This window comes from Streptomyces sp. AHU1 (assembly GCF_045343905.1).
GTDB classification, from domain to species: Bacteria; Actinomycetota; Actinomycetes; order Streptomycetales; family Streptomycetaceae; genus Streptomyces; species Streptomyces triticiradicis.
On sequence record NZ_CP174283.1, the window covers coordinates 6,795,432 to 6,853,102 of the forward strand.

Below are 57,671 nucleotides of genomic sequence, written 5' to 3' on the forward strand. Positions count from 1 at the left end.
GCAAGATCCTCGTGTCACCGCGCCGCGGTGTCCTGATGAGGATCGAACCCCGGTACACGCCGGCGGGGAACTTCAGGTTCACCTGCAGCGACGGCGACCGGGCAGATTAAGGAACGAGATTTGAGAGTCGCTTTTCTGCTGACCCAGGCGGATGTGCTGGGTGACGCGGAGCGCACCGTGTTCGGACACGCCGTAGCGCTCGCGGGACGGCACGAGGAAGTCCGGATCATCAGTGTGTTCAAGGAGCGCCGCCGACGTTTCGAGTCCCCTGACCCGCGCGTCGACGTCACGTTTCTCGTCGAGTCCCTCAAGTCCCGGGCCGTGCGCCGGTCCGGCCTCTCCGCAGACGCCGAGGCGGCGCTGGCCGCCCTGCCCAGCGACATCGTCGAGCGCCGCTGGGACGAGCGCTTCCACCGGCTCGCCGACATCGAGATGGAGCACGCCCTCCAGCACCTCGACGTGGACGTCCTGATCACCACATCGCCGGCGCTCCTCGCGTACGTCGCGCGCTTCCTGCCGCCGCACGTCATCGCCGTCCACTACGAGCTAGGCGCCCCTGAGACGGCCGGTCCGGCCGCCGAGCCGCTGTTGCGACACCTCGTGCGGTGCGACGCGCTCGCCCTGTCGCATACTTCGTCGCGCCAGTGGTTCACCGAGACCTTCGGGAAGGCAGTGCCGCCGCTCACCATCGCCCGGCCCGCACTCGGCCGGAGGTTCCGGCCCCGGTCGACACTCGAGACCCGTATGGTCACGCTCGTCGCCCGCCTGGAAGCACGTTCCGGCGTGGGGCAGGCACTGACCGCGTGGGCCAAGGTCAGCCCGCAGTACCCCACCTGGACCCTGCGGATCATCGGCGACGGCCCGCTCGGCAAGGCGCTGCGGGCGCAGCGGGACGAGCTCGGCCTGCACAGCAGCGTCCAGTTCGTCGGCGAGGCGCCGGCCGACCTCTCCGAGGAGTGGGCCAAGACGAGCATCGCGCTCAGTCCGGCGACCGAGGACGCTTTGGGGTTGTTCCTGATGGAGGCCCACGCTGCGGGTGTCCCCGTGGTCGCCTACGACTGCCCGACGGCTCCGCGCGAGGTCGTGCAGAACGGGCGGACCGGCCTGCTGGTCGCTCCCGACGACACCGACGCCCTGGCCGGGGCGCTCCTTGAGATGATCGAGAACACCGACCTGCGCTGGTCGATGGGTGCCGAAGCCGCGGAGGTCGCGGCGGGTTTCCGCTACAACCGCAACTTCGACCGCCTCTTCGCGAGCCTGGAGGAGGACCGTGTCTCCGGGCGCCGTGACAGGCGCAAGGCCGCGCGGATCGCGGCCCACTCGCTGACCTCGGGCGCCGACGGTCAGGCCAGGGCGGCCGCCGCCGCACCGCGCAGCACGCAGAACTCCGAAGAGCTCGCGACGGCCGAGGAACGCATGCTGCGCCGCGGCGGCGGTCTCGTGCGTGACGGCGGGCAGGTGTGCCGCATCATCGAGGCGGAGACCCCCCACGACATCATCCAGGCCAATCTGGCGATGGCCGCGACCGCCCTGGAGACGGCCGGGATCCCGTACTTCGTCACCCGGACGACCAAGGTGCGGCACACCGTCGCCGTGCACGCCAGCCACCGGGAGGCGGTCCTGAGGGCGTTCGGCCGCAGCTTCACCAAGCAGGCCGTGTACGTGGCGCTGCTCAACGAGCGGGACGATGCCGTCGTCACCACGCTCGGCGGCTTGACGACCGGCCACGCGAAGAGCCCCTGCGCGGGAGTCCGGGTCTACCAGAGCGTGGTGACCCGCTCTCGCACCCTGCGGCTCGGGGCCACGTACGGCTGCACCGTCGGCTTCTGGGATGACGACGAGACCGACCCCGACTACATCGTCTCCCCCTTCCGGACGCTGATCGGTGCCCGGCTGCCCAAGGAGGCGCTGCGTCTGGACTCGATGGTGCTGGGCGGGCGCCGGTACCCGACGATCCAGGCCTTCAACCAGGATCTCCATCACGACATCACGTTTCCCGTCGACGCCGTGTACACCTGGGTCGACGGCTCCGACGTCGAGTGGCTGAAACGCAAGAACGCCGTGCTCGCGGCCAAGGGCATCGAGACCGAGGACGCGGCGACCAGCGCCGCGCGGTTCCGCAACCGGGATGAGCTGCGCTATTCCCTCAGGTCCCTCGACATGTACGCGCCCTGGATCAGGAACATCTACCTGGTGACGGACCGTCAGGTTCCGTCATGGCTGGACACCACTCACCCCCGGGTGCGTGTGGTGGACCACACCGAGATCTTTGCCGGCCAGGGGCAGCTGCCCACGTACAACTCGCATGCCATCGAGAGCCGGCTCCACCACATCGAAGGCCTTGCCGAGCACTTCCTCTACTTCAACGACGACGTGTTCGCGGCACGGCCGATCCAGCCCGGCCTGTTCTTCCTCGGCAACGGCCAGTCGAAGCACTTCATGTCGTCGAACGTCATCCCCATGAATCCGATCGACGACAAGGACGAGTTCAGCCGCATGGCGGCGAAGAACAACCGGCGGCTGTTGTCGGAGAAGTTCGGCCGGGTGCTGGTCAACTCGTTCATCCACGCGCCGCATCCGCTGCGCCGGAGCGTGATGCGCGACCTGGAGACCGAGTTCGCCGATGCGCTGCGCAATACCGCGGGTAATCAGCTGCGCAACGCCTCCGACGTGTCGGTCGCCTCGTCGCTTCACCACTACTTCGGCTACTACACCGGCCGAAGCGTGCCGGGTCGTATTGCGGGTGGCTTCGTCAACGTGGGCCTGAGCGAACAGGTGAAGAAGCTCACCCGGATGCTCGCCACGCGGTCCAACGACGTCTTCTGCCTCAACGACTTCCACGACGGAGACGTGTCGGAGGACGAGCAGGACGCCACGCTGGCGGCGTTCCTGCCGAGCTATTTCCCGATAGCCAGCCAGTTCGAGGCGGGTTCACCCCGCAACCAGAGATTTCACGCGCAACGCCTGCCGGAGTGGCCGCTATGACGTTCGGAATGCCGGAACTGCCCCATCGGCCGCCGACCCGCGGGGAATCCGTCACACAGCCCGCCGGGTCGGCCCCGGCGCAGGCGTCGCTGGTCCAGATACTCGCGCACCCGGATGACGACCTGTACTTCATCAATCCCGATCTGCAGCGGGCTCTCGAAGCGGGCCACCGGGTCACCAGCATCTACTTGACGGCGGCGGAGGCCGACGGGCGCAACATCGACACCCGCGACGCCCGGCGGCTGGACAGCCCACCGGACTACGAGGGGTACGCGGAGGCCCGTCAGCAGGGGCTGCGTGCCGCGTACGCCACCATGGTCACCGGTGAACGCGAGAGCGAATGGACGCGCGACGTCGTCTCGTTCTCGGCGGGCGTGACGGCCGAGCGGTCCACGCTGCTGGCCGCGCCCCATGTCCAGCTGTTCTTCTTCGGACTGCGGATCGTCAACGTCGGACACGGATTCCCGGCCGACGTCCCCTCCGTCCGGCTGGCCAAGCTGTGGACCGGTGCCGCCGACTCCCAGCCCACCCTGGTCGCCGCGGAGTCTCCGCTGCGGCAGCCGCAGGAGTTCACCAAGGACGCGCTGCTGCGCTGTCTCGTCGACCTGCTGCACCGCGCCCGGCCCAGTCAGTTCTGGAGCATGGACCCCGATCCATGGCACACCGACTGGGACGAGGAACGGGGCCCGAAATCGAGCGACCACCAGGACCACACCGCTACGGCGCAGTTCGCGCTGGCGGCTCTGGAGCGCTACATCACCGAGGGCGGCGTACCGCCCCTGGTGGACCACTGCGTCGGGTACAGCAACAAGATCTGGCCCAGCAATCTCACCGAGCACGCCTGGGCGGGCAAGAAGCGCGTCCTGGAGGTGTACACCTCCGCGGACGGACACGACTGCAAACACCGCCACTGCGGTGACCTCCAACTGGCCGACGGCGCCGACACCCGCCGCTATGGCTGGAGCACCCGGACCCGCTACGAGGGCGGCACCGACTGGCTTCACCTTCAGGCCGACGGACGTCTCGCCGCCTATGTCGGCCTCGGCGGCCGGGTCGCGGTCTGGACCGAGAGCGAGCCCGGCGGAAGTTGGGGCGGGCCGACCCTGCTGCCCGGCGGCGGTCTGGCCCCTTCGCTGTCGGTGGCCCCGGACTCCGAGGGCGGGGTGCATCTCGTGACGTTGCGTCGTACCCGGGGGCGGGCCGGGCGCGTGGACGTGGAGATCGTCCGCATGCGACGGCAGGCCCACACCGGGACCGTGGTGCCCTGGGAGGGGATCGGCAACCCCAACGACTACACCGAGGACTGGCAGCGTTGCCGGGAGATCGGTGTCCCCGAGGCAGCCGTCGGCAGTTCGGGGATCCTGCACGTCTTCACCCGCAACTTCGGCTCCGGCGTCAGCGCCCGGCGCGAGACCGCCGACGGCTGGAGCGAATGGGAGGACCTGCGCGGTCGCGACATGCAGGACTGCCTCACCGCGGTCTTCATGACCACCGGCCGGATCGAGCTGTACGGCGCGAACCGTGGCAGTGGTGCGCGCTGGTACCAGGACGGCATGTACGGCCCGTACAAGATGCAGGACGGTGTGACGTCGGCCGATCCCGACGCGTGGCGTCCCACCGGCGGCATCACCCCGGTGCAGATCGGACGTTCGCGTGTGGCGGTCCTCTACCGAGAGGAGGACTCCGGCGAGGTCGTGTGCCTGCGCCAGCGTCCCGACGGCCGGTGGAGCGGACGCGCCGAACGCCTCGGCGGGCACGGCGGAACGGGCAGGATCGCCGCGCTGCGACGGATGACGGGCGAGGACGACCGCATCGTTCTGGCCCGCCGCAACGCCAGGAACCGGTTGAGCACCGCTGTGATTCCCGCCCAGGCCCCGCGCCCTGGTGAGGAGCGGACCACGGAGTGGACCGACCACGACGTGCTGATGGCTCGCCCGCCCGCGCTCGCGCTGGACGGGGCGGGGCGGGTCGTGGTGGCGGTGATGGGCACGGACGCGCGCCTGCGGGTGATGCGGCAGCTCACAACGGACATCGCCGACGGCTTCGGGCCGCTGACTGTTGTCTGACCCGGACGCGACACCGTTGAACAGAGAGAATGAGGAAGGCAATGAGTAAGACATGAGGAAGATCTGCATCCTGGGCAACTCGGTGGCCACGTCCCGGACCGAGAGCGAAGCACCGCTCGCGGGTTGGGGACAGTTCCTCGACGAGTTTCTGGTCGAGGGCAACGAGGTGCGCAATTATGCCCGTGATGCCATGACGTTGCGTGGCTACTTCACCCATCGCATGGCCGCGCTCCTCACCCTCCTCAACCCGGACGACGTGGTGCTCTTGGCTTACGGGCAGGTCGAGCAGCGCATCAATCAGCCCGACCGCTACCACGGCCCCCGCGAGTACAAGGAGTACCTGCGTCTGAGCATCGACGCGATCCGGGCCGAGGGAGCTGTTCCGGTGCTGGTCACCCCGGCGGCCCGCTGCATTTTCGACGATGCCGGTGACGTCCCCGACACGCACGGCGGATTCGTCCAGCTCACCCGGGAGATCTCCGCCGAGACCGGTGCGGCACTCATCGACATGGCCGCGTTCACCACGGCGATGCTCACGGAGCTCGGTGCGACGCGCGCCCGGCGGCTCTACCGGTGGCTGGACCCGGGCGAGCACCCGAACCATCCCGACGGCATCATTGACTCCACCCATTTCAACGAGACGGGCGCCCGTGCGGTGGCCCGCCGCTTGGCTGCCTCCCTGCTCGAGACTCCGGGCCTGCCCAACGACATCATCGACCCGGAACTGTTGACGCCCAGTGAACTCCCGCCGGTGCTGACCGAGTTCACGGTGAGCCACCCCGAGATGGCCCTCACCATGACGCCGACCCTTCTGGACATGCCGGTGTTCACCTCGCCCGCGCCGGGCCAGATCGTCGGCAACCAGCGCAAGCTGACCGGAAAGGCACCCGTCGGAACGGACTATGTCCTCTTCTTCGAGAAGGGCCGCTACCTCGGCGGCAGCGCGGTCGCGCCGACCGGTGCCTGGCAGTGGCGCCGGACCGTCCTGTGGCCCGCGGGCTCGCACAGTGTCGAGGTGCTCGCTGTCGTGGGAAACGCCGTCTCCCGGACCTCCATGCTGGAGTTCGAGGTCCTCGACCACTTGGAGCCGCCGGAGGTGTTGGGCCCGAAGCCCGACGCCTGGAGCGGCCCGCGCCCCCGCTTTTCCGGTAAGGCGTTCCCCGGCACCACCAAGGTCATGGTCCTCGAACAGGGCAGGATCATTGCCGAGACGACGGTCAAGAAGGACGGGACCTGGCAAGTCACCCATGCCCACGACTGGCGGCCGGGTACTTACACCGTCGAGTTCGTGGGGGTGTTCAGCGCCATCAACTCCGCGCCCGCGTCGCTGACCCTGCGCGTGCACGGTGTTCCCGAGGACAGCTGGCTGGCGACCTCGCTCGCTTCCCGCCACGCCTGCCCCGGTGACTCCGGCGCGTGCGAGCACTACCCGGCCATGCCGACCTGGTGAACCGGCCCCCGGCTCACGGGTGTTGAGAACGAGAGAGGGCCTCCGCGCACCGCGCGGAGGCCCTCTTCCCTTGTGCTACAAGGCCGTTACGCCGGAACCGACGCCACGCCCGCCTCCAGGAAGCGCTTCCCGTTCACGCGCTCCGAGACGCCCTCGCGGTCCAGGTACGGCGTGATGCCGCCCAGGTGGAAGGGCCAGCCCGCGCCGGTGATCAGGCAGAGGTCGATGTCCTGGGCCTCGGCGACGACGCCCTCGTCGAGCATGAGCCCGATCTCCTGGGCGACCGCGTCCAGGACCCGGTCCCGCACCTGCTCCTCGGTCAGGACGACGTCGCCCTGCTGGAGGAGAGCGGCGACCTCGGGGTCCAGCTCCGGCTTGCCGGAGTCGTAGACGTAGAAGCCGCGCTTGCCCGCCTTGACGACGGCCGCGAGGTTCGGGGAGACCGTGAAGCGGTCCGGGAAGGCCCGGTTGAGGGTCTCCGAGACGTGCAGACCGATCGCGGGGCCGACCAGCTCCAGGAGGACCAGCGGGGACATCGGCAGGCCGAGCGGCTCCACCGCCTTCTCCGCGACCTCGACCGGGGTGCCCTCGTCGATGACGTTCTGGATCTCGCCCATGAAGCGGGTCAGGATGCGGTTCACGACGAACGCCGGGGCGTCCTTGGTGAGGACCGCGGTCTTCTTCAGCTTCTTGGCGACGGCGAACGCCGTGGCCAGCGAGGCGTCGTCCGTCTTCTCGCCGCGGACGATCTCCAGGAGCGGGAGGACCGCGACCGGGTTGAAGAAGTGGAAGCCGACGACCCGCTCGGGGTTCTTCAGCTTCGACGCCATCTCCGACACGGAAAGGGACGAGGTGTTGGTCGCGAAGATCGCGTGCGCCGGGGCGACCGCCTCGACCTCCGCGAACACCTGCTGCTTGACACCGATCTCCTCGAACACGGCCTCGATGACGAAGTCCGCGTCGGAGAAGCCCTCCGCCTTGTCCAGGACACCGGAGACCAGGGCCTTCAGGCGGTTGGCCTTGTCCTGGTTGACGCGGCCCTTGAGCAGCAGCTTGTCGATCTCGGCGTGGACGTAGCCCACACCCTTGTCGACGCGCTCCTGGTCGATGTCCGTGAGGACGACCGGGACCTCGAGGCGGCGCAGGAAGAGCAGGGCCAGCTGCGAGGCCATCAGGCCCGCGCCGACGACGCCCACCTTGGTGACCGGACGCGCGAGGGACTTGTCCGGCGCGCCCGCCGGACGCTTGCCGCGCTTCTGGACCAGGTTGAAGGCGTAGATGCCCGAACGCAGTTCGCCACCCATGATCAGGTCGGCGAGCGCCACGTCCTCGGCGTCGTAGCCCTTCTGCAGGTCGCCGTCCTTGGCAGCGGCGATGATGTCCAGCGCGCGGTAGGCGGCCGGGGCGGCCCCGTGCACCTTGCTGTCGGCGATGGCACGGCCACGGGCGACGGCCTGGTCCCAGGCCTCGCCGCGGTCGATCGCCGGGCGCTCGACCGCGATCTCGCCCTTGAGGACGGCGGCCGTCCACAGCAGCGACTGCTCCAGGAAGTCCGCACCCTCGAAGAGCGCGTCGGCGATGCCGAGGTCGTAGACCTGGCCGCCCTTGAGCTGCTTGTTCTGGTTGAGCGAGTTCTCGATGATCACCGAGACGGCCTTGTCCGCGCCGATCAGGTTCGGCAGGATCGTGCAGCCGCCCCAGCCGGGGACCAGACCGAGGAAGACCTCGGGCAGCGAGAAGGCCGGCAGGGCCGCGGAGACGGTCCGGTAGGTGCAGTGCAGACCGACCTCGACGCCACCGCCCATTGCCGCGCCGTTGTAGTAGGCGAAGGTCGGGACCCCGAGGCCCGCGAGGCGCTTGAAGACCTCGTGGCCGCCCTTGCCGATGGCGAGCGCGTCCTCGTGGCGCTTGAGCAGCTCGACGCCCTTGAGGTCGGCGCCGACCGCGAAGATGAACGGCTTGCCGGTGACACCGACACCGACGATCTCGCCGGCCGCGGCCTCCTTCTCGACCTGGTCGATGGCGGTGTTCAGGTTCGCCAGCGACGCCGGGCCGAAGGTGGTCGGCTTGGTGTGGTCGAAGCCGTTGTCGAGGGTGATGAGCGCGAAGCGCCCGGCACCGAACGGCAGGTCGAGGTGGCGTACGTTCGCCGAGGTCACGACCTCGTCGGGGAACAGCTCGGCCGCTCCCTTGAGGAGTTCAGCGGTGCTCACTTGTCGCCTCCGGCGTCCTTGTGGTGCGGGTTCTCCCAGATCACCGTGGCGCCCATGCCGAAGCCGACGCACATGGTGGTGAGGCCGTAACGGACCTCCGGCTGCTCCTCGAACTGGCGGGCCAGCTGCGTCATCAGACGGACGCCGGAGGAGGCGAGGGGGTGGCCGTAGGCGATGGCGCCGCCGTACTGGTTGACGCGCGCGTCGTCGTCGGCGATGCCGTAGTGCTCCAGGAAGGCGAGCACCTGGACGGCGAAGGCCTCGTTGATCTCGAAGAGGTTGATGTCCTCGATCGACAGACCGGCCTGGGCGAGGGCCTTCTCGGTGGCCGGGATCGGGCCGTAGCCCATGACCTCCGGCTCGACGCCCGCGAAGGCGTACGAGACCAGGCGCATCTTGACCGGCAGGTTGTTCTCGCGGGCGAAGTCCTCGGACGCGATGATCGACGCGGTCGCACCGTCGTTCAGACCGGCCGCGTTTCCGGCGGTGACCCGGCCGTGCACACGGAACGGGGTCTTGAGGCCGGCCAGGTTCTCCAGCGTGGTGCCCGGACGCATCGGCTCGTCGGCGGTGACCAGGCCCCAGCCCGTCTCACCGGCGTCGGCGTTGGTGTTGCGCACCGAGATCGGCACCAGGTCCTGCTGGATCTTGCCGTTGGCGTACGCCTTCGCGGCCTTCTCCTGCGAGCGCACGGCGTACTCGTCGGCGCGCTGCTTGGTGATGGTCGGGTAGCGGTCGTGCAGGTTCTCGGCGGTCATGCCCATGAACAGGGCGGACTCGTCGACCAGCTTCTCGCTCACGAAGCGCGGGTTCGGGTCCACGCCCTCGCCCATGGGGTGACGGCCCATGTGCTCGACACCACCGGCGATGACGACGTCGTACGCGCCGAAGCCGATGGAGCCCGCGACGGAGGTGACGGCGGTCAGGGCGCCGGCGCACATGCGGTCGATGGAGTAGCCCGGGACCGACTGCGGCAGTCCGGCGAGGATGCCGGCCGTACGGCCCAGGGTCAGACCCTGGTCACCGATCTGCGTGGTCGCGGCGATGGCGACCTCGTCGATCTTCTTGGGGTCAAGACCGGGGTTGCGGCGCAGCAGCTCCCGGATGGCCTTCACGACGAGGTCGTCGGCGCGGGTCTCGTGGTAGATGCCCTTCGGGCCCGCCTTGCCGAACGGGGTGCGGACGCCGTCGACGAAGACGACGTCCCTGACGGTACGAGGCACGATGGCTCTCCTCCAGATGCGGGATGGCACTGCTGCGCGACACACGCCTGAGCGCGCGCTCAGCACCCATGCTACTTACGAGTAACCAACCTGCCCAGTCCCGCGCGCGGGAGCGGCGAAGGTCACATCCGGAAGGCCCCTGCGTTCCGGCCCGGCCGCTCGGGCGCGCGGACCCGGCGCCGGCCCGCCGCCCGGGGCCCGGCGGCGCCGGCGGTCGCGACGGACGGTCCGCTCCCGGCCGTCCGGCCTGCCGTGACGGTGTTCGACGCGGTCCGGACGCCCATGGGACCTCCCGCATCGGGGGTGGTCCAGGATCTTGGCGCGATCTCGCCGCTCGTTCGACGGGCCGGTTCCGTTTCGAGGACCCGTTCGGCGCAGAGCGGGCGGCGCGCCGGGCGCCGGAGCGCGCCGGGGCGGCGGCCGTGCGGGGCGCACGGAGGACGCCGGGCGCGGGGGGGGAGCCCCGGGCGTGGGGAGCCCCGGAGCGCGTCGGCCGCCCGGCGCGTGTCCCCGGAACATCCGGTGCGCGCCGAACACCCGGCACGCACACCGCGTACGGACCTGCGCCGGGCACGATCGTGCGCCGATGCCTCCAGCCCGGGTGCGGGAGACGTGCCGGGCACGGTCGTGCGTGGTGCACGCCGGTACGCCCGACCCGGGTGCACCGGTGCACCGGGTGCGGGAGACGTGTCGGGCATGGTCGTGCGTGGTGCGCGCCGGTGCGGCCGATCGGGTGCACCGGGCCGGAAGACGGGCCTGGCGTGGTCGCGCGAGGCGCACCGGTGCGTCACCCGGCGCGTGCGTCGCGTACCGGAGTGCGCCCGGTCGCGGTCGTGCGCCGGGCGCGCCGGTATGCGGGGGAGACCGCGGGGGACCGCCGCGACGGAGGGGCCCTGGTCCGCGTCGGACCGGGCCCGCCCGTGCGCCGCGCTCCTAGACGGCCTTCACGGACAGCGCGGTCACCAGTGCCGGGGTGACCAGTTCGACCTGCCAGGGCCGGGCCCCGCAGGCGGTCAGCGCCGCGCCCACGGACTCCGCGTCGGGTGTCTTCGGCGGCTCCCAGCACACGCGCCGCACGGTGTCCGGGGTGATCAGGTTCTCCTGCGGCATGTTCAGCCGCTCGGCCAGCGCCGACACGGCGGCCCGCGCGGCGGAGAGCCGGGCGGCCGCGGCCGGGTCCTTGTCGGCCCAGGCCCGCGGCGGGGGAGGCCCGGTCACCGGCTGTCCGGGCTGCGGCAGCTCGGTGTCCGGCAGCGCCTTCGCGCGGTCGACGGCGGCCTGCCACTGCTCCAGCTGGCGCCGGCCCATACGGTGCCCGAAGCCGTTCAGGGCGGCCAGGGCGTGCAGGTTGGCGGGCACGGCCAGGGCCGCTTCGACGATCGCCGCGTCCCCGAGCACCTTGCCCGGGGAGATGTCCCGGCGCTGCGCGATCCGGTCCCGGGTCTCCCACAGCTCCCGGACGACGGCCATCTGCCGGCGGCGGCGCACCTTGTGCATCCCGGACGTGCGCCGCCAGGGGTCCTTGCGCGGCGGCGCGGGCTCGGCCTGCGCGATGGCGTCGAACTCCTGCCGGGCCCAGTCCAGCTTGCCCTGCCGGTCGAGCTCCTTCTCCAGGGCGTCGCGCAGGTCGACCAGCAGCTCCACGTCGAGCGCGGCGTAGCGCAGCCAGGGCTCGGGCAGCGGGCGCGTGGACCAGTCGACGGCGGAGTGCCCCTTCTCCAGGACGAAGCCGAGGACGCTCTCGACCATGGCGCCGAGGCCCACCCGGGGGAACCCGGCCAGGCGTCCGGCCAGCTCGGTGTCGAAGAGGCTGGTGGGGATCATGCCTATCTCGCGGAGACAGGGCAGGTCCTGGGTGGCCGCGTGCAGGACCCATTCGGCCCCGGCGACGGCCTCGCCGAGACCGGACAGGTCGGGACAGGCGACGGGGTCGATGAGCGCGCTTCCCGCGCCCTCGCGGCGCAGCTGCACCAGATAGGCGCGCTGGCCGTACCGGTACCCGGACGCACGCTCGGCGTCGACGGCCACCGGACCGGATCCGGCGGCGAACGCGGCGATCACCTCGGCGAGCGAGGCGTCGTCGGCGATCACGGGCGGGATGCCGTCTCGGGGCTCGAGCAAAGGTGTCGGCGCCGGTTCGACGTCGTCCGGAGGGCCGCCTCCGGTGGTTCGCAGTGAGCTGTCTGCTGCGGTCTCTTGGGCGTCGGTCACCTGTCAAGGGTATCCGTGGATGGACGACGCCCGTCGACGGAACGTTCCGTCGACGGGCGTCGGATGGTCGTAAACCAGTCAGGTCAGCGCAAGGCCCGGTTCACTCGAGGAGCCGGCCGGGGAGCCGGGGTGGGGCGGGCGGGGGAGCCGGGGAGGGGTCAGTGGATGATTCCGGTCCGCAGGGCCACCGCGACCATTCCGGCGCGGTCGCCCGTGCCGAGCTTGCGGGCGATACGGGCGAGGTGGCTCTTGACGGTCAGCGCGGACAGGCCCATGGAGACGCCGATGGCCTTGTTCGACTGGCCCTCCGCGACCAGTCGCAGGACCTCGACCTCTCGTCCGGACAGCTCGCGGTAGCCGCCCGGGTGGCTCGGGGCACCCGGGGGGCGGCGGTGCATACGGGCGGCGGCCGAGCCGATGGGCGCGGCGCCCGGCCGGGTGGGGAGCCCGACGTTCGTACGGGTGCCGGTGACGACGTAGCCCTTGACGCCGCCCGCGAGGGCGTTGCGCACGGCACCGATGTCGTCGGCGGCGGAGAGGGCGAGGCCGTTGGGCCAGCCCGCGGCTCGGGTTTCGGAAAGGAGAGCCAGGCCGGAACCGTCCGGGAGGTGGACGTCGGCGACGCAGATGTCGCGCGGGTTGCCGATTCGGGGACGGGCCTCCGCGACGGACGACGCCTCGATGACGTCGCGCACTCCGAGCGCCCACAGATGGCGGGTGACGGTGGAACGGACCCGGGGGTCGGCCACGACCACCATCGCGGTCGGCTTGTTCGGGCGGTAGGCGACCAGGCTTGCGGGCTGCTCGAGGAGAACGGACACCAGGCCTCCTGGGTGCGGGACGGAACCGGCTCTGGGGGGCGAGCCAGGGCGAATCGTGCTTTCAAGGTCACAGACGTCTTCGGCACCAAACCCGTGGACCTTTAGGGAATGATCACGATGGGGTGAGTAACAATCCGCGCAATTCGGACGCGCGATCGATCATCGGAAGATCGAACCGAGTCGTTCCGCGTCGATACGCGGCCGAAAGTGGTCGTATCGACATTCGGCCGGTAAGGAAAAGGAAAGGGCGCGCGCGTCGGCGCGCGCCCTCGCGGGGGTCAGCGGGACTGTGGTCCCCGGCGCTGCGGCAGGGTGACCACCGAGGCGTCGCCCGGAGTCACCGGCGGCAGCCCGGCGACCTGGCACAGCAGATCGCACCAGCCGGCGAGGTGCGCGGCCGTGTCCGGTACGCCGCCGAGGCCCTCCCGGGGGGTCCAGGACGCGCGGATCTCGATCTGCGAGGCGGCCGGGCGCTCCGCGAGCCCGCCGAAGTAGTGCGAGCTCGCGCGTGTCACGGTGCCGCTCGGCTCGCCGTACGACAGACCGCGGGCCTGGAGCGCGCCGGTCAGCCACGACCAGCAGACCTCGGGCAGCAGCGGGTCGGCGGCCATCTCCGGCTCCAGCTCCGCGCGGACCAGGGTCACCAGACGGAAGGAGCCCTGCCAGGCGTCGTGCCCGTCCGGGTCGTGCAGCAGGACGAGGCGGCCGTCGGCCAGGTCCTCGTCGTCGGCGACGACCGCGGCCTCCAGCGCGTACGAGTACGGAGCCAGACGCTGCGGTGGCCGTGTCGGGTCGATCTCGATGTCCGGCCGCAGCCGGGCGGCCCGCAGCGCGTCGACGGCCGCCCGGAAGGGCAACGGGGCCGTCTCCGCCGCATTCCTGTCCCCCTCCTTCTTCCCCCTCGCGTCGTCCATTCCGCCAGCGCCGTCCGACAGTCGTCCCTGAGCCGCAGCCATGCCGGGAAGATTAAGGGGAACGGAGCCCGCGCGCAGGGAGAGACACCCGTGCGTGAGACCCCTGTCCGGATCACGCCGGGCGCACGCGGGCACGAGGGCGCGCGGTCCGGAGGGGCGGCGGGCACACCCGAACCGGGGACGGGGGCGTCCGCGAACCGTGGGAGACTTTCCGTCGTGAGCGCCAACCACAGCCCCGCCGGGCCCCAGCCGACAGCGACGTACGAGTCCGCCTTCCTCAAGGCGTGCAGGCGCGAGCCCGTGCCGCACACGCCCGTGTGGTTCATGCGGCAGGCCGGCCGCTCACTGCCCGAGTACCTCAAGGTGCGCGAGGGCATCCCCATGCTGGAGTCCTGCATGCGGCCCGAGCTGGTCGCCGAGATCACGCTCCAGCCGGTCCGCCGGCACCACGTGGACGCCGCGATCTACTTCAGCGACATCGTGGTCCCGCTGAAGGCCATCGGTGTCGACCTGGACATCAAGCCGGGCGTCGGCCCGGTCGTCCAGAACCCGATCCGCAGCCGTGCCGACCTGGCCCAGCTGCGCGATCTGACCCCCGAGGACGTCTGGTACGTCACCGAGGCGATCGGGCTCCTGACGGCCGAACTCGGCGAGACCCCCCTCATCGGTTTCGCGGGCGCGCCCTTCACCCTTGCGAGTTACCTCGTGGAGGGCGGTCCGTCCAAGAACCACGAGCACACCAAGGCGCTGATGTACAGCGACCCGCAGCTCTGGGCCGACCTGCTCGACCGTCTCGCCGAGATCACCTCCGACTTCCTGAAGGTGCAGATCGAGGCCGGCGCGAGCGCCGTCCAGCTCTTCGACTCCTGGGTCGGCGCCCTGGCCCCCGCCGACTACCGCCGCTCCGTGATGCCCGCCTCGTCGAAGGTCTTCGACGCCGTCGCCTCCTACGGCGTGCCGCGCATCCACTTCGGTGTCGGCACCGGCGAACTGCTCGGCCTCATGGGCGAGGCCGGCGCGGACGTCGTCGGCGTCGACTGGCGCGTGCCGCTCGACGAGGCCGCCCGCCGCGTCGGCCCCGGCAAGGCGCTCCAGGGCAACCTCGACCCCGCGGTCCTGTTCGCCTCCACCGAGGCCGTCGAGGCGAAGACCCGCGAGGTGCTCGACGCCGCTGCCGGTCTGGAGGGCCACGTCTTCAACCTCGGGCACGGCGTCATGCCGAGCATGGACCCGGACGCGCTGACCCGTCTGGTGGAGTACGTCCACACGCAGACGGCCCGCTAGGAGTCCAGGAGCCCTCCGCCCGTTCACCAGCCGTGCCGCGCCTGTCTGCCCCACAGCAGGCGGCGCGGTTCCGGTGGTGGCGGGGTGCCCGGACGCAGCGGCCAGGCCAGGAGCATGCCGGCCAGGAAGCCGACGACGTGCGCCGCGTACGCCACGGTGCCCGCGTCCGGCACGGCGGTGCCGGACGAGTACGCGGCCTGGAGCACGAACCAGAAGCCCAGCACGAGCCACGCGGGCAGCCGGAGCGGCAGGAACACCAGGAACGGGACGAGGACCCAGACCCTGGCCCTCGGGTACAGCACCAGATAGGCGCCGAGGACCCCGGCGATCGCCCCCGAGGCCCCGATCAGCGGGTCGGTCGAGTCCTCGTTCACCAGGGCGAAGCCGTACGCCGCCGCGAAACCGCAGGCCACGTAGAACAGCGTGAAGCGCACGTGGCCGAGCCGGTCCTCGATGTTGTTGCCGAAGATCAGCAGGAAGAGCATGTTGCCCAGCAGGTGCAGCCAACTGCCGTGCAGGAACATCGCCGTGAGCACCGACAGCGGCGGCGACTTGTCGTAGGCCGGCGGGCCCAGCACACAGCCCGACCCGTGCGGGCCGGTGCCGACCCCGCCGGTCGGCACCAGATGCGGCATCCGATGGTGGATCAGTTCCTGCGGCACGGCGGCGTAGTGGTCCATGAACGCGCGCAGATGACACAGCTGCGACAGGGCGCTGTCGCCCGCCACCGATCCGGCGAGACCGGGGGTGTAGAGGAAGACGAGTACGTTGGCGGCGATCAGCGCGTACGTCACATAGGGCGTGCGCCGCACCGGGTTCACGTCATGGACGGGAATGACCACGAGGAACTACTGCCCTCGAAGCGCGGGGTGAATCCGCGCCGCGCGGTGCCCGGCCGGGCACCCGGCCGGCCCGGCCGCCGGAGCGGTTCCCGCCGGACGCACTGAACACATGTGCCCCCGGAGCCGTATCTCTTCTCAGCCCCCCGCGCCGCGCCCACGACGCGACGGGGCACGACGACGCGACGACGTGAAGACGTGAGGACACAGGCCATGAGCGACCGAGTTACTCCTCCGACGATGCACGCCCTGCCCGACGGCGAGGCGGAGATCGCCCTGGTGCTGCACCTCCCCTGGGAGGACGTCGCCGCGCTCGGCCAGGAGGCCGGACGGCTCGCGGCCCGGCTGCAGCGGCCCGTGACCCTGGACGAGGCCGTCAGCCACCGCCTGCGCTCCTCCCGGCCGGCGGCGCACGCCAAGCCGGCGCAGACCCCGCCCGCGGTCACCGCCGCCGGCTCGGTCTCCTCGCTGCCGCCCCGCCCGCCGGCGGAGCAGGCCCGCCAGGCGATAGACCGGATCAACGGAACGGCCGGGAACGAGTCCGCCTAGCCGCCACCCGGGCGCCGGAACGGAGTCGGCGGTCCCGCCGGGGCCGTCACCGGGGCGCTTGCCGTACCTTCGCCACCGCCTTGCGGGCCGCCACCAGGACCGGGTCCCAGACGGGGGAGAAGGGCGGCGCGTAGCCGAGGTCCAGCATCGTCATCTGTTCCACCGTCATGCCCGCGGTCAGCGCCACCGCCGCGATGTCCACGCGCTTCGCCGCGCCCTCCCGGCCGACGATCTGCACGCCGAGCAGCCGTCCCGTGCGGTGTTCCGCGAGCATCTTCACCGTCATGAGGGCGGCGTTCGGGTAGTAGCCCGCGCGGCTCGTCGACTCGATGGTGACGGTCTCGAACTTCAGGCCCGCCCGGCGCGCGTCCTTCTCCCGCAGTCCGGTGCGGGCGATCTCCAGATCGCAGACCTTGCTCACCGCCGTGCCGACGACCCCGGGGAACGTGGCGTACCCGCCGGCCACGTTGGAGCCGATCACCTGGCCGTGCTTGTTCGCGTGGGTGCCCAGGGCGATGTGCCGCTCGCGCCCCGAGACCAGGTCGAGCACCTCGACGCAGTCGCCGCCCGCCCAGATGTCCTCGTGCCCGCGCACCCGCATCGACAGGTCGGTGAGCAGCCCGCCGTACTCGCCGAGCGGCAGTCCGGCCGCGCGGGCGAGCGACGTCTCGGGGCGGACGCCGATGCCGAGCACCACCACGTCCGCCGGGTACGTGGCGTCCTCGGTGACGACCGCGCGGACCCGGCCGTCGTCACCGGTGAGGAACCCGGTGACCTCGGTGTCGCCGACCATGGTGATCCCGAGGCCCTCCATGGCGGTGTGCACGAGGCGGCCCATGTCCGGGTCGAGCGTGGCCATGGGCTCCCGGCCCCGGTTGACGACGGTCACCTCGTACCCGCGGTTGATGAGCGCCTCGGCCATCTCCACGCCGATGTAGCCCGCGCCGACGACCACCGCGCGGCGGCCCTCCGTCCTCGCGAGCGAGTCCAGCAGGGCCTGCCCGTCGTCCAGGGTCTGCACGCCGTGCACGCCCGGCGCGTCGACGCCCGGCAGCTCGGGACGGACCGGTCGCGCGCCGGTCGCGACGACGAGCCTGTCGTACGACGTCCACGCCTCGGCCCCGGTCTCGAGGTCCCGGGAGCGCACCCGGGCGCCGGCGACGTCGATCTCGGTGACCTCCGTACGCATCCGCAGGTCGATGGAGCGCTTCCGGTGCTCCTCGGGCGTCCGCGCGATCAGCCGGTCCCGGTCGGGGACGTCGCCGCCCACCCAGTACGGGATGCCGCACGCCGAGTACGAGGTGAAGTGGCCCCGCTCGAACGCCACGATCTCCAGCTCGTCCGGACCGCGCAGCCGGCGCGCCTGTGACGCGGCGGACATGCCCGCCGCGTCACCGCCGATCACGACCAGTCGTTCCCGGGCGCCGCGTCCACCGCCCGCCCCGTCCGTCCCACTCGTACCGCTGACGTCGATCGCGCCGCTCCGGCCACTCATGCTCATACGAACACGCTACGGGGGAACGGCACTTCAGTCCTCCCCGCCGCCCTCCGGAGCGGCGCCCGCGGCCGGTTCCGAAGCCGTGCGCGAGGCCGGAACCGGGGCCGGAACCGGGGCCGGCGCGGGAGACGGGCCGGAGGCCACCGCCGGGGCCGGGCGGCGGCGCAGCCGCGGGCTCACCCCGCGCGTCCACACCAGGGCGATCAGACCCAGGACCGCCGCGAAGGGCAGCACCGCCCCGATGGCCAGGGCCAGCCAGCGCACCACGGTGACCAGCACGTCCCAGCCGCCCGAGAGCGCGTCCAGGAAGCCGGGGTCCGACTCCTTCTTCTCGGCCTTCTTCACCGGGGTCTCGGACAGCGTGAGCGTGATCGTGGCCAGGCTCGTACGGTCCTTCAGCGACGCCTGCTGGGCGAGCAGCGCCTCCAGGTCGGACTGACGGCTGCTCAACTCCCCTTCCAGCGCCACCACGTCACTGAGCCTGGTCGCCTTGTCCATCAGTTCGCGGACCCGGGCCACGCTGGCGCGCTGCGACCTGACGCGGCTCTCCACGTCCACGACCTGATCGGTGACGTCCTCGGCCTTGGCCGTCCGCTCGACGACCTTGCCCGCGCCCTCCAGACCGGTGAGCACCTCGTCGTACCGCTCGGAGGGCACCCGCAGGACGACCCGCGTGCGCTCGTGGTCGTGCCCGTCACGGGTGGTGGTCTCGTCGCCGACGTAGCCGCCGGCGTTCTCGGCCGCCGTGCGGGCGTCGTCCAGCGCTCCGGGAACGTCCTTGACCACGACGGTCAGGGAGGCGGTGCGGATGATGCTGTTCACGGTCGCCTTGGGCGGGGCGGCCTTCTTGCTGCCGTTCGAGCCGGCGCTTCCCGCCGCCCCCGAGTCCGCCCGCTCCGCGGGGGCGGCGTTCGCGTCCCCGGCGCTCCGTGCGACCGACTTGTCGCTCGCGGTCCCCGAGTCGGAGGCGGCGCCGCACCCGGCCAGCGCGAGCGAGGCGACGAGGAGCGTCCCCGCCACGACCCGGGTGGCGCGGACGGCGCGCACCGGTGCCGTGGGCGGGACGGAGGAGACGGACGGTACAGGTGACGCGGACGCGGCCGGCCGGACGGGTGCCGTGGGCCGGAGCGGACGTCCGGAACTGTGTGTGTGCATGCGGGCCTACCCCCAGGACGGTGACGACTGACGCTCCTTCGACGCCGGACAGGCGCGGGACGTTGGCGGACTCCGGTTCCGATGCGGTCACGGTCGGGACTCGAAGGGGCCGCATGGCCCTGGTGGGAGGGCCGGTCGGGTCTGAGAGGGTGGGGCCATGAGCGCATCGGGTACGGAGATCGGGCACGTCGTCGTCATCGGGGCCGGCATCGCCGGGCTGGCCGCCGCGCACCGATTGCTCGGGCGCGGCACACGCGTGACCGTCGTCGAGGCCTCCGACCGCGTCGGCGGCAAGCTGCTTGCCGGGGAGATCGCGGGCGTCCGGGTCGACCTGGGCGCCGAGTCCATGCTGGCGCGCCGCCCGGAGGCGCTGGACCTGGCACGCGAGGTGGGCCTGGCCGACAGCCTGCGGCCGCCGGCCACCGCCACGGCCTCGATCTGGACCCGGGGTGCGCTGCGCCCGATGCCCAAGGGGCACGTGATGGGCGTACCGGGCACCGCCGCCGCCCTGGCCGGTGTCCTGTCGGACGAGGGCCTCGCCCGCATCGAGCGCGACGCCGAGCTGCCCCGCACCGAGGTCGGCGACGACGTGGCCGTCGGGGAGTACGTGGCGGCCCGTCTCGGCCGCGAGGTCGTCGACCGCCTGGTCGAGCCGCTCCTGGGCGGCGTCTACGCGGGCGACGCGTACCGCATCTCGATGCGCTCCGCCGTCCCGCAGCTCTACCAGGCCGCGCGGACCCACGACTCGCTGACGGAGGCGGTCCGGGAGATCCAGGCCAAGGCGGCCGCGAGCGGGCAGACCGGGCCGGTCTTCATGGGCGTCGAGGGCGGCGTGGGCCGGCTGCCGCTCGCCGTGGCGCGTTCGGTCGCGGCCCGCGGCGGCGAGATCCTGACCGGGACACCGGTGACGGAACTGCGCCGGACGGCACCGACGGGCTGGCAGGTGGTCGCCGGTGAGCGCGTCCTGCACGCCGACGCGGTGGTCGTCGCCGTCCCCGCGCCGGCCGCGGCCGCGCTGCTGGGCGCCGAGTCGCCCGCGGCCGCCGCCGAACTGCGCGCGGTCGAGTACGCCTCCATGGCGCTGGTCACCCTCGCCTACCGCCGTACCGGTCTCTCCCTCCCCGAGGGCAGCGGCTTCCTGGTGCCTCCGGTGGACGGCCGCACGATCAAGGCGTCGACCTTCGCCTCCCGCAAATGGGGCTGGATCGCCGACGAGGACCCGGACGTGCTGGTGCTGCGCACCTCCGTGGGACGGTACGGCGAGACGGAGATCCTGGAGCGGGAGGACACCCACCTCGTCGACGTCTCCCGGCACGACCTGCGCGAGGCCACCGGCCTGGACGCCGAGCCGCTCCAGACCCGTGTCACCCGTTGGGACGACGGCCTGCCGCAGTACCCGGTCGGCCACCACGCGCGCGTGGCCCGCATCCGTGACGAGGTCGCCAAGCTGCCGGGCCTCGCGGTGTGCGGCGCGCAGTACGACGGCGTCGGCATCCCGGCCTGCATCGCGAGCGCGTACGCCGCGGTGGACCAGCTGGGCGGTGACGCGCGCGGTGTGCAGGAGCTCACCGCCAACCCGGTGCAGAGTCTGCACGGCGGAGCAGGAGAATAGGAACCATGAGTGACGACGCCCCCACCACCGAATCCGGCAGGGTCCCGAACAAGGGCAAGCTGGCCAAGGACCTGAACGAGGTCATCCGCTACACGCTGTGGTCGGTCTTCAAGCTGAAGGACGGGCTCCCCGAGGACCGCGCCGGTTACGCCGACGAGGTCCAGGAGCTGTTCGACCAGCTCGCCGCGAAGGACGTCACCGTCCGCGGCACCTACGACCTGTCGGGGCTGCGCGCCGACGCCGACGTGATGATCTGGTGGCACGCCGAGAGCAGCGACCAGCTCCAGGAGGCGTACAACCTCTTCCGGCGCACCCGCCTGGGCCGCGCCCTGGAGCCGGTCTGGTCGAACATGGCGCTGCACCGGCCCGCCGAGTTCAACCGCTCGCACATCCCGGCGTTCCTCGCCGACGAGACGCCGCGCGACTACGTCAGCGTCTACCCCTTCGTGCGCTCCTACGACTGGTACCTGCTGCCCGACGAGGACCGCCGCCGGATGCTCGCCGACCACGGCAAGATGGCCCGCGGCTACCCCGACGTCCGCGCGAATACGGTCGCCTCGTTCTCGCTCGGCGACTACGAGTGGATCCTCGCCTTCGAGGCCGACGAGCTCCACCGCATCGTCGACCTCATGCGTCACCTGCGCGCGTCCGAGGCCCGGATGCACGTCCGCGAAGAGGTCCCGTTCTACACCGGCCGCCGCAAGGACGTCGCCGACCTGGTCGCGGGTCTCGCCTGACCCTCCCGGCACGAAGGAGGCGGGCGCCCCCGAGGGGACGCCCGCCTTCGGTCTTCCGGGATCCCCGTCAGGGCGCCCGCCGTACCGGCTTCGCGGCCCCGGGGCGCTTCGGGGACCCCGTGCCCCTGGCGCCCTTCGCGCCCCGGGTACGGCTGTCGGACGCCTGCGGCACCGGCTCGCGGTGCGGTGCGCACGCCGCGCTCCGCACCGGGAGCCGGCCCTCCAGCAGATAGGCGTCCAGATAGCCGTTGACGCACTTGTTGGGGCCGTTCGCGATCCCGTGCGCGCCGGCGCCCTTCTCGGTCACCAGCACCGCGCCCGACAGCCGTCGCTGCAGCTCCACGGCCCCCTCGTAGGGAGTCGCCGCGTCCCGCTCGGCGGCGAGGATCAGCGTCGGCGGCAGCTTCCCGGGCGCCGTCCGCACGTCGAGCGGCTTCTGCCGGGGCGCGGACCAGTACGCGCACGGCAGGTTCATCCACACGTTGTCCCAGGTCTCGAACGGGGCGAGGCGCGCGAGACGGGTGTTGTCGCGGTCCCAGGTGCGCCAGTCGGTCGGCCAGGGCGCGTCGTTGCACTCCACGGCCGTATAGACGGCGTTGGCGTTCTCCTGCTCGGCGGCCGCCTCCGGATGCGGTCCCGCCACCTGGATCAGCGGTTTCGGGTCACCCTTCAGATAGGCCGACAGCGCCAGCGCGCGCTGCGGCCAGTAGTCGTCGTAGTACCCGGCCTGCAGGAACGTGCTCTGCAGCTGGGCGGGCCCCACCTTGCCGCCCGCGGGCGAGGCGGCGAGCCTCGCCCGCGCCTTCTCGTAGGAGCGCCGCACCTCCTCGGGGGTGCGGCCGAGCCCGTACACCTTGTCGTGCCGGGCCATCCACGCGCGGAAGTCCGCCCAGCGGATCTCGAACGCGGCCGACTGGTCGAGGTTGCTCCGGTACCAGATCTTCTCGGGGGCGGGGTTCACCGCCGAGTCGAGGACCATCCGGCGTACGTGCGAGGGGAACAGCGTCGCGTACAGGGAGCCGAAGTACGTCCCGTACGAGGCGCCCATGAACGTCAGCCTCCGCTCACCGAGCGCGGCGCGCAGCACGTCCAGGTCACGGGCGTTGTTCAGCGAGGTGTAATGGCGCAGGGCGGAGCCCGAACGCCGGGCGCAGCCGCGGGCGTACGCCTTCGCCTCCGCGATCCGTGCCTTCTTGAACGACTCCGAGGGGACCGTCGGGGCCTGGAGGAGCGGCTTCGGCGGGTGCTTCGGGTCCCGGCAGGACAGCGGCGCCGACCGGCCGACCCCTCGCGGGGCGTAGCCGACGAGGTCGTACGCGGCTCCGATCCGCTTCCACTGCGGCAGGACGCCGATCAGCGGGAAGTACATGCCGGAGGCGCCGGGGCCGCCGGGGTTGTAGACGAGGGCGCCTTGGCGCGGCACCTTGTGCTTCGCGTTGTGCGGGTCCTTGCCGGTCGCCCTGACGCGGCTGACGGTCAGTCTGATCCGCTTGCCGTCGGGGAGGGCGTAGTCGAGGGGCACCGTGACCGTGCCGCACCGGAGACTGGAGGGCAGGTGCTCCTCCTTGGGGCACTTGCCGAAGCGGATGCCGGTGGCGGCGGCGCGCTCGGCGGCGACGGCGGCGCCGCGCGTCTCGGCGGATCCGGCCGGGCCCGGCGAGGCCGGCGCGCCGCCCGCCGGGGCGGCGACGAGGCCGGTCAGGAGCAAGGACCCTGCGGTTCCGTGGAGGACGGCAGCTCTCATCGCGAATCCCTTCAGCGCGTGGCAGCGACAGAAGGATGCTTCGTTCGGCGGCGGGCGAAGTAAAGCACCGCCTGCCGGTGTCGGCGCCAATGACCCCGATGCGCCCCCCGGGGGCGCCCTCAGCCCCCCTGCCGTCAGGCGGTGTCGCGGTCCCGGTGCGCCAGGGCCGCCCGCAGTTCCGGCTCGCCGATCGCGCGGATGCCGCGTACGGCGACGGACGCGAGGTACGTACGGTCGTCACCGGAGGCGTCGGAGTGCCGGGCCAGGGTGCCCAGCAGTCGCTGCCCGGCGGGGGAGGCCCAGCGGGTGCAGGGGTGCACCTCGATCCGGGCTATGGCGAGACAGCTCACCGTCAGGATGAGCGGGAGCAGGAACCAGACGGCCACCGGGACGTCGCTGCCCGGGGTCTGACCCGGCAGCAGCAGGGCCGCGGCGCCCAGTACGAGGACCGCGGCCGCGGCGGCCCGGACCTGGCGGACGGCCTCCGCGACCGTGACGCGGCCCCCGTCGGGGACGGCGAGACCGGCCGCGACCAGGCGGTCGGCGAGACGGCGTACCGAGTCGGCGGCGGCGGTGGCCGTCCGCAGCGGCGCTATCCGGGACTGGCCCTCGGGACCGATGGCTCCGATGACCGAACGCTCCATGTCGTCGCGTCCGTGCGGGTCGACGACCGTGGCCCAGCCGGTGTGCGCGAGCAGCAGACGGCGCTGACGGGCCATCGACACCAGGGTCAGGTCGGCCACCCGGGCCGGGCCGCCGGACAGGAACGCGGCCTCGTACAGCGTGAGATCGTGCCCGCGCGCGGCGTCGGCGTCGAGCGACGCGGCGTGGACCGCGGCCAGACACAGCCGGGTGCAGGAGACACCGGCCGCCACCCAGGCCAGGAGCAGGAGAAGGACCCAGAACATGGCGTTTTTCTATGCGATGGCCCGGGCGGGCGCCATGCTCCATTCACTATGTGGGACGCAGCCGTTGCCGGTGTGTGATGTTCCGTTTCTGGGCGGTGCGGAGCGGCGGCGCCGGGGCTGTGCGCGGTGCGCGGGCGCGTCCCGGGAACCCGAGGGCGGGCCGGGCGGTTCGGGGAGTCGGCGGGCCGCGGTGGTCGCGGTGGTCACGTCGACGGGCGCCCGCCCGGCGCGTCCGCTCAGCGGCGCAGCAGCGCCTTGCGGGTGGCACGGGCCAGCCGGGCCACGGGACGCCCCGAGAGCGGGGCCGGACCCGATCGCTCCAGCCACCACTCGCGCAGCCGCCGCGTCCCGGCGCCCTCCGCGAGTCCCGTGAGCAGGAGGTGTTCGGCGAAGTCCAGGGCGTCGCGGCGGTAGCCGCCGGTCATCGGGTGCCGCTGCGCGTACGCGAGGAACGCCGGCCGGTAGCCGTCGGCCAGGATCTCCGGCAGTTCCGGGGCCACCTTCGCCACGACGTCGGCCCGTTTGGCGGCGAGGGCGCGCGCCTGCACCCCGAGCCGGACGCGGTCGAAGCCCTCGGGGACGGGGGTCCCGGCGACGAGCGCGGACAACAGGGCGGCCTGCGCCAGCGCCACCCGCTGGCGAGGGGCGTCCTCTCCGGCGCCCGGGTCCGTGCCGGGCCCGGGCGAGTCCGTGCCGGGCGCCTCGCCGGGCGCGGTCCCGGTGCCGCCCGGTGTCCGGGCCGCCGGTGCGTCGGCCGGGGGAGCCGCGGCGGAGGCGACCCGGCGGCCGGCCAGGGTCGCGGTGTTCCGTCCGGTCGCCGGGGCCGTGGTCCCCGCCTTCTCCAGGGTCTCCCGGATCGCGGCCAGTTCCCGTTCCAGTTCGGCCGGTTCGGGGAAGTTCTCGTCCCGTTCGAGGAGGACCCCCGGCGGGGTCACCCGGGACGCGAGGTCGGCGAGGATGTCGAGCACGGGCCGCGCGACGGGGTGGGCGTGGCTGTCGTGCCACACGCCGTCCCGCTCGAACCCCCCGGCGACGTGGACGTAGGCGATGGCCTCGACGGGCAGTTCGTCGAGCGCCCTGGCGGGGTCCTCCCCGCGGTTGACGTGGTTGGTGTGGAGGTTGGCCACGTCGATCAGCAGCCGGACGCCGGTGCGGTCGGCCAGGTCGTAGAGGAACTGTCCCTCGGTCATCTCCTCGCCGGGCCAGGAGATCAGCGCGGCGATGTTCTCCACGGCGAGGGGGACGGGCAGCGCGGCCTGCGCCGCGCGGACGTTCTCGCACAGGACGCGCAGCGCGTCCCGGGTGCGCGGAACGGGCAGCAGGTGTCCGGCCTCCAGCGGCGGTGACGCGGTGAGCGGGCCGCCCGCCCGCACGAACGCGATGTGTTCCGTGACGAGCGGGGACCCCAGCGCCTCGGCGCGTTCGGCGAGTGCCGTCAGCCGTGCCTCGTCGGGCCGGTCGGCGCCGCCGAGGCCCAGGGAGACTCCGTGCGGCACCACCGTGACACCCCGCTCGCGCAGCCGCAGCAGCGACTCGGGGAGATGGCCGGGGCACACGTTCTCCGCGACCGTCTCGACCCAGTCGACGCCGGGCATGTTCTCCACGGCCTCGGCGATCTCCGGCCGCCACCCGATTCCCGTGCCCAGCCGCATCGGTTCCCCCATGTCCCCTCCTCCGTCACGGCCCCGGCCGCGCCTGCCCGTGCGTCGCTCCCCACGACGGCCGGCACCCCGGCGTGACCAGGTCATGGCCCCGGGAAACGGGAGCGAACCCACCGGGGCGGACGTTCAGAGCAACATTTGAGGTTCGGCGCGGGACGGTCCGGCCCGACGGCCTCCCGCGCCGGACACGACCGCGGCCGTCCCCGCCGATCGGCCATTTCACGCCACCTCGCCGGACCGGGGGCGCAAGTTGGCCCAAAAGCCCTCTCACGTCCCCCGTTCGGGGCTGGCAACGCCAACTTCCGTTTCCCTAGGATGTATTGCCGGTCGGGCCGGTCAGGCCGACCGACAGGGATCTGGGGGAACGATGCAGCCTGGCGAACAGCTGTCCACGTCGATCGACGCCACGGTGCCCACGGCCGCGCGCATGTACGACCACTACCTCGGCGGCAAGGACAACTACGCCGCCGACCGGGCGGCCTGCGAAGAGCTGGACAAGGTCGTGCCCAGTACGCGCGCGCTCGCGCTGAACAACCGGCGTTTCCTCCAGCGGGTGGTCCGGACGCTCGCGGACGGATACGGGATCAGGCAGTTCCTCGATCACGGATCCGGCCTGCCCACCCAGAACAACGTGCACCAGGTCGCCCAGAGGGTCGACGAGACCTGCCGGGTGGTCTACGTCGACAGCGACCCGATGGTGCTGGTGCACGGCCGGGCCCTGCTGGACCAGAACGAGCGGACCGCCGTCATACACGCCGATCTGCGGCGCACGGAGGAGATCTTCTCCCACCCCGACACCCGGCGGCTGATCGACCTCTCGCAGCCGGTGGCCGTGCTGTTCAACTCGGTGTTCCACTGCATCCCGGACAGCGAGACCGACGGTCCCCTCCCGGTGATCCGCCGTGTCGCCGAACGGCTGGCTCCCGGCAGCTTCATGGTGATGTGCCAGCTGGTCAGCGAGGACGCCGGGGTCCGCGACTTCGTCACCGGCTTCATGGACACGGCGACCCAGGGGCACTGGGGCCGGGTGCGCCAGGAGAAGGACGTGGAGGAGTTCTTCGACGGCATGGACGTCCTCGAACCCGGGCTGGTCGAGGTGTCCACCTGGCGCCCGGACACCGACGTCGTGCCGCGCCAGCTCACACAGGAGTGGATCGAGTTCGGCGGGGTCGCCCGGATCCGCTAGGGCCGTGGCAGGCGAACACCGTCCGCCGGGACGCCGGGATCCGGCGGACCGTCAGCGCGACGCGCTGTAGCGCTGTTCCACCGTGCTGCGCAGCAGCGCCAGGGAGTCGCGAGGGCTGAGGGCCTCGTCGGCGAGCCGGTCCAGTACCACCCGGTACTCCTCCGTCTCGTCGCGGTCCTCCAGGAAGTTGGCGCTCCTGATGTGCTCCAGGTAGACGATGTCGGGCAGTTCGGCACCGCCGAAGCGCAGATAGGTGACGGGGATGGCCGGAGCCGAGGCGTTGGTGACGTCCAACGGCACGACCTGCACGACCACATGGGGGCGCCGGGCCATCTCGATGAGGTGCTCCAGCTGGGCGCGCATCACCTCGCGGCTGCCCAGGACGCGCAGCAGCACGGACTCGTCGACGACGGCCCACAGATAAGGGGCGTCCGCCCGGTCCAGCAGCTCCCTCCGGCGCATGCGCAGCTCCACCCGGCGCTGCACCTCGGCCGCCGGGGCCGACGGCAGCCCGCGTTCCACCACGGCCCGGGTGTAGTCGGCGGTCTGCAGCAGGCCCGGAACGTACTGGATCTCGAAGGTCCGGATGGTGGTGGCCGCCTCCTGGAGTCCCACCAGCCGGTCGAACCACTCGGGCATCAGCCGCTTGTCGTAGCGCTGCCACCAGCCCGGCTCACCCGCGCGCTTGAGCAGTCTGAGCAGGACCGACACCTCGTAGTCCTCGGTTCCGTACAGCTTCAGCAGGGCGAGGACGTCGTCCTCCGTGGGAGGCCGGCGCCCCTTGCCCGCCTCTATGCGCGACAGCTTTGCCGCGCTGAACCCGAGGGAGCGCGCCGCCTGCTCCTGGGAGAGGCCCGCGTCCTCGCGCGCGCCGGCCGGCTGAACGCCGACCAGCATCTTCAGCAGAGTGGGGGTGGGCTCCTCCCGGCTCAGATACGGTTCGAGACGGGAGGCACGGGGTGACTCGACGGACATCCTGACTCCCTGTCGACCGGCAGAAGACAGCCAAAATTATCGCACTGCGCCGGACCCCGCCGCAGGGGGAGACAGAAGTGGACAACCACCCTTCCGTTTCAACGGGGTTCGGAACACCGGGGGCCGGGTTCAGAGCAGGTGGTCGAACTCCCCGTCCTTCGCTCCGGCCAGGAACGCGGCCACCTCCGCCGGGGTGTAGACGAGGGCCGGGCCGTCGGGGTCGCGGGAGTTGCGCACCGCTATGCCTCCGTCGCCCAGGGCCGCCACCTCGACGCAGTTGCCCTCGGCGTTGCTGTGCCTGCTCTTGATCCAGTGGGCGCCCAGCGAACTCGCCCGCACCCCGTTCGGCACTGATGGCACCAACGCACTCTCCTTGCTGACGTTCCGCCAGGTGCGCGCCCGGCCGGCCGCCCGGTCACGGGCTCCGGCCGGACCTCACGCGGCCCATGCCTCTCTCCGTCTTCGTGCAATTTCTCGTGCAATTGCACGAAGACGCTGTCGGCGTGGATAATAGCCGTGGCGCCAACCTCGTTACCAGAGGCCTGTACTGACGTCGGCTCAGCCGCTCCCCGGGGAGCGTGATCGTCCGGGACGTGCCGTCGGCCCGCCCGCGCACCTGTCACTGTCCGACGCCTTCGGAGGGAGCGGAAATGGCAACACCACTCAGGAACCTGGAACGCGTGTCGTGGGGCGAGATCAAGGACTCCAAGGGGTCGGCGGAAGCCATCCCCTTCCTGCTCAACACCGTGGCCTGGGGTGACGCGGCGACGGCCAGAGCGGCACTCCAGGATCTGCGGGAACGAATCTGCCAGTTCGGGTTCGTCGTGGAGCAGGCGACGGCCGCCACCGTCCCCTTCCTCTGGGAGCTCGCCGAACTCCCCCAGGTCACCTGCCGGGTGCAGATAATCCAGCTCCTGAGGGACATCGCGGAGGCCCGGCAGTGGGAACGCACGGCCGCCGCCTACCCCAAACTCCTCAACCGCCGTGAGAACTGGGTGGGCTGGGAGCGCGAGGCCCGCCAGGCCGTACGCGCCCACCGCGGCACCCTCCAGCACCTGCTCGCCGAGCCGGACACCGAACTCGTCCGGGTCACCGCGGAGCTCGCCACCACGCTGGCCGACTGAGGCGGTCCGCCGTCAGCCCGCCGCGTCCGGGGAGTGCTTCGGCAGGGCGCCGACGCGGTCGTGTCCCTCGACGGCGACCGTCAGTCCGGGAGCGATCTCCGTGAACCCCGCGTCACGGACCAGCGGGATCTCGGAGACGCTGAGTTCACGCCAGCGGGCCGGATCGGCGGTGCGCACGGAGAGGGCGAAGCCCGCCTCGCGCCAGGCGGTCCGCTCCTTCTCCGACAGCTCCCACCAGGCCAGTTGGGCGCCGTGGCCCGTCTGCGCCATCGTCTTGCCGGCCGACATGTCGAGTCCCGGGTTCAGCCACAGCACGGGCGCCGCCGGATCGGCCGGTGCGGGCGGCTCCGGATCGTCGAGGTCCGTACCGGACACCTGGAGCCGCGCCAGGTCCTTGGGCCAGCCGTCCAGCGGCACCGGCGGGAAGACCCGTACCTCCGCGGACCGCCCGGTCACGGTGATACCGGGCAGCGCCTCGGCCCGCCGCCACTCGGCTCCGCGCGCCCGCCGCACGACCTTGCGGATCCGGGCGTCCTGCCAGTCCCGCATCGCCTGTGCCCAGACGCCGTCCCCGAGCGAACGTTCGTCGCTCAGGATCGTCAGCACGGCCCGCGCGGAGGTCTCCAGCGCGTCGGTGCGTGCCGGGGGCGCGTCCTTTTCTATGTGCACCACCAGCGGCAGTACGAACTGCCGCGCCTCGTCGCGCGCGGTGGGCTCGTCGCGGAACGGGCTGTCGTCGGCGGGGTTCGGGTCGTCGCTGTTCACGCCCTCAAGTCTGCCAGGCGGAAGATCCGCTCCGGACGGACGGACGGACGGGTGGACCGTCAGTCGGTCGGTCCGGTTCCGTTCCGCGGGCGCCCGTCCCGCCGGCCGGCGTCCGCGCCGGTCAGCCCGAACACGCGGTGCGCTGTGCCTCCTGCCAGGCGCAGACGGGGCACAGCGTGATCCCCTTGTGCGCCTCCGGGTACTCGGTCGGCTCGCGGCACAGCACGCACTCCGCGTACGGCGGCCCGCCCCGCTCCGCCGTGCCGAGGGCGTCACTGAACTCCCCGGCCGGCCCGTCCGCGCGGCAGTCGTCGCTCATGCCCCCAGCTTACGGGGAGCGGTGGACCTGACCCGTCGAGGACCTGTCGTACGACGGTGCCCGGGACCGCCCGCCGTGCGCGCTCAGTCGGCCGGGCCGAGCGGACCGGCACGGGAGTATCCGGTGCGGTGCGAGACGGGCATGGGGCTACCCCGCCGGTGCCTCCGGCTCCGTGCGCTCCCCCGCGTTCCCGGAACTCCCGGAGCGGTCCGCGTCCTTCCCGAACTCGTCGACGTTCCCGAAGGCGCCCGGATCCCCGGAACCCTCCGGTCCCTCCGGCTCCATCGGCACCCTGGGCTCACCCAGGATCCCGAACGTGTCCGGGACGCCGAGCCCGTCCGTGTCCGCGAAGGCCTCCGGAAGGCCGAGTGCCCCCAGCGCTCTGCCGAGCCGGTCCGGCGCGGGGGAAGGTTCGACGGGATCGACGCCGGGCCGCCGCTCCACCGTGGGCGGCGCGTTCGACGGCCGCTCCGGCTGCTGTCCCGACTGGGCTCGTTCCAGGAAGCGCAGCAGTTCGACGGGGAAGGGCAGGACGAGGGTGGAGTTCTTCTCGGCGGCGACGGCCACCACGGTCTGCAGCAGGCGCAGTTGGAGTGCGGCGGGCTGCTGCGACATCACTCCGGCGGCTTCCGCGAGTTTCTTGGAGGCCTGGAGTTCGGCGTCCGCGTTGATGACCCGGGCGCGGCGTTCGCGGTCGGCCTCGGCCTGGCGGGCCATGGACCGTTTCATCGACTCGGGCAGGGAGACGTCCTTGATCTCGACCCGGTCGATCTGCACGCCCCAGCCGATGGCCGGGCTGTCGATCATCAGTTCCAGGCCCTGGTTGAGTTTCTCGCGGTTGGAGAGCAGGTCGTCCAGGTCGCTCTTGCCGATGATCGACCGCAGTGAGGTCTGTGCCATCTGGGAGACCGCGAAGCGGTAGTCCTCGACCTGGATGATGGCGTTCGCCGCGTCCACCACCCGGAAGTAGACGACCGCGTCCACCCGGACGGTGACGTTGTCCCGGGTGATGCCCTCCTGCGCCGGGATGGGCAGGGTCACGATCTGCATGTTGACCTTGCGCAGCCGGTCCACGAAGGGAACGATCATGGTGAAGCCCGGGGAGCGGATCTCGCCCGCCAGCCGTCCGAGACGGAAGACCACTCCGCGCTCGTACTGCTTGACGACCCGGGCGCCGGCGGCGACGTAGATCACCGAGGCGGAACAGGCCGCCGTGATCGCCACCACGAGTTCCTGGACCATGACGACCCCCTTCCGAGCCGCCTGACATGTCTGGCCATTCCACTCTACGTCGCGGGGGCACGGTTGTTACCGGCCGGTGAGGAAGGGCTCCCGGGGCCGGTGGGTGTGTCGCGGTGCCGGGCGGACCGGGCGCCTACCGGGCTTCCCGGCCCTCCACGAGTCCCTTCGCGTCGCGGGCGAGCGCGGTCAGCCGGGAGATCGCGCGGAAGTACTTCTTGCGGTAGCCGCCGTTCAGCATCTCCTCGCTGAACAGCCGGTCGAAGGGCATCCCGGAGGCGAGGACCGGCACCTCGCGGTCGTACAGCCGGTCGGCGAGCACGACGAGCCGCAGCGCCGTCGACTGGTCCGGGACGGGCTGGACGTCGGTGAGGCAGACCGCCTTGACCCCGTCGGTCAGGGCGCCGTACCGGCTGGGGTGGACCCGGGCGAGATGGCCGAGCAGGTGCGGGAAGTCGTCCAGGGACGCGCCGTCGGTGGCGTACGCGGCCTTGGTGACCTGCTCGTCGGAGAACGGGGCGGGCGCCTCGGGCAGCCCGCGGTGGCGGTAGTCCTCGCCGTCGATGCGCAGCGGGCGGAAGCGCGCGGACAGCCCCTGGATCTCCCGCAGGAAGTCGGCGGCGGCGAACCGGCCCTCACCGAGCTTGCCCGGAAGTGTGTTCGAGGTGGCGGCCAGGGCCACGCCCGCGTCGACCAGCTTGCCGAGCAGGGTGGAGACGAGGACGGTGTCCCCCGGGTCGTCGAGCTCGAACTCGTCGATGCACAGGAGGCGGTGTCCGGAGAGGGTCTGCACGGTCTGCTGGAAACCGAGCGCGCCGACCAGGTTCGTCAGCTCCACGAAGGTGCCGAACGCCTTGAGCGAGGGCTCCGCCGGGGTCGCGTGCCACAGGGAGGCGAGGAGGTGGGTCTTGCCGACGCCGTAGCCGCCGTCCAGGTAGACGCCCCGGGGGCCGGCCGGCGTCTTCGGGGCCTTGCCCCGGCCGAACAGCCTCCGCTTGGGCGCGCCCACGGCGTGCGCCCCGCCGAGCCCCGCGGCGAACGCCTCGAGGATGCCCACGGCCTCGGTCTGGCTGGGCTGGTTCGGGTCCGGGATGTACGTGGCGAAGCGCACCGAGTCGAAGCGCGGCGGCGGCACCATCTCGGCCACGAGCCGGTCGGCGGGGACGTGCGGCTCGCGGGCGCACAGGGACAGCGGGGCCGCTTCGGCTATCGGGTCGATCGCGGAGGCGGTGGAGGTGGACGACACGGTTCCCCACTCTATGCGCCGTGCCACACTGCACGTCATGCGACGCCTGTTCCCTGTGACCTATGAAACAGCAGCCCAGGCCTTGGCCGAGGCCCCCGGGGCGGATGTGACGGAGCGCGAGTGGGGGCTCGGGGAGCTGGCGGAGGCGTACGCCTACCCCGGGGGCCGGCGGCCCTGGCTCCGGGCCAACATGGTGTCCACGCTCGACGGCGCGGCCCAGCACGACGGGCGCTCGCAGCCCATCTCGAACGCCACCGACATGAGGATCTTCGGTGTCCTGCGGGGGCTCGCGGACGTCGTGGTCGTGGGAGCGGAGACGGTGCGGCAGGAGGGCTACCGGCCGGCCCGCGCGCGTGAGGCCTTCGCGGAGCCGCGGAAGGCCGCCGGGCAGGGCCCCGCGCCCGCGATCGCGGTGGTCACCGCGCGTCTCGACCTGGACTTCTCGCTGCCGCTGTTCACCTCGCCCCTGGTGCCCACCCTGGTGCTCACCGGTGCCGCGGCGGCCCCGGACCGGATCGCCGAGGCCGAGCGCGCGGGCGCGCGGGTGGTGATCGCCGGGGACGGCGCGGGGGTCGATCCCGTCCGTGCCGTGCGGGCCCTGGGCGACCTCGGGCACACCAGGCTGCTGACCGAGGGCGGGCCCCGGCTGCTCGGCCAGTTCATCGCGGCCGGGGTCCTGGACGAGATGTGCGTGACGCTGTCCCCGATGCTCACGGCGGGCGACGCGCAGCGGATCGCGGGAGGGCCCTCGGTGCCGGTCCCCCTGCGGTTCGAGCTGGTGTCGCTGCTGGAGGAGGCCGGGTTCCTGTACGGCCGGTACGGTCGCCCCGACCGACAGTCGGAATAGTAGATTCCGTTTCTCTTCGGCCGGGCACACTAATTCGCGCAGTACCCGTGCTGTTACGGGGCAGGATGGTTTCCGCAGGGGGCCGGGACGGCCCACGGACGAGAAGGGCGCCTGTCGTGTTCACGAGCGTATTGATGATCGAGAAGGCCCTGACGTCCGCCGACGTGGAGTTCGTCACCACCTTGCACGGCGACGAGAAGGTCGCCTTCCACGTGCTGCTCCAGCCCCGGGGCGACCAGGCGGACCGGCTGCTGCGGGCCATCGACGACGTCGCGATGGGCGAGCTCGACGAGGCGGCCCACGAGGGCGAGACGCCGGAGGGCGAGGAGGCCGCCGGCCAGGGCGAGCGGGCGCTGGAGGTGTCGCTGCTGGCGCTGCGCGGGTCCGGCAGCACGGCCGAGGGCCGGCTCGTCGAGGACCACCCCCTCGACGCGCTGAAGAGCCTGGTCGACCAGGTGGAGGCCGACGAGGTCATCGTGCTGACCGACCCCCACTACGTGGAGGAGTTCTTCCACCGCGACTGGGCCTCCCGGGCCCGCCACAAGGTGGGCGTGCCGGTCCTGAAGCTGTTCTCGCACAGCAAGGCGTGAGCGGGGCCCGGGGCCTCTCGCGCGGCAGGGCGTGAGCGGTCCCGGGCCCGCCGCACGGCAGGGCGTGGGCCGGCCACGGGCGCCTCCGCCGGGGCGGGCGGAGCGGTCGGGGCGCGTCCGCCGGCGTCCCTTGTGAGGCTCCGTCCGCCGCACCCAATAGGCTGGGCCCGCGTTCCCCTCGGGAGAGCGCGCCCACCTTCGTACCGGATCTTGGGGAGAAACACGCATGGCACCCGGCCTTCCTACCGCGATGGACCGACCGCACTTCATCGGCATCGGCGGCGCCGGGATGTCGGGCATCGCGAAGATCCTCGCGCAGCGCGGAGCCGTGGTGGCGGGCAGCGACTCCAAGGAGTCCCCCACCGCCGAGGCACTGCGCGCGCTCGGCGCCACGGTCCACATCGGCCACGCGGCCGACCACCTCGCCCCCGACGCCACCTGTGTCGTGGTCTCCTCCGCGATCCGCGCGGACAACCCGGAGCTCGCCCGCGCGGCCGAGCTCGGCATCCCGGTCGTCCACCGCTCGGACGCCCTCGCCCGCCTGATGGACGGCCTGCGCCCGATCGCGGTCGCCGGCACCCACGGCAAGACGACCACCACCTCGATGCTGGCCGTCTCCCTGTCCTCGCTCGGCCTCGCCCCCTCGTACGCCATCGGCGGCGACCTCGACGCCCCGGGCTCGAACGCCCTGCACGGCGAGGGCGAGATCTTCGTCGCCGAGGCCGACGAATCGGACCGCAGCTTCCACAAGTACGCGCCCGAGGTCGCGATCATCCTCAACGTCGAACTCGACCACCACGCCAACTACGCGTCCATGGAAGAGATCTACGAGTCCTTCGAGACGTTCGTGGGCCGCGTCACCGAGGGCGGCACGCTGGTGATCTCGGCGGACCACGAGGGAGCCCGCGAGCTGACCCGGCGCCTCACCGGCCGTGGTGTGCGCGTGGTGACGTACGGCGACGCCGCCGACGCGGACGTCCGGGTGCTCTCCGTGGTCCCGCACGGCCTCAAGAGCGAGGTGACGGTCCTGCTGGACGGCGCCGAGCTGACCTTCACGGTGTCCGTCCCCGGCCGTCACTACGCGCACAACGCGGTGGCGGCGCTCGCCGCGGGCGTCGCCCTCGGCATCCCGGCGGACGAGCTGGCCCCCGCGCTCGCCTCCTACACCGGTGTGAAGCGCCGCCTCCAGCTGAAGGGCGAGGTGGCTGGCGTCCAGGTCGTCGACTCCTACGCGCACCACCCGACCGAGATGACCGCCGACCTGGAGGCCATGCGGGCCGGGACCTCGGGCCGCATCCTCGTGGTCTTCCAGCCGCACCTGTTCTCCCGCACCCAGGAGCTGGGCAGGGAGATGGGCGAGGCCCTGTCGCTGGCGGACGCCTCGGTCGTCCTGGACATCTACCCGGCCCGAGAGGACCCGATCCCCGGTGTCACCAGCGAGCTGATCATCCAGGCCGCGCGGACCGCGGGCGCGGAGGTGACGCCGGTCCACGACAAGGCCGAGGTGCCGTCCGTCGTCGCGGGAATGACGAAGCCCGGTGATCTCGTTCTCACCATGGGCGCCGGCGACGTGACCGATCTCGGACCGGAGATCCTCGCCCGCCTGGCCGAATGACCGTGGCCCCCCAGTGGGCCTCCTTGAACGTGAGGGGTTGAGCTTCATGTCGTACGACATCGAAAAGCCGGACGAGCAGTGGCGCGCGGAGCTGACCCCGGCCGAGTACACGGTGCTGCGCCAGGCGGGCACCGAGCCCGCCTTCACCGGCGAGTACACCGACACCAAGGCGAAGGGCGTCTACTCCTGCCGTGCCTGCGGCGCCGAACTCTTCACCTCCACGGAGAAGTTCGAGTCGCACTGCGGCTGGCCGTCCTTCTACGACCCGAAGGACTCCGACGCCGTCGAACTGCTCCAGGACCGTTCGCACGGGATGGTGCGGACGGAGGTGCGGTGCGCCCGCTGCGGGTCGCACCTCGGCCACGTCTTCGAGGGCGAGGGCTACCCGACACCGACGGACCAGCGGTACTGCATCAACAGCATCTCGCTGCGGCTGACCCCGGACACCGAGGGCTGACCCGTCCGGGCCCTGTCAGCGTGCCGTTCCCGGAGCGGCCCTGAGGTGGGCCGTGAGGTGTTGGAGGGTGGTCCAGGCCCCGGGGTCGGTTCCGTCGCCGAGGGGGTAGTGGAGCGCGGGCCTGGCTCCAGGGCCGAACTGGGCCGGCCGGACGTCGACGGGCGGTCGGCGGGCATGGGTGAGACCGATGGCGGCGACGTCGTCGGACCCCAGGGTGAGGGACTGGGGGACGGGCGGTGCTTCGAGGCGCGAGGGCGTGGTGAGGTCGTGGCGGGCCCGGCGCAGCGAGGTGAGCATCGTGACCAGGCCGTGGTCGGTGACCAGTGTCTCGGCGAGCGCCTCGACGGTCGCGAGCGGTGGGATCTCGTCCGCGCGGTAGCCGAGGGTGAGTCTGATGTCCTCCTCCACGCCCGCCGCCGTGCGGATCACACGCATCGTGGCCATCGCCGGGCGGTCGGGGTGGCCGACGGCGATCACTTGCGTGGGCTCCGGAGCCCGGTCGCGGGCGAGGTCGGTCAACTGGCGCGGTGACCAGGGCAGGCTGACAGGCTCCGCTGTGCCCCAGCCCGCGGGTGGAGCCCCGGTCAGGGCCTTCCAGGCCGTTTCGAGTGCGCGGCCGAGAAGCAGGTGTTCGTCCGCAGGACGCACGGTGCGGAACGCCACGACGAACTGGTGTTCGGTGGACGGCGACACGTCGGCGAACGCCTCGGCCACGGCCGGTCTGCCGTCCGTGGTGAGGGCGGGCGCGAAGGTGCCGTTCTGCCAGCGCAGCACGGCACCGGACAGACCGTCGTAGTAGCCGCAGTCCGGGTCCTGGACGACCCAGCGGTTGGGGATCTGGGCGAGTGTGGTGCGGGCGGGCAGGCTCAGCCGTACGTGGGGCGGGGTGACGATCTGCAGGGCGCGGCCCGCCGAGGACGTGGCGCGCAGGACGGCCGAGAGCCATGAGGTCAGGGCGACCACGGGCCGGTCGATCAGGACGACGGCCGTGCTGTCGGTCAGTACGTCCACGGCGGGCTGTCCGTCGGCCGGTGCGGGAACCGCGGAGACGTCGACGACCTCGGTGGTGGTCGCGCCGGGTGGCCAAATGGTTCCGCCCAGAAGCGAGGTGAGGCGCCCGCACACGGATCCGGCCAGGATCTCGGCCTCGGGAACGGCGGTGGAGGCGCGGGCCTCGGTCCACCAGAAGGGCACGGCGGCATCGCTGCCGAGGAGCCGGAGGGCCTCGCCGGGCACCTGTACGAGAACCGGCGCCTCGACGGACACGAGGGGCCGTCCGCCGGGTCCGCAGAGCTGGATGACCGCGCCGTCCTCCGCCGTCGCGATGTCCACCCCGGGGCCGCCCGCGTACAACCCGGCCAGCAGGGCCCAGGTGTCGGGCATCTCGGGGGTGAGGGCGATGACGTCCTTGGTCATGACTGCTCGGCCTCTTCGTCGGTCAACGCGGTCTGGATGAGCTGGTGCCGGCGGCCCCGGCGGACGAGGGTGCCGCGGCCGGGCGGTTGAGCGGAGGCGTACAGGCCGGGGAAGAGCTGGCCTTCGGTGCGGTCGCCGGTCATGAGGAGGGCGGTGGTGCCGGTCTCGCGCAGGGTGGTCAGCAGGGGTTCGTACAGGGCGCGGGAGGACCCGGCGGTGCGGCGGGCGACGACGAAGTGGAGGCCGATGTCCTGGGCGGAGGAGACGTACGGCAGGAAGGGGGCCAGGGGCTGCTGGCCGGCGGTGGTGAGGATGTCGTAGTCGTCGACCAGGATCACGATCCGCGGTCCGGTGAACGAAGGCTCCGTTCCGACCACGTCCGGGTCCGCCGTCTCCGGCAGGCGTTTCTCCAGCTCGGTGGCGATGCCGGTGGCCAGCGCGGTGGCGAGTCGGGCGTTGTGGGCATAGCCGCCGCGGTACGGCTCCGGGACCACCCCGCGCAGGCCGCGGCGTGGGTCGAAGACCCCGAAGACCAGTTCGTCGTCGCCGTACCGGTCGACGAGTTGACGGGTTATCAGTTTCAGCAGATTGGTCTTTCCGCACTCGTTGTCGCCCAGGATCAGCAGGTGCTGGTCGCTCCCGAAGAGGTCCAGCAGGGCGGGGGCCAGGGCGTCCTGGTCGACGCCGAGCGGCACGCGCCGGGGCTCGGTGGCCAGGGACGGGAGCTGTGCCGTGCGCAGCCGTGTCGGCAACACCCTTACAGGAGAGGCGAGTTCGCCGTGCCAGGTGGCGTGGATCGTTCGCGCGGCCTCCTCCAGCGCCGGGCCGAGGTCGCCCGTGGACGCAGACGAGTCGACGCGGGGCAGCGCGACCTGGGCGAACAGCTTGCCGTCGGTCAGGACGCGGCCCGGGGTGTCGGGGGAGAGCGTCTGGGACAGTTTGCGGTCGATGGAGGAGTCGGCCGGGTCGTTGAGCCGGAGTTCGACTCGGGTGCCGAAGACGGACTGGGTGGCGATGCGGACGTCGTTCCAGCGCAGCATCCCGGCGACGACGTGGATGCCGTAGCCCCCGCCGCGCTTGAGGAGGTCTGCCACGGCGTCGTCGAGCTCGGCGAACTCGTCGCGCAGCTCGCCGAATCCGTCGATGAGGAGCACGATGTCGGTTGAGCCGAGCTCGGACAGTTGTCCCCTGTCGCGCAGGTGGCGGAGCTGGTCGACGGAGTCGATGCCGTGCGTGCGGAAGACTTCCTCACGCACGGCGAGCATGGTGTGGACCTCGGCGACGGTCCGGGCGGCCCGCTCGCGGTCGGCGCGCCCGGCGATACCGCCTACGTGCGGCAGGCCGGCCAGCGCCGACAGGCCGCCGCCGACCAGGTCGAGGCCGTAGACGGCGACGTCGTACGGGGTGTGGGTCGTGGCCAACGACAGCGCGAGGGTGCGCAGGAGAGTGGTCTTGCCCGACTGCGGGCCGCCGATGACCGCCGCGTGACCGCCCGCGACCGTCAGATCCAGCAGCCAACGGCCCTGCCACTGACGGGCCGGATCGTCGAGGATGCCCAGGGGAACCCGCATCGCCGCCGCCCGTCCGGCGAGGTGCAGCCCGCGCTCCGACACCTGTACCGGCCCTGCGGCGGCGTCCAGCGTGATGGCGGCGGGCAGCGGCGGAAGCCAGATTCTCCGCACCGGCTTTGCGGAGGTGGCGAGTTGGCCGACCATGACCGACATCACGCTCGGTCCGGTCTCCCGCTTGGCCGCCGTGGGTTCCTCCGCGGCGGCCGTCTGAGATCCGTCGAGCGCGTTGAAGGCGGGATAGAGCCGGGCGAGTGGCTCGTCGCCCTCGGCCTCCAGGAGCGCAGGGCCGCCGCGGTAGGCACCGGAGACGTAGCCGGCCTTGAACCGCTCGTACGTGGAGGTGTCGACCTTCAGATAGCCGAAGCCCGGCAGCGGCGGCAGGTGGAAGGCGTCGGTGGTGTCCAGGACGGTGCGCGACTCGTCGGCGGAGAAGGTGCGCAGGCCCAGCCTGTACGACAGATACGTGTCCAGGCCCTTGAGTTTTCCGCCTTCGATGCGCTGACTGGACAGCAGCAGGTGGACGCCGATGGAGCGGCCGATGCGGCCGATGGACAGGAACAGGTCGATGAAGTCCGGCTTGGCGGTGATCAGTTCACCGAACTCGTCGATGACGACGAACAGGTGGGGCAACGGCTCCAGGTCGGGGCGCCGGGCGGCGCGCAGGGCGGCGTAGTGACCGATGTCGGCGACGTTGCCCGCGTCCTTGAGGACCTGCTGGCGGCGCTTGACCTCACCGGCGAGGCTGCTGTGGACGCGTTCGACGAGTCCGGCCTGATTCTCCAGATTGGTGATCACGCCGGCCACGTGCGGGAGTTCGGTGAACGGGGCGAAGGTGGCGCCGCCCTTGTAGTCGACCAGGACGAGGGCCAGATCCTCGGGGGAGTGGGTGGCGGTGAGCGCGAGGACGAGAGTGCGCAGCAGTTCGCTCTTGCCGGAGCCGGTCGCGCCCACACAGAGCCCGTGTGGGCCCATGCCGAGCTCGGAGGACTCCTTCAGGTCCAGCAGCACCGGCTCATGACCGTCCGTCAAGCCGATGGGCACGCGCAGGAAATCACGCTCGGCGCGCGGCGCCCACAGCCGGGACATGTCCAGGGCGGCCGGGTCCTCGATGCCCAGCAGGCCGGGGAAGTCCACCGGTCCGGAGACGGGGGTTCCCTCGGCCGCGGACTCCGCCGACAACCTCAGCGGCGTCAGCAGACGTGCGATCCCTTCGGCGCCCGGGGCGCTGACCGCGTCCGACGTTCCGTGGGCGACGGCTGCCGAACGCAGATCCTCGACTTCGATCCGGTCGCCGTCGACGGTGACGCGAATCGTCACCTGATCCGGCTCGTGCACCTGTCGCTCCAGCAGATGCAGCACGGTGACGCCCATGTCCGGCAGGTCGACGGCCGTGTCCGGACGAGGCAGCTCGGCCGCCGTCTCCCCGTACTCGTCGCTGACGACCAGCAGCCGGCCGGTCAGCCGCAGCGCGTCCCGGTCCGACAGCCCCCGCCGCACCTCCGCCGCGTACGAGGCGCGCTGCCGCAGATCCTGGCGGCACAGCGCCGCCAACTGGACGAGGCCGGGTGCGATCCGGCGGGCGGCGACCGGGCCGTCGCGCTCGGAGGAATCAAGTACGTGGGGCAGCCATTTGGCCCATTCCCACTCGGCCAGACGCTCGCCGGGTATGCCGAGCGCGACGGCGACGTCGTCCGGGGCGTGGGTGACGGCGGTCTGGATCAGCAGCGCGCGGGCGACCCGCAGCACTCCCTCACGGTCCCCGACGACGCTGACGTCGCCCGCCCGGTCCAGCGGCACGGTGAGAGGGAAGTCCGTCGCCGTGGCGAACCGGTTCCGCAGCGCACGGGCCTCGTTGAGCATGAACGGGTCCGGCGGGGTCAGTGCCCCGCCCGTACTGTTCTCCCCGACCGCCAACTCCTGTACCGGTACGTCCCCGGTCCCCACTCTCACCCGTAGGAAGTCCGTGTCCTGGCGGCGCCGTTCCCACAACCGCGCCGGATCGCGGACGAGGTCGTACAGGGCTTCCGGGGGAGGGTTGAGCACCCGCGACCGGCGGCGCAACTCCCGCTCGCCCGTGCCGAACTCCTCGCGGAGCTCCTCCAGATAGTCCAGATACCGCTCGCGCTGGGTGCGGCGGGTGCGCTGGGCCTTTCCCCGCTGGGACAGGAACAGCGCGACCGCGCCCAGGAGCGCGAAGACCAGCACGACCGCGCCGAGGGCGGCGAACTGGCTGTTGCGGATGATGGTCATCATCACGACGGAGCTGATGACTCCGGCCATGGGCAGCAGCGCGGTCGCCGCGTTGCCCGTCCTGCCCTCCGGCAGGTTGGGCGGTGGTTCGATCGTGCGCGGCCGGGCAGGGGCGAGGGGGCGGGTGGAGCGCGCGGGCCGGTGGATGAGGCGCTGGGTCACGGACGGACCCTTTCTTGTACGAGTCCCGAAGTCTGATGTGCGGTCATCGCACCCTCACCGCACGCCGCATCGCCTCCGCGGCGAGCCGCACCGCGGCGTCGCGCGTGGCCTCGCCGAGCATGTCGGTGAGTATGGGGCCGCCTCCGGCCAGATGACGGTCGTAGGGGAGCGGTACGACGGTGACTCCCGTCTCCCGCAGATGCGCGGCGGCTGCCTTCGCGTCGAGGATCAGGTCGGGTGAGTTGGCGGTGAGGGCGACCACGGTCGAGGTCAGGGCCGAGTGCGGCAGCTGGGCCAGCCAGTCCAGGACCAGGCGAGTGCCGTTCACGCCCTCGGCGGTCGTCGGAGCCACGACCACCCGGGCGTGGGCGGTGTCCATGGCCGTACGCGCCACGTCACCGGGCAGGCACTCGCAGTCCACCACCGTCACCGCGAAATAGCGCCGCAGCGCCAGCGTGACCGTGCGGTAGGTGCGTACGTCCAGCGGGGCGCCGACGCGTCCCCGGCCCGCGGGCAGCAGCCAGCCCCCGCCGGTCACCGGCGCCAAGTAGCCGGTGACCTCGTCGAGTCGCATCGAGGGAGTGAGGATCCGTGCCAGATCGGCGCAGGACCAGCGCACCGACTCGGCGCCCATCCGCACGGGGAGGGTGCCGAGGGCGGTATCGGCCTCCAGAGTGAGTACCGGATCGTGCCGGTAGTGGTTGAAGGTCCGGCCCAGCAGGGCGGAGACGGTCGACTTGCCCACTCCGCCCCGGATCGATGTCACCGCGATCACTCGTCCCGTGGTGACCGGCTGCTGCAACTCCTCCGCGATCCAAGTCTGTTCGGCCACCCTCTGCGCCGCCGACGCGGTGAGCTTGCGTAGCGAGCGGCCCGTGCGTCGCGCCATGGAGTCCCCGTGCTGGGGGCGGCCCAGGGCATGGGTGAGGCGTGGGTCGAGGGTGGGGACGGATTCCGGGGTGGGCATGGGGACGCGCGGGTCTCGTGGAGCGCGCACCGCGGGTTGCGGCTCGGGGGCGGGGCCCGGGGGGCGGGCCGGGAGATCCGGGTGCTGCCCCGATGCCGCGTCGGCAAGGCCGGGACGCGGACCGGAGGGTGGAGCGGGAGCGGGGGGTACGAGCGGTGGCCGCGGCTCCGCCGGGCGGACCGGGCCGTCGGACTGCCCCAACTCGCTCAGCACGTCCCGCTGCCAGTCCCCTTCCTGTCCCATGTCCGCCCCCTAGGCGAAGGTGCCGAGCAGTCGCCCGTACACGCCGAACACCCCGAGGAGCAGCGGGAACAGGGCGATCACTCCGACGGACTCGATCATGTCACCGGCGCGCCGCAGCCGTACGCGCACATGCTCGGCCGGCTGCACCGCGAGTACCGCCAGCGGCAGTACCGCCAGCGCGGCGAGAACCGCCAGCGGCCCCGTCGCGGTGGACCGCTCCAGCCACACCGAGATCAGCCGCACGGCGAGCACGGCTCCGGTCGCGAGGAGTGCCACGACCTCGGCGACCAGCGGAAAGGCACGCGCCCGCATCGCGAGCACCGCGGCCGTGACGGCGGCGAGCAGCACCGTCCACACCGACGGGGACCGCAGCACGAGCACACCCGCGACGGCCGCCGACACGGCCATCGTGATCGTGGCGAGTGCCAGCCCCCGGTGTGTGGCGGCGAGGGCCGCGGACACCTGATACCTGCTCACCGAGACACCGCTCGACCGCCGGTCGTCGAGACCGGACAGCCCCGAGGCCATCAGAGCCAGCCGCGGCAGCACCCCCAGCACCACCACCGAGACGACCACGACGAGCGCCCCGGCGCGGGCCTGTCCGGCGGCGGCCCCCGCACCCGACTGCAGCGCCGCGGCGGCCCCCCAGCACAGGGTGCATCCGGTCACTGCCGCGGCACCGACCAGCCCGCCGCGTCCCATGGGCGTGAACCAGCCGAGCAGGAGGAGCGTCACGACGACGGCCACGGCCACGGCTGTCAGCCGCGTCGTGCCCGGCCAGGAGTGCGCGTCGGCCAGCGTCCACGCGCCGAGCACGCCCAGCACGCCATTGGCGGCGATCAGGGTGGTGGCCAGACCGTGCTGTTCAGCCCGCCCGAGCAGAGCGCCGACGACCGCCGACACCGCAGAGAGGGCGAGCAGCACCCCGCCGACGACCGTGTGCGCGTACGCGTCCCGGGCGAAAAGCCCACCGGCCGCCGCCCATCCGACGGTCGAAAGCCCCGCCACGATCCGTCGTGAGGCCGGCCGCCACCGCCAGGCGCGTACATCCAGGTCCTCGGCCACCTCGTCGGTGACGTCATGCACCATGGGCGCCGAGGGCGCGTCCTCCGCCCGTACCAGCCGCAGCACCGCGCCGTCCGGGACACCGGCCGACTCCAGCGTGCTGTCGTGCGCGAGCGCGGAACCGCCCACGGTCACGAGATGCCGCAGCTCGGGGTTGCCCGCCACCTGGTCGTCCAACAACCGCATGACTTCAGGCAGCAGCAGCCCGACCGGCTCCTGGGACGGCAGCACGAGATCGACCCGCCGCCGCTCCCCGACCAGCGTGACCCGGCTCAACGCCGTACGCCCACCGGTCGTCGTACGACTCGTGGCCCCCGCAGATATCACGCGTTCGAACCTATCACCGAGAAGAAGAAGGCACGGAGGGCGAAGAAGGCTGCACCGAGGCTCCCGGCGAGGGCTGCACCGAACTTCCGTACGGGCTCTTCCCGATCACCCGGTGCGACACGAACGACCACCCGACACACCCGGCACACAACACGGCCGCGATCACGACTCCGGCGAACACCTTCCCCAGCCGTTCGTCCACCGATCGCCGCTGCCGCTGTGTCCCGAACAGCAGGGCGTCCCTGAGCCGTCGGCGTCGTACCGACACCGACTCCAGCAGTTGGCTGTCGTAGTCCTGAGCCGTCATCTCACGTCTCGAACTCGCCGAGCCAGCTGCGGTCGAGAAGGTTCTCGGGGAGGTACTCGGACTCCACCTCGACGGGGCGTCCGGCGTCGAAGGCGAGGCAGGCGATGGCCAGGGGGGCGAGCGCGACGTCGCCGGTGAGGCTCCCGTCGTCCTCGTGCGCCGTCCAGTACTCCTTGTGCAGCTCAACTGCCTGCACGAGTGCCTCGTTGAACTTGTCCGGGTCCTGGCCGATGAACCGGTAGAACAGGTTGAGCGGTGGATACAGGACCTTGAGCATCATCTCGCGGTCGACGAACCGGAGGGTGTCGGGGTCGGTCCCGTCGAACGCGGCGACGAGCTTCTCACCGAGGCCGGGGCGCTCCAGCCAGTACGTCTGAAGCGCGTCCACCCAGTCGTAGATGTAATCCTCGAACACCGCGCCCGAGGCGCGCAGCAACTCGATGGGCACATTGCAGAGTTGGGTCATCCGGGCCTGGTCGCGGCAGATGACCGCCAGCCAGAAGGCCTCCAGCCACGTCCCGGCGTTCGCGAAGTGCTTCACCCCGCAGGCGGGGATCGTCCGCTTCTTGTGGGCGATCATGCACTCGACCGTCGTCCCCTCGGGCGCGGTGGCCGAGGCGAAGAGGGCGGAGCCGACCTGCATGGCGGCCACCCAGGCCTCCCAGGTCTCGCTCTTGTTCGCGGTGGGGTCGTAGAGGCAGTGGAGCTGGGCGGTGCTCTGGGCGCTGCTGAAGGCCATGCCGAAGCTGTCCGGGTACCTCTCCAGGCCGTCGATGCTGCTGAGAGTGTCCTCGTCGGCCCATTCCTGTTGCTGGATCGGATCGGCTCCGGCCTGGTACGGAGGGCGAGAGATTTTCGTCGGCATGGACCGCTTCCTCATGAGATGTCGAATTGCTTCATCTGGTAGCCAGCGTACTTAGCGCCGTTGGACTGCGCTTTGACGAGGACGTAGTCGACTTTGCTGGCATTGAGGGCTTCGCCCAGTTGCTTGGCCAGTGCCCACTCTGCTGCGTCGTTGTTCTTACGGGCTCTGTCCTTCATCTTCTGGACGATGGTCTCGAAGTATTCCCTCGTCCCCTGCGTGACCAGCTGTCCGCTGTGACCCTTGCGTACGCCGAGGCCGGCCCTCTCGGAACCCTTCGCCTCGACGACCACATAGCGCCCGTCCTTGGTCTTGTAGACCTGGTCGAACCGGTTGTTCCCGAGCGCTCCGTCGTCAAGACGCTCGGCACCGGGGTAGTGCTCGGGTATCGCGTGATGTTCGGCGACGTCCTCGCCGAACATCTCGCTCTGGCGGGCCATGTCACCGTGCAGGGGCGAATGTGCCGCGTCCGCGCGCTCCATGGCGTCGGCCAGGTCCTGCGTGGGGTGGGCCGCGTACGCCTTCTCCGCGGCCTCCAGCCTTTTCTCCGCGGCCTGGTCCGCCGTGATGGCGTTGTGACGCCTGGCGGCCTGTGCGTCGAGGTGCCTCAGGGCGTCGGCACCCACCGCTGACCTGTGTCCGGGTATGGGCTTGGGATGCAGATACTTCTCCGCGATCGCCGGTGGCATGTCGCTGGCCGCGATCCACTTGCCCGGGTGGTAGGGGTCGGGGACCAGTTGCGGCAACCGCTGCCCGTAGCCGCCGTCGGCCCTGGAGACGCGCCGGTAGCCGTTGGAGCGAAAGTGCTTCTTGAACCAGCCGGGATCGTTGTTGGCGCGCTCCACCTGGCGTCGTGTGATCTCCTTCGGGCTGGGCTGCGGCTCGTGACCGTGCGGCGCCTGCCCGTCATGCCCTCCGCCGGAGCCGGAGCCTCCGTGCTGTGCGGGAACGTGGCCGCCGTCACCGCCGGCACCACCGGGTCCGTGGTCGCCGCCCGTCGGGTGTCCCCCGTGCTGAGGTGCCGTCGCGTGCCCGCCGGCGTGGGTGGCCTCGCCGGCATGCGCGGTCGCGTTGTCCCCGGCCCCGACGAGGCTCGGATCGCGGTGGGCGAGGTTGTTCTCGAGCATGGCCCGGTCGGCGGCCGACAGTTCGACGTGAGCCGCGGCCTTGGTGCCGTCCGCCTTGATGACGGAACCGTCGTCGAGGTCGAGACGGGTCCCGTCCGGCCATTCGATGTGATGCCCCACCACGACCGGAACGTTCTCGGCGGTCCTGAGGATGCTGCCGTCCGGCTGGACCTTGCCCACGCCGGTGATGATGTCGGTGTACGCGCCGGTGCGGACGTTCTTGAGGCTGGTGAAGAGGTCGGCGACCTTCACCGTGCCGAACTTGGCGGCCTTGCCGATGTAGGTGATCGGGTCGACGAGTCTGCCGGTCTTGCCGAGGACGGAGAGGGTGCGGGCCGCGGCGCCCCCCTTGGCGGCGGCTCCCGCGCCGTCGGTGAAGACGGCGGTGAGGACGTTGAAGGTGACGGCGCCGGAGGCGCGGGCCGGGTTCTTGCCCCATTGGTCGTAGGCGACCAGGGCCTTGCCGGTCTCCTTCACGGCGTTGCGGGAGTCCCGCAGGTAGGAGGGGAGTCTGTCGTCAGGGGCCATCCAGTAGGCGCCCGCGAGCGGCGTGGCGCTGATGGCGAGGCCCGTGGCCAGTTTGCCCAGTCCGTCCCAGGCCTGGCCCATGGCGTCCAGCCCGTCGAAACCGACCAGTGTGCCCAGCCCCTTGACGGTGGCCCACACGCCGTCGACGACGAAGCCCTTGCCGAACTCCCAGGCCTGATGGCCGAGCCAGTCCAGCCCGTGGCGCTCCTTCTCGACCGTCTTGCCCCAGGGCAGGTCCTCGGACTGACCGAGGACGTCCGCCGTGAAGCCGTACAGGGACTGGTCCCGTTTCAGCAACCGCTTGGAGGCGCCGTCCTCCATGATCAGTGTGGAGCCGCCGACCAGAGCGGTGATCTTGTTGTGACAGGTGATCTCGGCCTGCCAGAAGGCCGCCGTGGTGGTGCTGACGTCGTGCACCAGATCGTTGTTGAGGGAGACGTTGTCTTCGTCCTCGCGCCAGTGGTCGTCGCCCGCGATGTCCGCTCGGAAGGCGGTGGCCCGCTCCTGGAGGCTCTTGAGCTTGGTCACCAGTGGCCGGATCTCGTCCTGGTAGGCGCTCAGAGCGGCGCCCACCTTCTCCAGGTCGTCCGCGAACGCGTCCGACTTGGCGGCCACAGGAGCGGTGGTGGCGAACAACTGGTCCGCCTCGGGTGCCGCGTAGAACGCCGACAGCCCCTGGAACGTGGAGTGCACGTTCGCCCCGGACAGTCGGAAGACGGACGCCTCGGCGCCCAGGACCACCGCGTCCAGGCCCAACTGCTCCACGTCGCCGGTGAACTGGGGGATCCCGGACGGATCTATCAGATCCGGGCTCACTTCGCCCCCTGGTTCCCGCCCGCCCCGGGCAGGTCGATCTTGGGCTCCTTGAGTGCCTCCTGCTGGGCCTGCGCGGCCATCTCCAGGTCGCCCGTGATGTAGTGGTTGGTGGCTGAGGCCGCCCCGTTGATCGAGTTCGAGGTACGTTCCGCCACGTACATCAGGTCCTTCTGGTATGCGTTGAAGAACTCACCCAGCGCCGCCGCCACCGGCCCCTCGGTCCCGCTCTTCTCCACGCCGCCCTGTTCGATGGTGCCCGCCGAACTCGCGGCGCTCGGCACGGTTTTCTCCAGTGCCTTACCGGTGTTCGACAGCCCCTCGGCCGCGGTGGCGGTGTTGGTGAGGACGCCCTTCACCCCCGAGGGGGAGATGTCCCAAGCCGTCACGAAAAGCCCCCGTATTCCCGTACGTCGAACCGCCGCCGGTCCACGGCGGCCTGGTGCCCCTGCCTGTGCCGGTCAGCCGATGTTGTCGACGGCCGCCCGCGCCTTGGCCATGGTCGACTGCGCGGTGCCGTCGTTCTCCTCCAGCGTGGTGCGCACGAGGCGGATGATGTCGCGGACCTCGTTCGCGGCGCGGTTCCAGCGGACTTCCTTGCCGTGGTACTCGTCCGCGACACCGTCGGCGGTGAAGTCGGCCATCGCGGCCTTCACCGCGCGGTCGCGGTCGCCGAGGACGCGCTCCAACTGGCCGATGATGCCTTGCAGACTGCCTTGCACCTCGGTGGAGGCGCCGGTGTCGTACGAGCGACGGTCCTGGTTCTGACCCATGATCGAATTCCTCCCCGGTGAGGCTAGCGGGCGCCGAAGCGGGCGGCGTCGAAGTTGGACTGGCCCATGTTCTTGTGGGCGTTGTCCTCCTGCTCCAGATCGCCGGAGCCGAACGCGGTGTCCATGCCGCCCTGGCCGCCCAGGATCGCGCCCAGTGAACCGTTCAGCGCGTTCGTGATCTCGTCCGTGTGCGCCTTGAACGAGTCGAACGCGGCCTTGCCCGCCCCGTTGAACTTCCCCTCCAGCGGCTCCGCCGCCTGGACCAGCCACTGGATCAGTGTGCCCAGGTCCTCCGACGAACCGGCCGTGCTCTTGCCGAGATCCGCCAGGGTCGACGACCCCATGTCGAACTTCATTGACCCGCCCCCGTGTTCATCGTGTTTGCACGTCGCCACTCTTCAGCAGTTGCCACCGCTCGGACGTTCGACAGCGGAGACGTTTCCGCGTGGTGGAGCGGTTCCCGCGCGCCACGCGCGCCTCATGAAATACCGAACACCTTGTCGTATCGCGCATTGCAAGCGCAACGTAATACAGCGCCAAGTGGCCGGATCCACACCATGAGTTGCCTCACTGCGTACCCGGTCCGCCGGTCTTTCCGGCCCTCTCCCCGCTGTCGTTCACAGCACCTTGCGGTGCACCAGCGCCGAAAGGATCAGTGTCCCAGGGAGCAGAGGGATCCAGACCGTCAGGACGCGGTAGCCGATGACGGTGGCCGTCGACAGGCCCGTCGGGGCGCCCAGGGAGACCATCGTGAAGACCATGGCCGCGTCCACCGGCCCGATCCCGCCCGGTGCGGGCACGGCGCCGACGGCGGTACTGGCGATCAGCAGCGCGAACACCACCTGGGCCCATGACAGCGGCAGTCCGAGGGAGAAGCCGACCGCCGCGACCGTGCTCCCCTGGAGCACCGGGGCGACGGCCGAACCGCCCCAGAGGGCGAGCACGCGGCTGGGCCGGGTGTGCAGGATCCGTACGTCGGTCAGCGCGGTGCGGAGGAAGTCGGCGACCGGACGGCGCAGTGGACGGACCGCCGTCAGCAGCAGGGCGACGGTCGTGAGGCCGAGCACCGCGCTGCCCGCCGCCAGGACCAGCGTCCAGCGGTCCGGGGCGAGCGGCCCGAACCGGAGGCCGTCCCCGACGGCCACCAGGAAGACGATCAGCACCGGAATCCTCGCCACCGGCTTGACCAGTGAGTACAGGGTGAGCGAGGCGGTCGCGCGGGCCAGGGGTATGCCCCGGCCCCGCAGGAAGCGCAGGGTCACCGCGTGGGCGCCGATGCTCGCCGGCAGCACGTGGTTGGCGGCGCCCGCGGCCAGCTGCGACGCCAGCAGCAGGCCCGGCGGCAGCCGTTCCGGCAGAGCGCCCTGCCGTACGCACGCGGCGACCACCCAGCCCAGCAGGGTGAACAGGAGACCGGCCGGCAGCCACCGGGGATCGGCGTCACCCAGCCGGGCCACGCCGTCGCCCACGGCGCGCCGGTCCAGGGCCGCCCACGCCCCGAGCAGCAGCAGGGGGAGCAGCGTCACCGCCAGGCGGGTGAGCCGCGTGAGGGACGTGGGACGGGCGGCGGAGAGCGGGCGGGCGGCGGGCGGGGGGTGGGGCGAAGGAGGGCGGGAGGCCCGAGGCGCGTCGCCGGGTGCCGGTGCCGCGGCGGGGAGGCTGTCGAGCGGAGGCATGGACACGGCGCACGTCGTCCTTCCGCGTCACGCCCGGGTACGGACGGACGGATCCGAGGCGATGCAACGGGGACGGGGGAAACGTGCCCGCCCGGTGTGACGCCACGGTGTCCGGCAGGGGAAGGGGGACCAGCGCCTGAGCGACACGGCCGCGGGCGCCGGCCCCGCGGGCGGACGTCCGCCGGCCGGGTGGCGCGAGTCCGCCCTCGGTCGGCGGGCGCCGGACCCGGCGGTGAACGTCCGCCCCGGGCGGAGCGGGCCCGGAAGTCCGGGGCACCGGGGGAGCGGTCCGGCCGCCGTGCGGGCCGCTTCCTTCGTGCGAAGCCGTGGACCGTTCCCGGGTGTTCGGCGAGTCGCCGTCCATGACACGCGAGCGCACCTGATCCTGACGTGGAGCGCGGCCCCGGACTCCCCGGCCGGGGGCCGCGCGCCCACCGCCGCTCCCGTGCCGCCCCGGAACCCACGGAGGACCATGGACGCCGACAGCGATCCCCGAGCGGACGGCGCCGGCGAGGAGAAGCCGAGGGGTGCGGGGGGCGGTGACACCGCCCGGCCCGGCGGCCGTGACGGCACCGGCGACGGCGGAGGTGACCGCGCCGGCACCCCCGCCCCCGCCTCGGCCCGCGCCGCCACGCTCCTGCGCCGTCCGAAGCTGTGGCTGGTCCCCACCGTGCTGACGGGTCTGCTCGCGCTGCTGCTGTCGCTGCTCTACATGGGCGGCATCGTCAACCCGAACGGGCACCTGCGTCACCTGCCGATCGGCCTGGTCGACGAGGACACCGGCGCACCGCCCCCGGGGCAGCGGCAGAACGTGGGCGCCCAGGTCACCGCCGCCATCGCCGCGAGCGACACCTCCGGCGCGGCGGGCTGGCGCAGGCTCACCCGCGCGCAGGCCCAGGACCAGCTCGCCTCCGGCAAGATCTACGGAGCCCTCGTCGTCCCCGCGGACTTCACCGACTCCGTGACCGCCCTGACCACGGCGAACGCCACCGTCCGGCCCACCATGACGGTGCTGACCAACCCCGGCATGGGCAGCCTCGGCTCGTCCCTCGCGAGCAGGATCACGACGGCCGCGGCCCAGCAGACCTCCGCGACCATCGGGAAGCAGCTGACGGCGTCCCCGGTGACCGCGAAGGCGGACTCCACCACCCGGCTGCTCCTCGCCGACCCCGTCCGGGTCGTCACCCGCGTCGGGCACCCCATCGGCGCGCACAGCGGCCTCGGGCTGAGCGCCTTCTACTACACCCTGCTCCTGGTGCTGGCCGGGTTCCTCGGCGGCAACCTCATCAGCACCGGCGTCGACACGGCCCTCGGCTACGCCGACAACGAGATCGGCCCCTGGCACACCCGCCGCCCGACCGTGCCGATCGACCGCACCCAGACCCTGCTCCTGAAGATGGTCATGACCGCCGGGATCACCGTGCTCACGGCCTCCCTGGTCATGCTGGCCACCGTCGCGGTCCTGGGCATGGACGCCACGCACCTGCCGTTGCTGTGGATCTACTCCTACTGCGCGAGCCTCGCCGTCGGACTGGGCGTCCAGGCGATCAACGCGGCGTTCGGCGGGATCGGCCAGCTCGTGTCCATGTTCGTGTTCATCGTGCTCGGCCTGCCGTCCTCGGGCGCCACCGTCCCGCTCCAGGCGGTCCCCGGCTTCTACCGGTTCCTGTCCGTCTTCGAGCCCATGCGCCAGCTCAGCGACGGGGTGCGCGCCATCCTCTTCTTCGACGCGCGGGCCGACGCCGGGCTCGGCCGCGCCTGGCTCATGATCGCCGTCGGCGCCGTGCTCGCCCTCGTCTTCGGCTTCGCGATGACCCGCTACTACGACCGCAAGGGCCTGCGCCGTCTGACCCCCCAGCCGCCCGCCCGTCCCACGGCATCCGGCTGACCGGGCCGGGGGTCCCGGCGGATCCCGTCCTCAGGCCATGTGCCGCAGGAGCGCGGTGACCGCGGGCGGGGTGTCGCCGCGGGGGTGGACCATCATGATCTTCCAGTGCGGGGCGTGCCGCGCGAACACGTGGGTGACGAGGTCGGGGAACCGGCCCGCGATCGAGGCGGGCATGACGCAGACGCCCAGGTCGTCCCGGACGAGTTCGGCCGCGGTGACGATGTCGTCGACCTCCAGGGCCGTCTGCCGCTCCACCCCGGCGGCACGGAACGCCCGGTCCACGCACAGCCGGATCGCCCAGTCCGGGGTGAAGTCCACCAGCGGCAGCCGGGCGGCCTCGGCGAGGGTGACCGCGCCGTCCGGGCCGGTTCCGGTGAGCGCGCGCGGCGGGGCGGACACCAGCACCATCTCCTCGTACGACAGCAGCCGGGTCACCAGACCGCGCTGCTGCCGCCGGTCGAGCGCGACCACGGCCAGGTCGAGGGTGCCCTCGCGCAGTCCGTTCCGGACGTCGGTCAGGGACGCCTGTCGCAGCCGTACCACCACGCCGGGGTGCTCGGCCCGCAGCGCGGCCAGCGGCCGGTGGAGGTCGGCCCAGACCCCTTGGGACATGCCGATGGTGACCCTGCCCCGCAGCTGCCCCCGGACCAGGTCGACGGTCGCCCGCGCCTGTTCCGCCGCCCGCAGCGCGGCGCGCGCCGCCGGGACGAAGACCTCGCCCGCCGGGGTCAGGAACACGCGGTGCGTGGTGCGGTCGAACAGGGGGGTGCCCAGTTCCCGCTCCAGGGCGAGGACGGTGCTCGACACGGCGGACTGCACCACGTGCAGCCGCTGGGCCGCCGCGGTGAAACCGCCCGCCTCGGCCACCGTGACCACGACCTCCATCTGCCGCAGATCCATCTCCACTCCCGGGGCAGCAGCCCGTCTCCACCGAGATCCCGTCCTGTACCGATTGTCCCAGGCCGTGATCGGCCGCGGCGGAAGGGACGACGGGCGGGGCGGGCGCGCACGGGGGGACGCACGGGGACACGGGGAGGGGGCCGTGGCGCGTGGTCACGTCCCGCGGACGCCGTTGCGCATCTCCCGCGGGCTCACTCCGAAGCGCTGCCGGAAGGCGGTGCTCAGGGCGCTCGCCGACGAGAACCCCGAGGCGTGGGCCAGGTCGGTGATGGTCAGGTGTTCGCAGTCGCCGCACCGGAGCCGTTCGCGGACCAGGCGCAGCCGCTCCTCGCGGATCAGGTCGCGGGGGGTGGTGCCGGCGCGCTGGAGGGCCAGCTGGATCTGGCGCAGCGACCAGCCGAGGGAACGGGCCATGGACGTACCGGTGAGCCCGGGGTCGGCGGCGTTCTCGCGGACGTGGCGGCGCACCACCGTCTCCACGTCGGACAGGTGGCGGGTGCCGCCGGGGCGGTCGTCGCCGGTGGCGAGCATGCACAGCAGCTCCACCACACGGTCGGACACGGCGTCGAACTGGGCGTCGGTGAGTTCGTCGCGTTCGGAGTGCAGACCGTCGAGCATCGAGCGGACGACGCGGCCGAGGCCCCTGTTCAGGTCCAGGCCGGTGGCCAGCGGTGACCTGCGGTTCAGCGGGCCGTCCAGCTCGCGGGCCGGGATCGTGAGGACGAACGCCTGGGTGGAGGGGTCCTGGAGGCACTGGAAGGGCGACGCGAAGGAGACGAGCGTGCCCGTCCCCGGGGTCAGCCGTGCCTCCTGGCCGTCCTGGCGCAGGACGATCCGCCCGGTCAGCGGCAGCAGCAGCCGGTAGTCCCCGTCGGGATCCTCACGGATCTGCCGCGCCGTCCTGCTGTACTCGATCCCGTCCGACCGGAACCTGACGAGCTGGTACGTCCCGGTGTGCTGACGGATCGTTTCGCCGCGGAAGTCGTCGGTACGGGCGTACCGGTAGTCCATCCGGGACTGGTACGACCCGATGTGCTCGCTCCAGAAGTCGGCCCGCTCGGCCGGTTCCACCGCATCCGTCGACCGGGCTTCCACCAGGTAGTTCCCCGTGGGCAAGGCCACCATCGACTCCCGTGCGGGTGGGGGCAGTTGCACGGTGTCACCCTAGTGCACACGGCCGGTGCGCATCGGGGTGGCTCCCTCGCGTGCGAGGGAATGCGCCGACGGGGGGCGGGCTCCCGGGGGTCCGGGAGCCACGGAATTCCGGGAGCCGGGACTCCAGGCCCCGAGAGACCGGGAGCCGGGACTCGGGATACCGGGAGCCGGGGCTCCGGGCCCCGGGAGACCGGCCTAGGAAATGCGGACCGGCAGTGAGCGGTGGCCGTTGGAGATGAAGGAGTCCACCGGCCGCAGCTCCTCCTCCGGGACCGCGAGCCGGAGGTCCGGGAAGCGCTCGAACAGGGCCGGAAGCGCGATCCGGGCCTCCAGACGGCCCAGCGGGGCCCCCAGGCAGTGGTGCACCCCGTGACCGAAGGCGAGGTGCTCCTTGTCGGCGCGGGTGACGTCGAACAGGTCGGCGTCCTTGCCGTGGCGTTCGGGGTCACGCCCGGCGGCGGCGTACGCGGCGAGGATCGCCTCGCCCTCGGCGATCACGGCCCCGTCGGGGCCGCCGAGTTCGGACAGGGCGATGTCCTCGACGGCGTAGCGCAGCGGGAGGCTCGCGACCGGCGCGTCCGCGCGCAGGGTCTCCTCGACCACGTCGTCCCAGCTGGCGCGGCCCTCCCGGACGTGCGCGAGCTGTTCGGGACGGGTGAGAAGGGCGTGCACGGCGTTGTCGATGAGGTTGACCGTGGTCTCGTGGCCGGCGCTGACCATGAGGGTCAGGGTGTCCAGCAGTTCCTGTTCGCTGAGCGCGCCGCCGTCCTGGTCGTCGCGGGCCGCGATGAGACCGGAGGTCAGGTCGTCGCCGGGGGACGTCCGCTTGGCGGCGACGAGTTCGGCCAGGACGGCGAGCAGCCGGCCGTAGGCGGCCGACATCTCGCCCGGGTCGGCGGAGGTGTGGAACAAGCTGTCCACCAGCTCGCGGAGTTCGGGACCCCGTTCCTCGGGCAGTCCGAACAGTTCGCTGATCACCTGGATCGGCAGCGGATAGCAGAACTCCTCGCGCAGGTCGACGACCCGGGAGCCGCGTCCGGCCTCCTCGACGCGGTCCAGCAGCTGCCGGGTGATCTCCTCGATGCGCGGCTGGAGCGCGGCCGTCCTGCGGGCGGTGAACGCCTTGGAGACCAGGGTGCGCAGGCGCCGGTGCTCACCGCCGTACGCCGTGAACATGTTCTGTACGGACACCCAGGTGAACAGCGGCCACTCGGGCGTGATCGTGCCGTTCGCCATCAGGGGCCAGTGCCGCCGCGCGTCCTTGGACACCCGGGGATCGGTGAGCAGCCGCTTCAGCAGCTCGGGACCGCTCACCGCCCAGGCCTGGACACCGCCGGGAAGCTCCACCCTGGCCAGCGGTCCTCTCTCGCGGATCCGGGCGGCCTCCCCGTGGATGTCGCGCCCGGTCGCGTCGATCACCAAAGGACGTGGATTTCCCATCGGGAGCCTCCCGGCACTCGAACTCCTATTCGGCGTACGGCCGTGACGCTACGCGACGACGCGGCCACGCCGGGGCGCCGCCCGGTGCCGGATGCGTACGGTGCCAACTTCCCTGCGCGTACCGGCAATTACGTCTTCCCGGTGCGCACGGGGCAAGCCACATGGGGGTCGGATCCCGCCGTGCCGCCTCCTCAGGCGTGCTCGCGGCGCAGCAGCCGTCTGCGCGGCTCCTGGTCGGGGAGCCAGCCGAAGGTGAGGCAGCTGCCGACGGCCCCGAGGAGCAGGCCGACGAAGAATCCGCCGAGGTTGGAGGTGACCCAGGTGCCGAGCGACAGCAGGATGCCCAGCAGGGAGTAGAACAGGCGCTGGGCCGGGTTGAAGAGGATCAGCAGGCCGCACAGCAGCATCGTGGTGGGAAGCAGATAGCCCGCGAGGCCCTGCATCCCGATGTGCAGGACGACCTTCAGTGACGCCTTCTCGGTCAGGAGGATCTCCGCCCCTCCCAGGGTGAGCAGCAGCCCGCCCCAGAAGGGACGGTTCGCGCGCCACCGCCGGAAGGAGTCCCTCGGGTCCCGGGAGCCGTCCGTCCGCGCTCCGGCACCCATCAGCAGCCTTGGTCGCTGAAGCGGAGCTTGAGGCCGGGGAGCTTGAACACGCCGGCCGTCGTGGCGTAGTTGGTCTGGCGCAGGTTGGCGATGCGCACGGTGTCGGCCTGCTGGCTGAACACGCCCTTGGGGCCCTGGACCCCGGCCTTGGTGAGCGTGCTGGCGTCGTTGCCGATCTCGATGTTGTTGAAGGAGGCGTTGCCGGACAGCTCCGTGGAGTCGGTGGTCAGGTCGGTCGCCTGGACCTTGTCCGAGCCGCTTCCGGCCGTGATGAGCAGGTTCGTGCCCCCCAGGTCCACGCTCTGGCACAGGTGGTCGAGGGTCGCGTTCTTGATCGCCGAGGTGACGATGAGGACCTGGCCGCCCGTGTCGCCGGCGTTCGGGCTGTCCTCCGCCATGTTGTCGAGGCCGCCGAACTGCTCGAATCCGGTGCCGTTCAGCTCGGTCGCGGTGACCGTGAACGGCATGCCGGAGATGGCGAACTGGACGCCGAGGGCGCCCTGCGCCGTCGCGATCATCAGCCCCGCGGCGACCGCGGTGGCCGGTATCGCCATCACGGCGGCGCGGCGCAGCCGGACCCGCCCGCGTCTGGCCTGTCCGTCGGCGGGCGAACCGCTTTCCGGGGTCTCGGGGGTGGAACCGTTGGACGCCGTGGCGTCCGGGGACGAAGCCATGTCTGCTCCCTGGGCACGTTCGATATCGATGTCGATGCGGGTGGGGCTCCAGTGGCGCGTTGTCCTGGCGCGGACAGCAGCTGCCGCGCACGCCTCCTCGCGCCTCCCGGCGGGTGCAAGGGCTTTCTCGTTACGCGGCAGTAGCCTTCGAGGAAGTTACCGGGGGTTACAGGAACGGGTCAAGGCGCGTGTGGGAAAACCGTGCCCGTTGTGCCTCACCTGTGAACACGTCTCGGCCGGAACGTCGCTCTGACCTTCAACTTCCTTGCTGTGCCTTGACGTTGACCGTTCATCAGGTCTACAACTCTCCCTGTTTCCCCGGATCCGTGGCGCCGGATCCGTCGGCCGACGCGCCCGTCACCTCCCGGACCCCGTTCTGCGCGGGGCGGTCATGGCGTGTTCCGGAGCGGCCCCGGCACGTACGCCGAAAAGGCGCGTCCCCCGGCCGTTCCCCGTTCCCGTGGCACCGGCGCGGTCACCTTCCCCCGAGGTCCGTACCGGTCGCCCGGCTGTCGCCGTCGGCCCGTGGCGTACGGAGAAGGCGCCACGGACCGGCGGCGGTCCCTCCTCGCACCACCCCCGCGGGCGGGCACCGGCGTCCTCGCCCGCCGTCGCGCGCGGCCCGTTCCACCCCGCACACCCGCGCCACCTTCTCGACCCGCACACCCGCGCCCCGGCGCGGTCAGGCA

48 protein-coding genes (1 of these 48 only partly in view) are annotated in these 57,671 nt (G+C 71.9%); 15 read left to right on the forward strand and 33 right to left on the reverse strand.

All coding sequences use genetic code 11. The features are described 5' to 3' along the window. The 4 genes in view from ACICHK_RS30180 to ACICHK_RS30195 are tightly spaced (at most 52 nt apart) and all read left to right on the forward strand, a layout consistent with a single transcriptional unit that may run on beyond the window. A protein-coding gene (locus ACICHK_RS30180) for a hypothetical protein (protein ID WP_406839319.1) crosses the window boundary here: on the forward strand, nt 1–110 show its 3' portion. 814 nt of this gene lie to the left of the window's left edge; only the last 110 of its 924 coding nucleotides appear in the window; the start codon falls outside the window, past its left edge; the stop codon is at nt 108–110. A gap of 10 nt (nt 111–120) precedes the next feature. After that, nucleotides 121–2,985: a stealth conserved region 3 domain-containing protein gene (locus tag ACICHK_RS30185; RefSeq protein ID WP_406839320.1), complete on the forward strand. Its 2,865-nt coding sequence runs from the start codon at nt 121–123 to the stop codon at nt 2,983–2,985. Next, nucleotides 2,982–5,051, forward strand: coding sequence for a PIG-L family deacetylase (locus ACICHK_RS30190; protein ID WP_406839321.1), 2,070 nt, complete (start codon nt 2,982–2,984; stop codon nt 5,049–5,051). The genes ACICHK_RS30185 and ACICHK_RS30190 overlap by 4 nt, the downstream gene beginning before the upstream one ends. A gap of 52 nt (nt 5,052–5,103) precedes the next feature. Further along, nucleotides 5,104–6,501 carry an Ig-like domain-containing protein gene (locus tag ACICHK_RS30195; protein ID WP_406839322.1) on the forward strand — a complete coding sequence of 466 codons (1,398 nt, stop codon included), beginning with the start codon at nt 5,104–5,106 and terminating at the stop codon, nt 6,499–6,501. A gap of 86 nt (nt 6,502–6,587) precedes the next feature. Here ACICHK_RS30195 and ACICHK_RS30200 read toward each other — a convergent pair whose 3' ends face one another. The 5 genes from ACICHK_RS30200 to ACICHK_RS30220 form a co-directional block, all read right to left on the reverse strand. Beyond that, nucleotides 6,588–8,714 carry a 3-hydroxyacyl-CoA dehydrogenase NAD-binding domain-containing protein gene (locus tag ACICHK_RS30200; protein ID WP_406839323.1) on the reverse strand — a complete coding sequence of 709 codons (2,127 nt, stop codon included), beginning with the start codon at nt 8,712–8,714 and terminating at the stop codon, nt 6,588–6,590. Continuing rightward, complete coding sequence (locus ACICHK_RS30205; protein WP_151468609.1) at nt 8,711–9,937, reverse strand: acetyl-CoA C-acyltransferase; 1,227 nt, start codon at nt 9,935–9,937, stop codon at nt 8,711–8,713. Before ACICHK_RS30205 ends, ACICHK_RS30200 begins: the two co-directional genes overlap by 4 nt. A gap of 933 nt (nt 9,938–10,870) precedes the next feature. Beyond that, on the reverse strand, nt 10,871–12,148 hold the full coding sequence (locus ACICHK_RS30210; RefSeq protein ID WP_151468608.1) for a ribonuclease D: 1,278 nt from the start codon (nt 12,146–12,148) through the stop codon (nt 10,871–10,873). A gap of 158 nt (nt 12,149–12,306) precedes the next feature. Then, nucleotides 12,307–12,969: a response regulator transcription factor gene (locus ACICHK_RS30215; protein WP_103548112.1), complete on the reverse strand. Its 663-nt coding sequence runs from the start codon at nt 12,967–12,969 to the stop codon at nt 12,307–12,309. A 278-nt stretch (nt 12,970–13,247) separates the two neighbouring features. After that, nucleotides 13,248–13,925 carry a DUF3000 domain-containing protein gene (locus ACICHK_RS30220; RefSeq protein ID WP_151468607.1) on the reverse strand — a complete coding sequence of 226 codons (678 nt, stop codon included), beginning with the start codon at nt 13,923–13,925 and terminating at the stop codon, nt 13,248–13,250. 174 nt (nt 13,926–14,099) lie between these two features. Between ACICHK_RS30220 and hemE the strand changes: the two genes are divergently transcribed. Then, nucleotides 14,100–15,167 carry a uroporphyrinogen decarboxylase gene (gene hemE, locus ACICHK_RS30225; RefSeq protein WP_151468606.1) on the forward strand — a complete coding sequence of 356 codons (1,068 nt, stop codon included), beginning with the start codon at nt 14,100–14,102 and terminating at the stop codon, nt 15,165–15,167. A 23-nt stretch (nt 15,168–15,190) separates the two neighbouring features. On the opposite strand, the gene ACICHK_RS30230 is transcribed toward hemE, so the two are convergent. Then, on the reverse strand, nt 15,191–16,009 hold the full coding sequence (locus tag ACICHK_RS30230) for a rhomboid family intramembrane serine protease (RefSeq protein ID WP_406839324.1): 819 nt from the start codon (nt 16,007–16,009) through the stop codon (nt 15,191–15,193). 210 nt (nt 16,010–16,219) lie between these two features. On the opposite strand from ACICHK_RS30230, the gene ACICHK_RS30235 reads away from it, so the two are divergent. After that, nucleotides 16,220–16,555, forward strand: a complete 336-nt coding sequence (locus ACICHK_RS30235; protein WP_406839325.1) for a hypothetical protein — start codon at nt 16,220–16,222, stop codon at nt 16,553–16,555. A gap of 46 nt (nt 16,556–16,601) precedes the next feature. Here the strand turns inward: ACICHK_RS30235 and ACICHK_RS30240 are convergent, their stop codons facing one another. Continuing rightward, nucleotides 16,602–18,050 (reverse strand): FAD-dependent oxidoreductase, encoded by a 1,449-nt coding sequence (locus tag ACICHK_RS30240; protein ID WP_406841355.1) that lies wholly within the window; start codon nt 18,048–18,050, stop codon nt 16,602–16,604. A gap of 33 nt (nt 18,051–18,083) precedes the next feature. Next, a complete protein-coding gene (locus ACICHK_RS30245) occupies nt 18,084–19,208 on the reverse strand; it encodes a DUF4349 domain-containing protein (RefSeq protein ID WP_406839326.1) in 1,125 nt (374 codons plus the stop codon). A 157-nt stretch (nt 19,209–19,365) separates the two neighbouring features. Between ACICHK_RS30245 and hemG the strand changes: the two genes are divergently transcribed. Then, entirely contained in the window at nt 19,366–20,820 is a 1,455-nt protein-coding gene (gene hemG, locus ACICHK_RS30250) for a protoporphyrinogen oxidase (protein WP_406839327.1), read from the forward strand. A gap of 5 nt (nt 20,821–20,825) precedes the next feature. Next, a complete protein-coding gene (gene hemQ / locus ACICHK_RS30255) occupies nt 20,826–21,557 on the forward strand; it encodes a hydrogen peroxide-dependent heme synthase (protein ID WP_406839328.1) in 732 nt (243 codons plus the stop codon). Between the two features lie 67 nt (nt 21,558–21,624). Here hemQ and ACICHK_RS30260 read toward each other — a convergent pair whose 3' ends face one another. The 3 genes from ACICHK_RS30260 to ACICHK_RS30270 form a co-directional block, all read right to left on the reverse strand. Beyond that, entirely contained in the window at nt 21,625–23,301 is a 1,677-nt protein-coding gene (locus ACICHK_RS30260; protein ID WP_406839329.1) for an alpha/beta hydrolase, read from the reverse strand. A 134-nt stretch (nt 23,302–23,435) separates the two neighbouring features. Continuing rightward, a complete protein-coding gene (locus ACICHK_RS30265; RefSeq protein WP_406839330.1) occupies nt 23,436–24,209 on the reverse strand; it encodes a TIGR04222 domain-containing membrane protein in 774 nt (257 codons plus the stop codon). Between the two features lie 236 nt (nt 24,210–24,445). Continuing rightward, nucleotides 24,446–25,861, reverse strand: a complete 1,416-nt coding sequence (locus tag ACICHK_RS30270; protein WP_406841356.1) for a DUF692 domain-containing protein — start codon at nt 25,859–25,861, stop codon at nt 24,446–24,448. Nucleotides 25,862–26,237: 376 nt separating this feature from the next. Here ACICHK_RS30270 and ACICHK_RS30275 point away from each other — a divergent pair, with 376 nt between their 5' ends. Next, nucleotides 26,238–27,056, forward strand: a complete 819-nt coding sequence (locus ACICHK_RS30275) for an SAM-dependent methyltransferase (RefSeq protein WP_406839331.1) — start codon at nt 26,238–26,240, stop codon at nt 27,054–27,056. Nucleotides 27,057–27,107: 51 nt separating this feature from the next. Here ACICHK_RS30275 and ACICHK_RS30280 read toward each other — a convergent pair whose 3' ends face one another. After that, the gene (locus ACICHK_RS30280; RefSeq protein ID WP_406839332.1) at nt 27,108–28,031 is read right to left on the reverse strand and encodes a helix-turn-helix domain-containing protein; all 924 of its coding nucleotides are present in this window, start codon (nt 28,029–28,031) and stop codon (nt 27,108–27,110) included. A gap of 129 nt (nt 28,032–28,160) precedes the next feature. Beyond that, entirely contained in the window at nt 28,161–28,391 is a 231-nt protein-coding gene (locus ACICHK_RS30285) for a DUF397 domain-containing protein (RefSeq protein WP_151468596.1), read from the reverse strand. A 290-nt stretch (nt 28,392–28,681) separates the two neighbouring features. On the opposite strand from ACICHK_RS30285, the gene ACICHK_RS30290 reads away from it, so the two are divergent. Beyond that, on the forward strand, nt 28,682–29,155 hold the full coding sequence (locus tag ACICHK_RS30290; RefSeq protein ID WP_103548100.1) for a hypothetical protein: 474 nt from the start codon (nt 28,682–28,684) through the stop codon (nt 29,153–29,155). Nucleotides 29,156–29,167: 12 nt separating this feature from the next. Here the strand turns inward: ACICHK_RS30290 and ACICHK_RS30295 are convergent, their stop codons facing one another. The 4 genes from ACICHK_RS30295 to zapE all read right to left on the reverse strand — a co-directional run bounded on the left by ACICHK_RS30295 (nt 29,168) and on the right by zapE (nt 32,763). Next, nucleotides 29,168–29,920 (reverse strand): peptidyl-tRNA hydrolase, encoded by a 753-nt coding sequence (locus ACICHK_RS30295; RefSeq protein WP_406839333.1) that lies wholly within the window; start codon nt 29,918–29,920, stop codon nt 29,168–29,170. Between the two features lie 121 nt (nt 29,921–30,041). After that, the gene (locus ACICHK_RS30300; RefSeq protein WP_406839334.1) at nt 30,042–30,239 is read right to left on the reverse strand and encodes a hypothetical protein; all 198 of its coding nucleotides are present in this window, start codon (nt 30,237–30,239) and stop codon (nt 30,042–30,044) included. 147 nt (nt 30,240–30,386) lie between these two features. Beyond that, nucleotides 30,387–31,481 carry a slipin family protein gene (locus ACICHK_RS30305; protein WP_406839335.1) on the reverse strand — a complete coding sequence of 365 codons (1,095 nt, stop codon included), beginning with the start codon at nt 31,479–31,481 and terminating at the stop codon, nt 30,387–30,389. A gap of 133 nt (nt 31,482–31,614) precedes the next feature. Then, the gene (gene zapE / locus ACICHK_RS30310; protein ID WP_404818702.1) at nt 31,615–32,763 is read right to left on the reverse strand and encodes a cell division protein ZapE; all 1,149 of its coding nucleotides are present in this window, start codon (nt 32,761–32,763) and stop codon (nt 31,615–31,617) included. Here zapE and ACICHK_RS30315 point away from each other — a divergent pair. From ACICHK_RS30315 to msrB, 4 genes are all read left to right on the forward strand, one after another. Further along, nucleotides 32,762–33,571, forward strand: a complete 810-nt coding sequence (locus tag ACICHK_RS30315) for a pyrimidine reductase family protein (RefSeq protein ID WP_406839336.1) — start codon at nt 32,762–32,764, stop codon at nt 33,569–33,571. The genes zapE and ACICHK_RS30315 overlap by 2 nt on opposite strands. 116 nt (nt 33,572–33,687) lie before the next feature. Continuing rightward, the gene (locus ACICHK_RS30320; RefSeq protein ID WP_406839337.1) at nt 33,688–34,161 is read left to right on the forward strand and encodes an indole-3-glycerol phosphate synthase; all 474 of its coding nucleotides are present in this window, start codon (nt 33,688–33,690) and stop codon (nt 34,159–34,161) included. A 226-nt stretch (nt 34,162–34,387) separates the two neighbouring features. Continuing rightward, the gene (gene murC, locus ACICHK_RS30325) at nt 34,388–35,776 is read left to right on the forward strand and encodes a UDP-N-acetylmuramate--L-alanine ligase (protein ID WP_406839338.1); all 1,389 of its coding nucleotides are present in this window, start codon (nt 34,388–34,390) and stop codon (nt 35,774–35,776) included. Between the two features lie 46 nt (nt 35,777–35,822). After that, nucleotides 35,823–36,233, forward strand: a complete 411-nt coding sequence (gene msrB, locus ACICHK_RS30330; RefSeq protein WP_406839339.1) for a peptide-methionine (R)-S-oxide reductase MsrB — start codon at nt 35,823–35,825, stop codon at nt 36,231–36,233. Between the two features lie 15 nt (nt 36,234–36,248). On the opposite strand, the gene ACICHK_RS30335 is transcribed toward msrB, so the two are convergent. From ACICHK_RS30335 to ACICHK_RS30385, 11 genes are all read right to left on the reverse strand, one after another. Then, nucleotides 36,249–37,649, reverse strand: coding sequence for a DUF6177 family protein (locus ACICHK_RS30335; RefSeq protein WP_406839340.1), 1,401 nt, complete (start codon nt 37,647–37,649; stop codon nt 36,249–36,251). Next, nucleotides 37,646–41,632 carry a type VII secretion protein EccCa gene (eccCa, locus tag ACICHK_RS30340; protein ID WP_406839341.1) on the reverse strand — a complete coding sequence of 1,329 codons (3,987 nt, stop codon included), beginning with the start codon at nt 41,630–41,632 and terminating at the stop codon, nt 37,646–37,648. Before eccCa ends, ACICHK_RS30335 begins: the two co-directional genes overlap by 4 nt. A gap of 43 nt (nt 41,633–41,675) precedes the next feature. Further along, nucleotides 41,676–42,599 carry a type VII secretion protein gene (locus tag ACICHK_RS30345; protein ID WP_406839342.1) on the reverse strand — a complete coding sequence of 308 codons (924 nt, stop codon included), beginning with the start codon at nt 42,597–42,599 and terminating at the stop codon, nt 41,676–41,678. A gap of 252 nt (nt 42,600–42,851) precedes the next feature. Then, a complete protein-coding gene (eccD, locus tag ACICHK_RS30350) occupies nt 42,852–44,234 on the reverse strand; it encodes a type VII secretion integral membrane protein EccD (RefSeq protein WP_406839343.1) in 1,383 nt (460 codons plus the stop codon). Nucleotides 44,235–44,247: 13 nt separating this feature from the next. After that, nucleotides 44,248–44,541, reverse strand: a complete 294-nt coding sequence (locus ACICHK_RS30355) for a hypothetical protein (protein WP_398393670.1) — start codon at nt 44,539–44,541, stop codon at nt 44,248–44,250. A gap of 1 nt (nt 44,542) precedes the next feature. Continuing rightward, entirely contained in the window at nt 44,543–45,406 is an 864-nt protein-coding gene (locus tag ACICHK_RS30360) for an immunity 49 family protein (RefSeq protein ID WP_406839344.1), read from the reverse strand. 11 nt (nt 45,407–45,417) lie between these two features. Then, a complete protein-coding gene (locus ACICHK_RS30365) occupies nt 45,418–47,874 on the reverse strand; it encodes a hypothetical protein (protein ID WP_406839345.1) in 2,457 nt (818 codons plus the stop codon). Further along, nucleotides 47,871–48,260 carry a DUF6507 family protein gene (locus ACICHK_RS30370; protein ID WP_406839346.1) on the reverse strand — a complete coding sequence of 130 codons (390 nt, stop codon included), beginning with the start codon at nt 48,258–48,260 and terminating at the stop codon, nt 47,871–47,873. The genes ACICHK_RS30365 and ACICHK_RS30370 overlap by 4 nt, the downstream gene beginning before the upstream one ends. A 72-nt stretch (nt 48,261–48,332) precedes the next feature. Continuing rightward, nucleotides 48,333–48,644 (reverse strand): pore-forming ESAT-6 family protein, encoded by a 312-nt coding sequence (locus tag ACICHK_RS30375; protein WP_406839347.1) that lies wholly within the window; start codon nt 48,642–48,644, stop codon nt 48,333–48,335. Nucleotides 48,645–48,667: 23 nt separating this feature from the next. Then, on the reverse strand, nt 48,668–49,000 hold the full coding sequence (locus tag ACICHK_RS30380) for a hypothetical protein (RefSeq protein ID WP_406839348.1): 333 nt from the start codon (nt 48,998–49,000) through the stop codon (nt 48,668–48,670). 261 nt (nt 49,001–49,261) lie between these two features. Next, on the reverse strand, nt 49,262–50,326 hold the full coding sequence (locus ACICHK_RS30385) for a YbhN family protein (RefSeq protein WP_406839349.1): 1,065 nt from the start codon (nt 50,324–50,326) through the stop codon (nt 49,262–49,264). 466 nt (nt 50,327–50,792) lie between these two features. On the opposite strand from ACICHK_RS30385, the gene ACICHK_RS30390 reads away from it, so the two are divergent. Then, a complete protein-coding gene (locus tag ACICHK_RS30390) occupies nt 50,793–52,208 on the forward strand; it encodes a YhgE/Pip domain-containing protein (RefSeq protein WP_406839350.1) in 1,416 nt (471 codons plus the stop codon). A gap of 30 nt (nt 52,209–52,238) precedes the next feature. Here ACICHK_RS30390 and ACICHK_RS30395 read toward each other — a convergent pair whose 3' ends face one another. From ACICHK_RS30395 to ACICHK_RS30415, 5 genes are all read right to left on the reverse strand, one after another. After that, nucleotides 52,239–53,108, reverse strand: coding sequence for a LysR family transcriptional regulator (locus ACICHK_RS30395; RefSeq protein ID WP_151474821.1), 870 nt, complete (start codon nt 53,106–53,108; stop codon nt 52,239–52,241). Between the two features lie 153 nt (nt 53,109–53,261). Next, complete coding sequence (locus ACICHK_RS30400; RefSeq protein ID WP_406839351.1) at nt 53,262–54,263, reverse strand: helix-turn-helix domain-containing protein; 1,002 nt, start codon at nt 54,261–54,263, stop codon at nt 53,262–53,264. Between the two features lie 195 nt (nt 54,264–54,458). Then, on the reverse strand, nt 54,459–55,703 hold the full coding sequence (locus tag ACICHK_RS30405; RefSeq protein WP_406839352.1) for a cytochrome P450: 1,245 nt from the start codon (nt 55,701–55,703) through the stop codon (nt 54,459–54,461). 191 nt (nt 55,704–55,894) lie between these two features. Next, complete coding sequence (locus ACICHK_RS30410; RefSeq protein ID WP_406839353.1) at nt 55,895–56,308, reverse strand: DUF6114 domain-containing protein; 414 nt, start codon at nt 56,306–56,308, stop codon at nt 55,895–55,897. Beyond that, the gene (locus tag ACICHK_RS30415) at nt 56,308–56,982 is read right to left on the reverse strand and encodes a DUF6230 family protein (RefSeq protein WP_151474818.1); all 675 of its coding nucleotides are present in this window, start codon (nt 56,980–56,982) and stop codon (nt 56,308–56,310) included. The genes ACICHK_RS30410 and ACICHK_RS30415 overlap by 1 nt, the downstream gene beginning before the upstream one ends. Between the last annotated feature and the right edge of the window lie 689 nt (nt 56,983–57,671).

Excerpts from the sequence above, each read along its gene's own strand:
- ACICHK_RS30195 (WP_406839322.1), top strand. The coding sequence starts at position 5,104 with ATGAGGAAGATCTGCATCCTGGGCAACTCGGTGGCCACGTCCCGGACC.
- ACICHK_RS30275 (WP_406839331.1), top strand. The coding sequence starts at position 26,238 with ATGCAGCCTGGCGAACAGCTGTCCACGTCGATCGACGCCACGGTGCCC.
- ACICHK_RS30405 (WP_406839352.1), bottom strand. The coding sequence starts at position 55,703 with ATGGGAAATCCACGTCCTTTGGTGATCGACGCGACCGGGCGCGACATC.
- ACICHK_RS30270 (WP_406841356.1), bottom strand. The coding sequence starts at position 25,861 with ATGCGGCTGGGCACGGGAATCGGGTGGCGGCCGGAGATCGCCGAGGCC.
- ACICHK_RS30240 (WP_406841355.1), bottom strand. The coding sequence starts at position 18,050 with ATGAGTGGCCGGAGCGGCGCGATCGACGTCAGCGGTACGAGTGGGACG.
- ACICHK_RS30290 (WP_103548100.1), top strand. The coding sequence starts at position 28,682 with ATGGCAACACCACTCAGGAACCTGGAACGCGTGTCGTGGGGCGAGATC.
- ACICHK_RS30245 (WP_406839326.1), bottom strand. The coding sequence starts at position 19,208 with ATGCACACACACAGTTCCGGACGTCCGCTCCGGCCCACGGCACCCGTC.
- ACICHK_RS30415 (WP_151474818.1), bottom strand. The coding sequence starts at position 56,982 with ATGGCTTCGTCCCCGGACGCCACGGCGTCCAACGGTTCCACCCCCGAG.
- ACICHK_RS30380 (WP_406839348.1), bottom strand. The coding sequence starts at position 49,000 with ATGAAGTTCGACATGGGGTCGTCGACCCTGGCGGATCTCGGCAAGAGC.
- ACICHK_RS30395 (WP_151474821.1), bottom strand. The coding sequence starts at position 53,108 with ATGGATCTGCGGCAGATGGAGGTCGTGGTCACGGTGGCCGAGGCGGGC.
- ACICHK_RS30345 (WP_406839342.1), bottom strand. The coding sequence starts at position 42,599 with ATGCCCACCCCGGAATCCGTCCCCACCCTCGACCCACGCCTCACCCAT.
- murC (WP_406839338.1), top strand. The coding sequence starts at position 34,388 with ATGGCACCCGGCCTTCCTACCGCGATGGACCGACCGCACTTCATCGGC.
- ACICHK_RS30280 (WP_406839332.1), bottom strand. The coding sequence starts at position 28,031 with ATGTCCGTCGAGTCACCCCGTGCCTCCCGTCTCGAACCGTATCTGAGC.
- ACICHK_RS30260 (WP_406839329.1), bottom strand. The coding sequence starts at position 23,301 with ATGAGAGCTGCCGTCCTCCACGGAACCGCAGGGTCCTTGCTCCTGACC.
- ACICHK_RS30375 (WP_406839347.1), bottom strand. The coding sequence starts at position 48,644 with ATGGGTCAGAACCAGGACCGTCGCTCGTACGACACCGGCGCCTCCACC.
- ACICHK_RS30335 (WP_406839340.1), bottom strand. The coding sequence starts at position 37,649 with ATGACCAAGGACGTCATCGCCCTCACCCCCGAGATGCCCGACACCTGG.
- hemQ (WP_406839328.1), top strand. The coding sequence starts at position 20,826 with ATGAGTGACGACGCCCCCACCACCGAATCCGGCAGGGTCCCGAACAAG.
- ACICHK_RS30220 (WP_151468607.1), bottom strand. The coding sequence starts at position 13,925 with ATGGCTGCGGCTCAGGGACGACTGTCGGACGGCGCTGGCGGAATGGAC.
- ACICHK_RS30355 (WP_398393670.1), bottom strand. The coding sequence starts at position 44,541 with ATGACGGCTCAGGACTACGACAGCCAACTGCTGGAGTCGGTGTCGGTA.
- ACICHK_RS30360 (WP_406839344.1), bottom strand. The coding sequence starts at position 45,406 with ATGCCGACGAAAATCTCTCGCCCTCCGTACCAGGCCGGAGCCGATCCG.
- ACICHK_RS30315 (WP_406839336.1), top strand. The coding sequence starts at position 32,762 with ATGCGACGCCTGTTCCCTGTGACCTATGAAACAGCAGCCCAGGCCTTG.
- ACICHK_RS30305 (WP_406839335.1), bottom strand. The coding sequence starts at position 31,481 with ATGGTCCAGGAACTCGTGGTGGCGATCACGGCGGCCTGTTCCGCCTCG.
- msrB (WP_406839339.1), top strand. The coding sequence starts at position 35,823 with ATGTCGTACGACATCGAAAAGCCGGACGAGCAGTGGCGCGCGGAGCTG.
- ACICHK_RS30390 (WP_406839350.1), top strand. The coding sequence starts at position 50,793 with ATGGACGCCGACAGCGATCCCCGAGCGGACGGCGCCGGCGAGGAGAAG.
- ACICHK_RS30265 (WP_406839330.1), bottom strand. The coding sequence starts at position 24,209 with ATGTTCTGGGTCCTTCTCCTGCTCCTGGCCTGGGTGGCGGCCGGTGTC.
- ACICHK_RS30190 (WP_406839321.1), top strand. The coding sequence starts at position 2,982 with ATGACGTTCGGAATGCCGGAACTGCCCCATCGGCCGCCGACCCGCGGG.
- hemG (WP_406839327.1), top strand. The coding sequence starts at position 19,366 with ATGAGCGCATCGGGTACGGAGATCGGGCACGTCGTCGTCATCGGGGCC.
- zapE (WP_404818702.1), bottom strand. The coding sequence starts at position 32,763 with ATGACGTGCAGTGTGGCACGGCGCATAGAGTGGGGAACCGTGTCGTCC.
- ACICHK_RS30410 (WP_406839353.1), bottom strand. The coding sequence starts at position 56,308 with ATGGGTGCCGGAGCGCGGACGGACGGCTCCCGGGACCCGAGGGACTCC.
- ACICHK_RS30300 (WP_406839334.1), bottom strand. The coding sequence starts at position 30,239 with ATGAGCGACGACTGCCGCGCGGACGGGCCGGCCGGGGAGTTCAGTGAC.
- ACICHK_RS30235 (WP_406839325.1), top strand. The coding sequence starts at position 16,220 with ATGAGCGACCGAGTTACTCCTCCGACGATGCACGCCCTGCCCGACGGC.